46 protein-coding genes, 1 tRNA gene and 2 pseudogenes (1 of these 49 running past the window's edge) are annotated in these 57,671 nt (G+C 53.9%); 27 read left to right on the forward strand and 22 right to left on the reverse strand.

Annotated features, from left to right (window positions below):
- The 4 genes and pseudogenes from Q0683_RS10980 to Q0683_RS00095 all read right to left on the reverse strand — a co-directional run.
- A pseudogene (locus Q0683_RS10980) lies at positions 1-544 on the reverse strand (helix-turn-helix domain-containing protein); the annotation flags it as partial.
- Positions 545-604: 60 nt separating this feature from the next.
- Positions 605-830: pseudogene (locus Q0683_RS00085) on the reverse strand (IS607 family transposase); the annotation flags it as partial.
- Between the two features lie 354 nt (positions 831-1,184).
- Positions 1,185-2,774 (reverse strand): photosynthetic/respiratory NAD(P)H-quinone oxidoreductase subunit D1, encoded by a 1,590-nt coding sequence (gene ndhD1, locus Q0683_RS00090; protein WP_298613888.1) that lies wholly within the window; start codon positions 2,772-2,774, stop codon positions 1,185-1,187.
- A 49-nt stretch (positions 2,775-2,823) separates the two neighbouring features.
- Positions 2,824-4,803, reverse strand: a complete 1,980-nt coding sequence (locus tag Q0683_RS00095; RefSeq protein ID WP_298613890.1) for an NAD(P)H-quinone oxidoreductase subunit 5 — start codon at positions 4,801-4,803, stop codon at positions 2,824-2,826.
- A gap of 426 nt (positions 4,804-5,229) precedes the next feature.
- On the opposite strand from Q0683_RS00095, the gene Q0683_RS00100 reads away from it, so the two are divergent.
- The 3 genes from Q0683_RS00100 to Q0683_RS00110 all read left to right on the forward strand — a co-directional run bounded on the left by Q0683_RS00100 (position 5,230) and on the right by Q0683_RS00110 (position 7,487).
- Positions 5,230-5,880 (forward strand): lipid-binding SYLF domain-containing protein, encoded by a 651-nt coding sequence (locus tag Q0683_RS00100; protein ID WP_298613892.1) that lies wholly within the window; start codon positions 5,230-5,232, stop codon positions 5,878-5,880.
- 63 nt (positions 5,881-5,943) lie between these two features.
- On the forward strand, positions 5,944-6,291 hold the full coding sequence (locus Q0683_RS00105) for a YbaB/EbfC family nucleoid-associated protein (RefSeq protein ID WP_298617606.1): 348 nt from the start codon (positions 5,944-5,946) through the stop codon (positions 6,289-6,291).
- A 677-nt stretch (positions 6,292-6,968) separates the two neighbouring features.
- Entirely contained in the window at positions 6,969-7,487 is a 519-nt protein-coding gene (locus tag Q0683_RS00110) for a DUF4330 domain-containing protein (protein ID WP_298616482.1), read from the forward strand.
- On the opposite strand, the gene Q0683_RS00115 is transcribed toward Q0683_RS00110, so the two are convergent.
- Positions 7,474-7,872: a RidA family protein gene (locus tag Q0683_RS00115; RefSeq protein WP_298616480.1), complete on the reverse strand. Its 399-nt coding sequence runs from the start codon at positions 7,870-7,872 to the stop codon at positions 7,474-7,476. The two genes, Q0683_RS00110 and Q0683_RS00115, sit on opposite strands and share 14 nt — an antisense overlap.
- A 353-nt stretch (positions 7,873-8,225) precedes the next feature.
- On the opposite strand from Q0683_RS00115, the gene psaA reads away from it, so the two are divergent.
- The 3 genes from psaA (at position 8,226) to Q0683_RS00130 (ending at position 14,537) form a co-directional block, all read left to right on the forward strand.
- The gene (gene psaA, locus Q0683_RS00120) at positions 8,226-10,493 is read left to right on the forward strand and encodes a photosystem I core protein PsaA (RefSeq protein ID WP_298975574.1); all 2,268 of its coding nucleotides are present in this window, start codon (positions 8,226-8,228) and stop codon (positions 10,491-10,493) included.
- A gap of 23 nt (positions 10,494-10,516) precedes the next feature.
- Positions 10,517-12,742 carry a photosystem I core protein PsaB gene (gene psaB / locus Q0683_RS00125; RefSeq protein ID WP_298975577.1) on the forward strand — a complete coding sequence of 742 codons (2,226 nt, stop codon included), beginning with the start codon at positions 10,517-10,519 and terminating at the stop codon, positions 12,740-12,742.
- Between the two features lie 238 nt (positions 12,743-12,980).
- Entirely contained in the window at positions 12,981-14,537 is a 1,557-nt protein-coding gene (locus Q0683_RS00130) for a mechanosensitive ion channel (protein ID WP_298616472.1), read from the forward strand.
- Between the two features lie 70 nt (positions 14,538-14,607).
- Here Q0683_RS00130 and Q0683_RS00135 read toward each other — a convergent pair whose 3' ends face one another.
- The 7 genes from Q0683_RS00135 to Q0683_RS00165 form a co-directional block, all read right to left on the reverse strand.
- Positions 14,608-15,312 carry a metallophosphoesterase gene (locus Q0683_RS00135; protein WP_298975579.1) on the reverse strand — a complete coding sequence of 235 codons (705 nt, stop codon included), beginning with the start codon at positions 15,310-15,312 and terminating at the stop codon, positions 14,608-14,610.
- Positions 15,309-16,109: a metallophosphoesterase gene (locus Q0683_RS00140; RefSeq protein ID WP_298616469.1), complete on the reverse strand. Its 801-nt coding sequence runs from the start codon at positions 16,107-16,109 to the stop codon at positions 15,309-15,311. Before Q0683_RS00140 ends, Q0683_RS00135 begins: the two co-directional genes overlap by 4 nt.
- Positions 16,106-16,870, reverse strand: coding sequence for a GTP-binding protein (locus Q0683_RS00145; RefSeq protein ID WP_298975582.1), 765 nt, complete (start codon positions 16,868-16,870; stop codon positions 16,106-16,108). Before Q0683_RS00145 ends, Q0683_RS00140 begins: the two co-directional genes overlap by 4 nt.
- An 8-nt stretch (positions 16,871-16,878) precedes the next feature.
- On the reverse strand, positions 16,879-17,469 hold the full coding sequence (folE, locus tag Q0683_RS00150; RefSeq protein WP_298614239.1) for a GTP cyclohydrolase I FolE: 591 nt from the start codon (positions 17,467-17,469) through the stop codon (positions 16,879-16,881).
- A 191-nt stretch (positions 17,470-17,660) separates the two neighbouring features.
- Positions 17,661-19,556, reverse strand: coding sequence for an ATP-dependent zinc metalloprotease FtsH2 (gene ftsH2 / locus Q0683_RS00155; protein ID WP_298614237.1), 1,896 nt, complete (start codon positions 19,554-19,556; stop codon positions 17,661-17,663).
- Between the two features lie 61 nt (positions 19,557-19,617).
- Positions 19,618-22,005 carry an ATP-dependent DNA helicase RecG gene (gene recG / locus Q0683_RS00160; protein ID WP_298975586.1) on the reverse strand — a complete coding sequence of 796 codons (2,388 nt, stop codon included), beginning with the start codon at positions 22,003-22,005 and terminating at the stop codon, positions 19,618-19,620.
- A 15-nt stretch (positions 22,006-22,020) separates the two neighbouring features.
- Complete coding sequence (locus Q0683_RS00165) at positions 22,021-22,878, reverse strand: hypothetical protein (RefSeq protein ID WP_298975589.1); 858 nt, start codon at positions 22,876-22,878, stop codon at positions 22,021-22,023.
- Between the two features lie 144 nt (positions 22,879-23,022).
- Here Q0683_RS00165 and Q0683_RS00170 point away from each other — a divergent pair, with 144 nt between their 5' ends.
- The 7 genes from Q0683_RS00170 to Q0683_RS00200 all read left to right on the forward strand — a co-directional run bounded on the left by Q0683_RS00170 (position 23,023) and on the right by Q0683_RS00200 (position 30,292).
- Positions 23,023-23,838 (forward strand): undecaprenyl-diphosphate phosphatase, encoded by an 816-nt coding sequence (locus Q0683_RS00170; RefSeq protein ID WP_298612001.1) that lies wholly within the window; start codon positions 23,023-23,025, stop codon positions 23,836-23,838.
- A gap of 211 nt (positions 23,839-24,049) precedes the next feature.
- Positions 24,050-24,832 carry an RNA polymerase sigma factor SigF gene (locus Q0683_RS00175; RefSeq protein ID WP_298612004.1) on the forward strand — a complete coding sequence of 261 codons (783 nt, stop codon included), beginning with the start codon at positions 24,050-24,052 and terminating at the stop codon, positions 24,830-24,832.
- A gap of 19 nt (positions 24,833-24,851) precedes the next feature.
- On the forward strand, positions 24,852-25,880 hold the full coding sequence (ldpA, locus tag Q0683_RS00180) for a circadian clock protein LdpA (protein ID WP_298612007.1): 1,029 nt from the start codon (positions 24,852-24,854) through the stop codon (positions 25,878-25,880).
- Complete coding sequence (locus Q0683_RS00185; protein WP_298975593.1) at positions 25,873-27,576, forward strand: R3H domain-containing nucleic acid-binding protein; 1,704 nt, start codon at positions 25,873-25,875, stop codon at positions 27,574-27,576. The genes ldpA and Q0683_RS00185 overlap by 8 nt, the downstream gene beginning before the upstream one ends.
- A gap of 247 nt (positions 27,577-27,823) precedes the next feature.
- Positions 27,824-28,867 carry a uroporphyrinogen decarboxylase gene (hemE, locus tag Q0683_RS00190; protein ID WP_298612013.1) on the forward strand — a complete coding sequence of 348 codons (1,044 nt, stop codon included), beginning with the start codon at positions 27,824-27,826 and terminating at the stop codon, positions 28,865-28,867.
- Positions 28,855-29,802 carry an NAD(P)-dependent oxidoreductase gene (locus Q0683_RS00195; RefSeq protein ID WP_298612016.1) on the forward strand — a complete coding sequence of 316 codons (948 nt, stop codon included), beginning with the start codon at positions 28,855-28,857 and terminating at the stop codon, positions 29,800-29,802. Before hemE ends, Q0683_RS00195 begins: the two co-directional genes overlap by 13 nt.
- A 22-nt stretch (positions 29,803-29,824) precedes the next feature.
- The gene (locus Q0683_RS00200; RefSeq protein ID WP_298612019.1) at positions 29,825-30,292 is read left to right on the forward strand and encodes an EVE domain-containing protein; all 468 of its coding nucleotides are present in this window, start codon (positions 29,825-29,827) and stop codon (positions 30,290-30,292) included.
- Here the strand turns inward: Q0683_RS00200 and Q0683_RS00205 are convergent.
- From Q0683_RS00205 to Q0683_RS00225, 5 genes are all read right to left on the reverse strand, one after another.
- A complete protein-coding gene (locus tag Q0683_RS00205) occupies positions 30,289-30,831 on the reverse strand; it encodes a hypothetical protein (protein ID WP_298612022.1) in 543 nt (180 codons plus the stop codon). The genes Q0683_RS00200 and Q0683_RS00205 overlap by 4 nt on opposite strands.
- 48 nt (positions 30,832-30,879) lie before the next feature.
- The gene (gene gcvT, locus Q0683_RS00210) at positions 30,880-31,956 is read right to left on the reverse strand and encodes a glycine cleavage system aminomethyltransferase GcvT (protein WP_298975598.1); all 1,077 of its coding nucleotides are present in this window, start codon (positions 31,954-31,956) and stop codon (positions 30,880-30,882) included.
- Entirely contained in the window at positions 31,949-34,000 is a 2,052-nt protein-coding gene (locus Q0683_RS00215) for a thioredoxin domain-containing protein (protein WP_298975600.1), read from the reverse strand. The genes gcvT and Q0683_RS00215 overlap by 8 nt, the downstream gene beginning before the upstream one ends.
- Positions 33,984-34,367, reverse strand: coding sequence for a dihydroneopterin aldolase (gene folB, locus Q0683_RS00220; RefSeq protein WP_298612031.1), 384 nt, complete (start codon positions 34,365-34,367; stop codon positions 33,984-33,986). The genes Q0683_RS00215 and folB overlap by 17 nt, the downstream gene beginning before the upstream one ends.
- A gap of 184 nt (positions 34,368-34,551) precedes the next feature.
- Positions 34,552-34,632 (reverse strand) — tRNA-Leu (locus Q0683_RS00225).
- Between the two features lie 129 nt (positions 34,633-34,761).
- Here Q0683_RS00225 and Q0683_RS00230 point away from each other — a divergent pair.
- Complete coding sequence (locus tag Q0683_RS00230; protein ID WP_298617589.1) at positions 34,762-35,178, forward strand: MerR family DNA-binding protein; 417 nt, start codon at positions 34,762-34,764, stop codon at positions 35,176-35,178.
- Here the strand turns inward: Q0683_RS00230 and pxcA are convergent, their stop codons facing one another.
- Positions 35,179-36,573, reverse strand: coding sequence for a proton extrusion protein PcxA (gene pxcA / locus Q0683_RS00235; protein ID WP_366142478.1), 1,395 nt, complete (start codon positions 36,571-36,573; stop codon positions 35,179-35,181).
- A gap of 81 nt (positions 36,574-36,654) precedes the next feature.
- Between pxcA and Q0683_RS00240 the strand changes: the two genes are divergently transcribed.
- From Q0683_RS00240 to Q0683_RS00275, 8 genes are all read left to right on the forward strand, one after another.
- Positions 36,655-38,688 (forward strand): hypothetical protein, encoded by a 2,034-nt coding sequence (locus Q0683_RS00240; RefSeq protein WP_298975604.1) that lies wholly within the window; start codon positions 36,655-36,657, stop codon positions 38,686-38,688.
- Between the two features lie 45 nt (positions 38,689-38,733).
- The gene (gene metG / locus Q0683_RS00245; RefSeq protein ID WP_298612043.1) at positions 38,734-40,326 is read left to right on the forward strand and encodes a methionine--tRNA ligase; all 1,593 of its coding nucleotides are present in this window, start codon (positions 38,734-38,736) and stop codon (positions 40,324-40,326) included.
- Positions 40,327-40,391: 65 nt separating this feature from the next.
- Positions 40,392-41,087, forward strand: coding sequence for an NYN domain-containing protein (locus Q0683_RS00250; RefSeq protein WP_298612046.1), 696 nt, complete (start codon positions 40,392-40,394; stop codon positions 41,085-41,087).
- Entirely contained in the window at positions 41,074-42,303 is a 1,230-nt protein-coding gene (gene lptC, locus Q0683_RS00255) for an LPS export ABC transporter periplasmic protein LptC (protein ID WP_298975607.1), read from the forward strand. The genes Q0683_RS00250 and lptC overlap by 14 nt, the downstream gene beginning before the upstream one ends.
- Before the next feature lie 33 nt (positions 42,304-42,336).
- Positions 42,337-42,930 (forward strand): 2OG-Fe(II) oxygenase, encoded by a 594-nt coding sequence (locus Q0683_RS00260; RefSeq protein ID WP_298617692.1) that lies wholly within the window; start codon positions 42,337-42,339, stop codon positions 42,928-42,930.
- Positions 42,931-42,972: 42 nt separating this feature from the next.
- Positions 42,973-43,503: a hypothetical protein gene (locus tag Q0683_RS00265; protein ID WP_298613302.1), complete on the forward strand. Its 531-nt coding sequence runs from the start codon at positions 42,973-42,975 to the stop codon at positions 43,501-43,503.
- A gap of 25 nt (positions 43,504-43,528) precedes the next feature.
- Positions 43,529-43,987, forward strand: a complete 459-nt coding sequence (locus tag Q0683_RS00270) for a hypothetical protein (RefSeq protein WP_298975612.1) — start codon at positions 43,529-43,531, stop codon at positions 43,985-43,987.
- Between the two features lie 203 nt (positions 43,988-44,190).
- Complete coding sequence (locus tag Q0683_RS00275; RefSeq protein WP_298975615.1) at positions 44,191-46,215, forward strand: IMS domain-containing protein; 2,025 nt, start codon at positions 44,191-44,193, stop codon at positions 46,213-46,215.
- Here Q0683_RS00275 and Q0683_RS00280 read toward each other — a convergent pair.
- The 4 genes from Q0683_RS00280 to glgA form a co-directional block, all read right to left on the reverse strand.
- Entirely contained in the window at positions 46,208-47,086 is an 879-nt protein-coding gene (locus Q0683_RS00280; RefSeq protein ID WP_298613293.1) for a carbohydrate ABC transporter permease, read from the reverse strand. The genes Q0683_RS00275 and Q0683_RS00280 overlap by 8 nt on opposite strands.
- Positions 47,083-48,231, reverse strand: coding sequence for a glutamine-hydrolyzing carbamoyl-phosphate synthase small subunit (gene carA / locus Q0683_RS00285; RefSeq protein ID WP_298613290.1), 1,149 nt, complete (start codon positions 48,229-48,231; stop codon positions 47,083-47,085). Before carA ends, Q0683_RS00280 begins: the two co-directional genes overlap by 4 nt.
- Positions 48,232-48,324: 93 nt before the next feature.
- The gene (gene hrcA / locus Q0683_RS00290) at positions 48,325-49,383 is read right to left on the reverse strand and encodes a heat-inducible transcriptional repressor HrcA (protein WP_298617685.1); all 1,059 of its coding nucleotides are present in this window, start codon (positions 49,381-49,383) and stop codon (positions 48,325-48,327) included.
- Between the two features lie 643 nt (positions 49,384-50,026).
- On the reverse strand, positions 50,027-51,451 hold the full coding sequence (glgA, locus tag Q0683_RS00295) for a glycogen synthase GlgA (protein ID WP_298612875.1): 1,425 nt from the start codon (positions 51,449-51,451) through the stop codon (positions 50,027-50,029).
- Positions 51,452-51,583: 132 nt separating this feature from the next.
- Between glgA and Q0683_RS00300 the strand changes: the two genes are divergently transcribed.
- The 5 genes from Q0683_RS00300 to Q0683_RS00320 all read left to right on the forward strand — a co-directional run.
- The gene (locus Q0683_RS00300; RefSeq protein ID WP_298612873.1) at positions 51,584-52,879 is read left to right on the forward strand and encodes a glutamate-5-semialdehyde dehydrogenase; all 1,296 of its coding nucleotides are present in this window, start codon (positions 51,584-51,586) and stop codon (positions 52,877-52,879) included.
- 360 nt (positions 52,880-53,239) lie between these two features.
- Positions 53,240-55,678, forward strand: a complete 2,439-nt coding sequence (ppsA, locus tag Q0683_RS00305; RefSeq protein WP_298975622.1) for a phosphoenolpyruvate synthase — start codon at positions 53,240-53,242, stop codon at positions 55,676-55,678.
- Positions 55,679-55,785: 107 nt separating this feature from the next.
- Positions 55,786-56,466: a HEAT repeat domain-containing protein gene (locus tag Q0683_RS00310; protein ID WP_298612867.1), complete on the forward strand. Its 681-nt coding sequence runs from the start codon at positions 55,786-55,788 to the stop codon at positions 56,464-56,466.
- A 1-nt stretch (position 56,467) separates the two neighbouring features.
- On the forward strand, positions 56,468-57,571 hold the full coding sequence (gene cbiD / locus Q0683_RS00315; protein WP_298975626.1) for a cobalt-precorrin-5B (C(1))-methyltransferase CbiD: 1,104 nt from the start codon (positions 56,468-56,470) through the stop codon (positions 57,569-57,571).
- A gap of 19 nt (positions 57,572-57,590) precedes the next feature.
- Positions 57,591-57,671: the beginning of a hypothetical protein gene (locus Q0683_RS00320; protein WP_298612861.1), read on the forward strand. 312 nt of this gene lie beyond the right edge of the window; 81 of the gene's 393 nt are visible here — the first part of the coding sequence; its start codon is at positions 57,591-57,593; its stop codon lies off the right edge, out of view.

Raw genomic sequence — 57,671 nt, forward strand, 5'->3', positions numbered from 1 at the left:
CACTGACAGCGGCAAGACATCAAGCACGTACCCACAGGTCGAACAGCTCTTGCTGCTGGCGAAGAAGCGATCAACGACCACCACCTGCCCGCCACGCATCGCTGCCTTGTACTCAAGCTGCCGTCGGAACTCGAAGAAGCCTATGTCGGCAATTGAGCGCGACAAGTGCCGATTCTTCAGCGTGCCGCGCACATTCAGATTCTCAACGCAAATCGTATCGAATCTTGCGGAACTGCGGGTAGCGGGCGCGACCGGCAAAGAAGTTCTTGAAGGCTTCCCCCAGTTGAATGATCGCCATCTGCGGCGCGCACTTGGTGACTTGTAGCATCCACGGGCATTGACTGCGCTTGATTGCGTTCAACTGCCGACGCAGCGCAGTCTCTGACGGTTTTGGTAGACTGTTGTCCAGCTTCCATGCCTCATATTGCCGCTTTCACTCGACCAGCGCCCAGTTGTAGGCAAAACGCGCTGTGCCCGCCGCTTTGGCAAAGTAGGTGGCTTGCCCGTTGTTGGGGTCGAGCGCGATCTTGTGGGCGACGATCATGCGCGAGCCTCCTCAACAGCCTTTCTGACGCCATCGAGTAGTTTCTGGTTCTTTCGGGAACTCACCTTGAATGTCCTCTTTCTGAGCGTAACTGGAGACACGGGCATAGGCAAGGGTGCGACGGTGTGCATCGGCTTGGGCGCGGAACAGTTTGGGTTTGAGCTTGGCGAGGTCGTAGCGTCGGTGGCCGCCCGCCGTGTTTTCCCGATGCCTCCCCGCGGCGTAGCGTCGTAATCGACACACCCAAGGCCGAAGCAGCTTCGCCTATGCTCACCAATCTTTCCATATTGGAAGGTATTGCACAGTCTTGGTGATATTTCAAGTGAACTGCTCAAACCCCACTGCCGCAGCCGCTCAAGAAAGGGTTCTACCATGCCGAGGTCTTCAGCGTTGCCGTGACTAAAAAGCACTGTAAAGTGAGCGTCTGGGTTGGAGACATACCGCACCGCAAGACGATCGCCCTGACCCACTGGAATCAGCGTGAATCCTGCAGAAAGGGAATAAGTAGGAGGCGGCGGATGGAAGATGAGCGCATCGGCGCCAAAGTAGAGATAGGCCGCAATAATCAAGTAAATGAGGAGTGCTGATCGCCCCAGGCGCAGCCAATTCCACTCCCCTAGTACCCAATCTCGTAGCCAACTCATTTAGAGGTAGCGTGCAGACTGGGTGCCGCTATAGGCAGCGTCCCTAGGGGTTGATCTCCCTGCTGAGCCAGTGTGGGTACCACTTCTCGCACGCGGGCAATCACCTGACCTGTGGTGGCATCGTAAATCTGTGTCAATAGCTTAGGATAGAGGCCAATGCCGATAATCGGCACCAACAGACAGGCAATGATAAACACCTCACGGGGTTCGGCATCCACAAGGGCTTCCTGCTCAACCAGTTCCTTGTTTTCGGGGCCGTAGAAAATTTCCCGCAGCATCGAAAGCAGGTAAATCGGCGTCAGAATTACCCCCACTGCGGCCAAAAAGACCACAATCACTCGGAAGGGCAGAGAATAGGCATCACTGGTGGCAAAGCCAATAAAGACCATCAGTTCAGCCACAAAACCACTCATCCCCGGCAAGGCAAGGGAGGCCAAGGAGCAGGCCGTAAACATAGCAAAGATCTTCTTCATTTTCTGGCCGACCCCGCCCATTTCCTCAAGAATCAGCGTATGGGTACGGTCATAGGTGGCTCCCACCAAGAAAAAGAGGCTCGCCCCGATTAAGCCGTGGGAGACCATTTGTAGCACTGCCCCACTCATCCCCAGATTGGTAAAGGAGGCAATCCCAATCAGCACAAAGCCCATGTGGGAAATTGAGGAATAGGCAATTTTGCGTTTCAAATTCCGCTGGGCATAGGAAGTCAACGCTGCATAAATAATATTGACTACCCCCAAAATCACCAGCACGGGCGCAAACTTGGCATGGGCTGCCGGCAGCATATCCACATTCATGCGAATCAGGGCATAGCCCCCCATCTTGAGGAGAATTCCCGCCAACAGCATGTGCACCGGCGCCGTTGCTTCCCCGTGGGCATCGGGCAGCCAGGTGTGGAGAGGCACAATTGGCAGCTTGACGCCGTAGGCAACTAAAAAGCCCGCATAGACCAAGAGTTGAAAACCAACGGCATAGTCCTTAGCCGCTAAGGTTTGCATGTCAAAGCTAATCGTGTCACCGTAGAAGGCCATGGCCAAGCCCGCCACCAAAATAAAGAGGGAGCTACCGGCGGTGTAGAGAATGAACTTGGTTGCGGCGTATTGACGCTTGGGGCCGCCCCAAATTGCCAAGAGCAGGTACACCGGAATGAGTTCTAATTCCCACGCAAGGAAAAAGACCAGCATATCCTGCACGGCGAAAACGGCAATCTGCCCCCCATACATCGCCAGCATTAAGAAGTAAAACAGTCGTGGCTTCAGGGTCACCGGCCAAGCGGCCAAAATCGCCAGCGTCGTAATAAAGCCCGTGAGCAAAATCAGCGGCATCGAGAGGCCATCGGCTCCCACCGACCAGCGCAGGCCGATTTCCGGAATCCAGTCATAGCTTTCCCACAGTTGCATGCCGGGGGTATTCAGGTCATAGGCAGTCGTGAAGGCATAGACCATCAAGGCAAAGTCAATTAGCCCCACCGTTAAGGCATACCAGCGAATCGGGCGCCCTTTGCCGCTGGGATCAGGGATGAAGGGAATCGCCAAGGCAGCCACAATGGGGAACAGGATAATCGTTGTCAGCCAAGGAAACGTACTCATGGCAATTGTCTTTACTCCTCCAGCAGTTAAGAAAGAACCCTGAGGGGGGTTAGGCTTGCACCGAGAAGATGACAAATCCCAACACCGCCAGCAGCACAATCAGGGCGTAAAATTGCGCTCGGCCATTTTGAAGGTATTTCAGCCCCTCGCCGGTAACCATGGTGACAAAGCCCGTGAGGTTCACTACCCCATCCACCACGTTGTAGTCCACCTCCAAGACCTGACGCGCCAAGCGACGACAGCCTTTGATGAAGACCGCTTCGTAAAGTTCATCGAAGTACCACTTGTGCAGCGAGAACTGATACAGGGGTTGAATTGCTTTGGCGATCGCCTGCGGACTGGGACTCCCCTTGAGATACATCAGGAAGGCCATGGTAATGCCAATCAGGCCAATCCCCACAGAGCTGCTGCCAAGGACGAGGAACTCTGTCAAATCCGGCGCGTGCTCCGCCATTATCTCCTTACCGGGGGCATGGATAAAGGTTTCAAAGAGATTGTTGAAGGGAGTACCCACAAAACCAATGAATGTCGAGGGAATCGCTAGCACCACCAAGGGCAGCGTCATTGTCCAAGGAGATTCATGGGGTGCAGCAGCGGGGTCATCGTGGTGCCCAGGGTGATCATGGTGCTCCTGTAACTCTGGGGGCACATTGCGGAACTTGCCCTCAAAGGTCAGGAAGTACATGCGGAACATGTAAAAGGCGGTTAGGCCAGCCGTGAGCCACGTCAGTGCCCACATCGCCGGGTTGGCATGAAAAACTGCACCTAAAATTTCATCCTTCGACCAAAAGCCGGCAAAGGGAGGCACGCCAGAAATGGCCAAGCACCCCACTAGAAAGGTTGCCCCCGTAATGGGCATATACTTGCGCAGACCCCCCATGTAGCGCATATCTTGAGCCAAATCAGGGTTATGGCCAACCACCCCTTCCATGCCATGGATCACCGACCCCGATCCCAGAAAGAGCATGGCTTTGAAGTAGGCATGGGTCATCAGGTGAAAGAGGCCGGCACTGTAGGCACCCACGCCCATCCCCATGACCATGTAGCCCAGTTGGGAAATGGTTGAATAGGCCAAGCTCTTCTTGATGTCGTTTTGGGTGATGGCAATCGTTGCCCCCATAAAGGCGGTAAAGGCACCCGTCCAAGCAATGAGCGCCATGACTTGGGGCAGTTGCTCAAATACAGGGAACATGCGCGCAATCAGAAATACCCCGGCTGCCACCATTGTTGCCGCGTGAATCAAAGCAGAAATGGGTGTCGGGCCTTCCATTGCATCCGGCAGCCATACGTGCAGGGGAAATTGGGCAGATTTAGCTACAGGACCAAGGAAGACCAAGATGGCGAGAATGGCCGCAAGGCTGGGGGACAGCAGCCCCGTATTCACCAGCTCCGTCAGGCGATCGCCCATTTCCCCAAACTCAAATGTGCCCGTTGCCCAGAACAGACCCACCATGCCCAACAGAAGGCCAAAATCCCCAACGCGGTTGGTAACAAAGGCTTTTTGTGCTGCTTCCGCTGCGCTTTTGCGGTCATACCAGAAGCCGATCAGCAGGTAGGAGCACATCCCCACCAGTTCCCAAAAGATATAAACCTGCACCAAGTTGGGGCTGACCACCAACCCCAGCATAGAGGAACCAAACAGGCTCAAGTAGGCAAAAAAGCGCACATAGCCAGGATCGTGAGCCATGTAGCCATCGCTGTAGAGCATGACCAAAAAGGCCACCGTGGTAACGATGACCAACATCAAAGCCGCTAGGGGGTCAATCACGTATCCCATGGCAATGTGGAGATTGCCCGCCGCTGCCCATTCAATCATTTGTGTGTAGGGGGCGTGGCCTTGAACTTGGCTCCAAAAGAGACCCAGCGAGTGCCCCATGGCAATGGCCATCAGGGTCATGATAAAAATGGCACTGGGTCGTCGCAGTTTCGAGGTGGTCTCTGAGAAGGCAATCAAGCCAAAGCCAACAATCAGCGCTCCCAACAGGGGTAAAACGGGAATCAGCCAAGCGTATTGATATAGGGGTTCCATGCGTGCCACCTAACTTTCCACAAGAGCTGCCTGCCTAGAAAACCCAATAGGTATGAATCGCTAGCGTAGGCAAAACCCTCTACATTTTGCCACATCCCTTTTAGCAAGCGACGAGGGGTACCGGTTACGGAAAATAAAAAAACAGATTTTCTTCAACATTGCCACCATCAAAAGGCATGATTACCCCTGCCTTTCTGCAACATGGGGGACATGTCAAAAAAAATGAGATGATCCCTTGCAATAGCTTTTGCAGCGTTGTGTGTCTTGCGGTCTTGCAAAAAGGGGTGTAGGGATGGAACAAGTCAAAAAGGGTTACCCGTCTAACGATACATTGATGCAGTGACAGGGGAGAGCGCGATGAGATTGGGGTTTGTTATAGGACGCTTATGCTGGTCAGGATCTGTTATTGGGGGAGCGATCGCTTTGATGTTTATCCCCCCTACCACCGTTGCCCAAAATCCCCCCGATTCCCGCATGGTGCAACGGGTCGAGAACGCCACATTTGTCCTTGGGGAGTTTACATTTAACAACACCAATCGCATTCCTCCGAGGATTATCCAGCGTGCCCAAGGAATTGCCATTATTCCCAATGTGGTTCAGGCAGGCTTTATTTTTGGGGGCCGCCGCGGCGCTGGGATTCTTTTAGTGCGCAATGAAAATAACCAATGGAGCAAGCCCGCCTTTATCACCCTCACGGGGGGGAGCTTTGGTCTGCAAATTGGCGCCCAATCCACGGATGTGGTGCTGGCCTTTATGGATAAATCTGTAGTTATGCGCAGCTTGGCGCAGTCGTTTCGCCTAGGAGGCAATGTCTCCGTTGCCGCAGGCCCAGTGGGCGGGGAAGTTGTGAGTCCCACCGACCCTAGTCCTCAAGTCTTTTCCTATACTCGCAGTGCTGGGCTATTTGCAGGGGTTGCTCTTGAAGGAGCCAAAATTGGCTTTGACCAAACTGCCAATACCCAGTTCTATGGTCGCCGCAACCTTACCCCCAGCCAAATTTTTGAGAATTCGCCGCCCCTCCCTTCGCCTCCTGTTCTCAACGGCCTTTATAATGCCCTTGCCCGTGCGGCTCGCTAATGCCTTATCCAGACAGTGGTAAGATAGCAGTCAATAGTCTGCATTCTAAAGCTAAGGAACACTATGGCAAAGGGACAGGGTTTTGGCTTCGGTTTGGGCAAAATGAAGGAGCTGGCCGCAGCCATCCAAAAAGCGCAACAAGTTCAAGAGGGCGCCAAGAAGCTGCAAGAAGACCTAGAAAAAATGGACATTGAGGGTCAAGCGGCAGGCGGTGCCGTCAAAGTGATTATGAGCGGTACCCAAGAACCCCGCCGCGTTGAAATCAGCCCAGATCTCCTCAGTGAAGGGGCAGAAGTCCTCTCCGACTTGGTCACAGCTGCCATGCGCGATGCTTACCAAAAATCCACCGCCACCATGCGCGAACGGATGGAAGAGTTAACAGGTGACTTAAACGTTCCGGGTCTGGGTTGATGCACTCCTCTTGCCCACTATGGCACCCAAGCTGCGGCTGCTGATTGTTGAGATGCTCCAATGATGCAACTGGGGCCAAGACAAGACCTAGGGGATCAGTTTGCTGTGGTGGGTTATGCCGAAGATGGCTAGGGCACCATTGATTTAACGACAATTGCAGCCTCAAGTCCTACAAAGGGCGACCGATCAAAGCTTAAGGAACCTCGCGGTGTCCGGCGATCGCTAAGGGTGGGCAGCCGCTGGGGAACAAAGTCGGGTGCTGGTTAGTGCTTTCCCGCTAAAGTTCGCAATCTTTACAGGTTAGAAATCGCCACCCCAGCCCCCCAGGTCCGTAGCGGTTCCCAAGAGGAGATTATCCTCCGACACCTCAGCGAGAACGGGGGCAGGTGGCAACCCCAGGTACTCAATCTGCACCGTGGCACTGTGCGTGCCCTCTCTATCTATTATCTCCAAGGCCAAGGATTTGTGCCGGTGGTGATGAGGGATGGCTCTGTTATTGGCAGCAAATTCAACTGAGTTACTTCAAAGAGCCTAAGAATACTTCACAACCCTTGCTTGGCATCCCAAGGGAGCGTATTTAGCCCCAGGGGGCACCGAAGGGGAACTGTGGGTTTGGCAAGCAAACTAGAGAGAACCTGTGTGGTAGGATGTTGCTGCGGGTTTGAGCTAGAGTGCCGATGAAACTCATTGATCGCTATGGCCGCCTTTTTGGCAAGGTAAGTCTTCTAGATCTGGGGGCAGGGGTTGTTCTCCTGTGTGTTTTGGCGGGATTATTCCTTCTGCCGGGGCGATCGGGCACCTCCCTAGCACAACTGGCGGCTGCACAACCCATTGAAGTGGATGTCCTGGTTCTAGGTTTGAGCACGCCCACTCCCCAAGATCTGATTCCTGAGGGCAGTACCGCCAACTTTATCATTCGCAACCAGCCCTATGGGCAAATTACTGTGAAAAATGTACAGGTACTGCCGCGGACAGTCACCGTTTCCCAGCCCGATGGATCGGTTAAGGCACTGCCAGACCCCCGCCCAGAGATGGCCTTTAGCAGTAATCTACTGCTGACCCTTGAAGGGCGAGGCCAAATCACCAAAAATGGCCCTGTATTGGGAAATACTGGCATCAAAGTAGGGACACCCGTAGAACTAGAGGGCAAAGACTATAATTTTCGTGCCTCTGTAATTGCCGTTAGGTCGTTGTAGGGCAATAGGCAATGCAGTCAATTTCAACCTTGACCCCCTTAGGAAGGCGTGAGACCTCCACACAGGCTCGGGCAGGCGCTGTGGCGGTATCCACGTACTTAGCATAGATTTCATTCATGGCTGTGAAGTCATTGAGGTCTGCGAGATACACGGTTGTTTTCACTACCTGTGACCAATCACTGCCAGCAGCCTTGAGGACAGCACCGAGGTTGTCCATCACTTGGCGGGTCTGCTCCTTAACATCTTCCTCACCGACCATCTCACCCGTTTTGGGATCGAGGGCAATTTGCCCTGCAAGAAAGACCCATTCCCCTTGCCGCACGGCTTGGCTATAGGGGCCGACGGGCAGAGGTGCATCAGGGGTATAAATAATCACTTTTGTCATAAAACTTAAAACAATTACATCGAGGGCGCGATCGCCCTAAACCCTGATTTTACAGTGGATTGAGCCACATCTACCTGTATCAAATCAATGGATATGATAGCCAATATATTATGCATTTATACCCTCACAATCATGTCAAGAATTCAAGCATCTTAAATAATGTTAATTATCGGCAAAGTCTGTACTCCCCTTCTATAATGCTGAATTGAGCATTCGCCTCCCGAACGGGCTTTATCGTTCCATTCTGGGTCTTTAGATTCACGATTCTTCACAATCATTGATCTAAGGATCTTTCTATATTGCCGAGGTGAATGCCCTCGTTCCTTCCTTGCCTAAGAGAGAGGAGAGACTCGATGACCATCAGTCCACCGGAGCGAGAGCCAAAGGTCAGAGTCGTGGTTGACAATGACCCGGTGCCCACCTCGTTTGAAAAATGGGCAAAACCCGGACATTTTGACCGCACTTTGGCCAGAGGCCCCCAAACCACCACATGGATTTGGAACCTCCACGCTCTTGCCCACGATTTTGATACACACACGAGCGACCTTGAAGATATTTCCCGCAAAATCTTCAGTGCACACTTCGGCCATCTGGCTGTGGTGTTCATCTGGCTAAGTGGGATGTACTTCCACGGTGCAAAATTCTCAAACTATGAGGCTTGGCTGGCCGATCCCACCGGTGTCAAGCCCAGTGCTCAAGTAGTCTGGCCCATTGTGGGTCAAGGCATTCTCAATGGGGATGTCGGCGGTGGTTTCCACGGCATCCAAATCACTTCGGGGCTATTCCAACTGTGGCGTGCCTCTGGGATCACCAATGAGTTCCAGCTTTACTGCACCGCCATCGGTGGCTTGGTCATGGCTGGCTTAATGCTCTTTGCAGGCTGGTTCCACTATCACAAGCGCGCTCCTAAGCTGGAATGGTTCCAAAACGTGGAATCCATGCTCAACCACCACCTCGCCGGACTACTTGGCTTAGGGTCTTTGGCTTGGGCAGGTCACCAGATCCACGTGTCGCTACCCATCAACAAACTCTTGGATGCAGGGGTGGCAGTAAAGGATATTCCCTTGCCCCATGAGTTTATCCTCAACCCTAGCTTGATGGCTGAACTATATCCCAAAGTGGATTGGGGCTTCTTTAGTGGCGTCGTTCCCTTTTTCACCTTCAATTGGGCTGCCTACTCAGATTTCCTCACCTTTAATGGTGGCTTGAACCCGGTTACCGGCGGTCTGTGGCTGTCGGATACCGCTCACCACCATCTGGCGATCGCCGTTCTCTTTATTATTGCTGGTCACATGTACCGCACCAACTGGGGGATCGGCCACAGCCTCAAAGAAATCCTTGAAGCCCACAAAGGCCCCTTCACCGGTGCCGGCCACAAAGGTCTTTATGAAGTGCTGACCACCTCTTGGCATGCCCAACTGGCCATCAACCTTGCCATGATGGGGTCGCTGAGCATTATTGTGGCGCAGCACATGTATGCCATGCCCCCCTATCCCTACTTGGCCACCGACTATCCCACTCAACTGTCGCTGTTTACCCACCACATGTGGATTGGCGGCTTTCTAATTGTGGGGGGAGCTGCCCATGGTGCCATCTATATGGTGCGTGACTACGATCCGGCAATGAATCAAAACAACGTTTTGGATCGCGTCCTGCGCCATCGCGATGCCATCATTTCTCACCTAAACTGGGTGTGCATCTTCTTGGGCTTCCACAGTTTTGGCCTGTACGTCCACAACGACACGATGCGCGCCTTTGGTCGTCCTCAAGACATGTTCTCCGACACGGGGATTCAACTTCAGCCCGTGTTTGCCCAATGGGTACAACATCTGCACACCCTAGCTCCTGGTGGCACTGCGCCCAATGCAGCAGCGACCGCCAGTGTGGCCTTTGGCGGTGATGTGGTTGCCGTCGGCGGCAAAGTCGCTATGATGCCCATTGTCTTGGGAACTGCCGATTTCATGGTGCACCATATTCACGCTTTCACGATCCACGTGACAGTGCTGATTCTGCTGAAGGGCGTACTCTTTGCCCGCAGCTCTCGCCTTATTCCCGATAAAGCCAACTTGGGCTTCCGCTTCCCCTGCGATGGTCCCGGTCGTGGCGGCACCTGCCAAGTCTCTGCTTGGGATCACGTCTTTCTGGGTCTGTTCTGGATGTACAACTGCATCTCCGTTGTGATTTTCCACTTCAGTTGGAAGATGCAGTCGGATGTCTGGGGAACTGTTGCTCCCGATGGCACGGTATCTCACATCACGGGCGGTAACTTTGCCCAAAGTGCCATCACCATCAATGGCTGGCTACGGGACTTCCTGTGGGCACAATCGTCTCAGGTGATTGGCTCCTATGGTTCAGCCCTATCCGCCTATGGTTTGTTGTTCTTGGGTGCTCACTTCATTTGGGCCTTCAGCCTCATGTTCCTCTTCAGTGGCCGTGGCTACTGGCAAGAGCTGATTGAGTCTATTGTTTGGGCCCACAACAAACTGAAGGTGGCACCGGCAATCCAGCCCCGTGCCCTGAGCATCATTCAAGGCCGTGCTGTCGGTGTAGCCCATTACCTCCTAGGGGGAATCGCCACCACTTGGGCATTCTTCCTAGCTCGGATTATTTCTGTAGGATAGGGGCGAGGAGGAGATAACTCACTATGGCAACTAAATTTCCGAAGTTTAGCCAAGACCTCGCACAGGATCCGACCACACGCCGGATTTGGTACGCCATCGCCATGGCTCACGACTTTGAAAGCCACGATGGCATGACCGAGGAAAATCTTTACCAAAAGATTTTTGCCTCCCACTTTGGGCATCTGGCCATCATCTTCCTGTGGGTGTCTGGCAGTCTATTCCATGTGGCATGGCAGGGAAACTTTGAGCAATGGATTCAAGACCCTGTCAACACCCGTCCCATCGCCCATGCGATCTGGGATCCCCAATTTGGCAAAGCCGCAGTGGATGCTTTCACCCAAGCGGGAGCTTCTAACCCTGTGGATATTGCCTACTCTGGTGTCTATCACTGGTGGTACACCATTGGTATGCGCACCAACGGCGACCTGTACCAAGGTGCCATCTTCCTACTGATTCTGGCTTCGCTGGCCCTCTTTGCCGGCTGGCTGCACCTGCAACCCAAGTTCCGTCCTAGCCTCTCTTGGTTCAAAAATGCCGAATCGCGGCTGAACCACCACTTGGCGGGTCTGTTTGGGGTGAGTTCCCTGGCTTGGGCGGGTCACCTAATCCACGTGGCCATTCCTGAGTCCCGTGGTCAGCACGTGGGCTGGGATAACTTCCTCAGCACCATGCCCCACCCCGCCGGTCTAGCGCCTTTCTTCACGGGCAACTGGGGCGTTTACGCCCAAAACCCGGACACGGCTAGCCATATCTTTGGCACCGCAGAGGGGGCAGGAACTGCGATTCTCACCTTCTTGGGTGGTTTCCATCCGCAAACTGAGTCCCTCTGGCTCACGGATATGGCGCACCACCACCTTGCGATCGCTGTGCTCTTTATTGTGGCGGGCCACATGTACCGCACCCAGTTTGGGATTGGCCACAGCATTAAAGAGATGATGGATGCCAAGGACTTCTTTGGCACGAAGGTGGAAGGGCCTTTCAACATGCCTCACAAAGGCATCTATGAGACCTACAACAACTCGCTGCACTTCCAGTTGGGTTTGCACTTGGCCTGTTTGGGGGTGATCACCTCTTTGGTGGCTCAGCATATGTACTCGCTGCCACCCTATGCCTTCATTGCCCAAGACCACACCACCATGGCCGCCCTTTACACTCACCACCAGTACATTGCCGGCTTTTTGATGGTGGGAGCTTTTGCCCATGGCGCCATCTTCCTGGTGCGGGATTATGATCCAGCCCAAAATAAAGGCAACGTGTTGGATCGGGTGCTGCAACACAAAGAGGCGATCATTTCCCACCTGAGCTGGGTGTCTCTCTTCTTGGGCTTCCACACGTTGGGTCTCTATGTCCACAACGATGTTGTGGTTGCCTTTGGTACCCCTGAGAAGCAAATTCTCATTGAGCCGGTGTTTGCTCAATTTATTCAGGCGGCCCATGGCAAACTGCTCTATGGCTTCGATACGCTGCTGTCGAATCCCGATAGCATTGCGAGCACCGCTTGGCCTAACTACGGCAACGTCTGGCTACCCGGCTGGCTTGATGCCATCAACAGTGGCACTAACTCTCTGTTCTTAACAATTGGTCCTGGGGACTTCTTGGTACACCATGCCATTGCCTTGGGGCTGCACACCACCACCTTAATCTTGGTCAAAGGCGCCTTGGATGCCCGTGGCTCCAAACTAATGCCAGATAAAAAAGACTTCGGCTATGCCTTCCCCTGCGATGGCCCCGGCCGCGGCGGTACCTGCGACATCTCCGCATGGGATGCCTTCTATCTGGCCATGTTCTGGATGCTGAACACCATTGGTTGGGTGACCTTCTACTGGCACTGGAAACACCTCGGTGTCTGGGAAGGCAATGTGGCTCAGTTCAACGAAAACTCCACCTACCTCATGGGCTGGCTGCGCGATTACCTCTGGTTGAACTCGTCCCAACTCATCAATGGTTACAATCCCTTTGGCACCAATAACCTGTCGGTCTGGGCATGGATGTTCCTGTTTGGTCACCTTGTGTGGGCGACGGGCTTCATGTTCCTCATTAGCTGGCGTGGTTATTGGCAAGAGCTGATTGAAACCTTGGTTTGGGCGCACGAGCGCACGCCCTTGGCCAACTTGGTGCGTTGGAAAGATAAGCCCGTTGCCCTCTCGATTGTGCAGGCTCGCCTCGTGGGTCTGGCTCACTTTAGTGTGGGCTATGTTCTCACTTACGCAGCCTTTCTCATTGCTTCAACAGCAGCCAAATTTGGCTGATTTGCCTGAGCTGACCTGAGTTTTTGAAATCCCCTGCCCTAGGGTGGGGGATTTTCCTTTTGCATTAAGAGTTTGCAAAGTTTGTATGGAAAATTTTTTCTCTGGTAGGATAGGGCTAGCTTTTAACGTTGGGCTGCTTTCATTGTGACTGAGGAAGAACAAGATGCTTGATAAGCTGCTAAACCTCTGGGGGTTGCCAAGAGCTTCTTTTGCCCAGTTCATGCAAGAATCTCCCTCTATGGGTGAGCAACTTCAAGAAAGCATTGGTCTTAACTTGAATGACTTAAGGGGACTGCTCATTCAATTGATTACAGCAGTAGCACTCCTCATCTTGGGCTGGATTGTGGCGCTAATTCTAGCAAAACTGACCCACCTCCTTTTGAAGCGTCTTCAGTTTGACACGCGGCTGGCTCAATTCCTAGGTGGGGATAGTGAAGCAGTGCGGAGGGTTTCTATTGCCAGTATTATCAGCGGCATTGTCTTTTGGGTCATCTTTCTGGTGGCCGTAGTGATGTTTTTAGATGCCCTGCGGTTAACCACAGCCTCTCAACCCCTCAACGCATTTCTGAATCAGATCTTTAGCTTCCTGCCTAAGCTGGGAGCAGCGATCATTTTAGGTGCGGTGGCTTGGCTGGTGGCGACGTTGGCTAAGTTGGTGGCTGTGCGGTCGGCCCAAGCACTGAATTTAGACCGTCCCCTGGAGCAGTTGGCCGAGGGGGAAGCAGCATCTCCCCCTATTTTGTTTAGTGACATGTTGGGGAATGGGCTCTATTGGTTTGTGTTGTTATTTTTCCTGCCCTTGATTTTAGGAGTTCTTGACCTTCAGGGGGCTCTTCAGCCAGTGCAAAATCTGCTCAACGATATTCTGGGGGCGCTGCCCTTTATCTTGAAGGCGGCAATTATTGCGGTTGTGGGCTGGCTAATTGCACGGATTGTGCGCGGCTTGGTGGTGAATTTAATGACCGCTTTAGGTGTGCAGCGCTTTGGTGAACGGCTGAGGTTGGGACAAGGAACACTGGGGGAATCCCTAGCAACCGGTGCGGGCACGTTGGTCTATGTGTTAATTTTGATTCCCACGGCAATCGCGGCTTTGGAGGCGCTGCAAATTGCAGCCATTAGTGCCCCAGCAACAGCAATGCTCAATCAGATTCTGCTGGCACTGCCGCGCATCTTTACGGCGGGGGTGATTTTGGTGCTGGCCTATCTCATTGGCCGCTTTGTGGCGGAGACACTGACGGGCTTTTTGGCCAGCTTGGGCTTTGACCAAGTATCTATTTGGCTAGGCTTACCAACCCCTCCTGCCGAAGGAGAACAGACCCCTGAGACGCAACGCCAGTGGCGTCAGCCTTCGGAAATCGCTGGCATTGTTGTATTGGTTGGCATTATCTTGGTAGGCGCGATCGCTGCCGTTGAAGTGCTCGAAATTCCGGCGTTGACGGCATTTGTCAGTGCCCTACTGGTCATTTTGGGTCAAGTGCTGGTGGGGATTGTCATCTTTGCGGTGGGTCTGTATTTGGGAAATTTAGCTTTTCGCGTGGTTGCCGCTACGGGTGGATCCCAAGCCCGCTTTTTGGCGCAGGCGGCGCGAATTGCTATTCTTGCCTTTGTCGGGGCAATGGCACTGCAACAAATGGGCATTGCGGCCAGTATTGTCAATCTGGCCTTTGGCTTGCTCTTTGGTTCCATTGCGGTGGCGATCGCCCTCGCTTTTGGGTTGGGATGTCGCCAAATTGCAGCGGCGCAGGTGGAGGAGTGGATTGCGTTGCTCAAGGGCAAGCAGTCTGATTCGCAATAACTGGGCAACAACGGACAGCCCTTACAAGAGACAAGAGATCCTAGGACTCAACAGGGCTGTCCTCTTCCCCTTAGTAGCGCACAAAACACTGTTTGAGCTGATTGTTTCCTGGCTGGTAGAGGACGTAACTAGCCATACCGGACTGTCGCCCCACGGAACCCACGCCAATGAGACGCCGCTGTGGCAGGTCAAAGGTTTGTGTCTCCCTGCCGTCTAGGGTTTTCACTTCACTGGTTAAGGCTTCTGCACGAACCCAGCAGTCAAACAGTTCTCCAGAACGTCCACAGAATAGCTGATTGGCATCGGCTCGAATTAGGCGATCGCACAACACCGCCGGAGAAGTAGCCGGCGTTAAAACCTCTGAGGCACTGACCGGGCTGCCATGAACTAAGAGACAATCTAACTCATGGAAACCAAAGGGGAGCGATCGCAACCACTGCACTGAAGAGCGGGAAATGGACTCCCACAGTTGGCCCACTGCTGCCTCTCCCTGCTGGGCAATCAACTCAGGAACTTCGCCCGACAGGCCAACACCGAATAGATTAAAGCATTGCTCCTCCCACCAGCCTATACAAATCTGGGGGTCTAAAGGCTCTAGGTCAGGCATTTGCAAACGTTGCACCACAGCATCGTTTTGCCCCTTAAGACCAATGATGTCTCCTAGAACGTAAAGGGTCGTAATGGGGGGACGTTGTCGCTGTAAATCCCTAAGCACTGCCTCCAGTGCCCTCAGATTCCCCTCAATACCGCTGAGGATAGCCCAGTGAGCGATCATCGCTGGCAAACGTGATGAGGATCATCCGCTCGTTCTGCAAACTCCATGCCCCGCGCCAATCGCCATGCAAAAATTGGCGGCAACCCCTGCTCAAGAATGGCGGCGCAGGTTTTCTGGTAATCATAGGGAACTTCCCGTAGCGTGACTTCTTGGGTATCAGTGTCGTAGATAACGTAGGTGGCATTGGGACGGCCATGGCGTGGCTCTCCTACCGAGCCGGCATTGACAATCATCTTGACGCTAGCTTGAAATTCTTGGGGGGTTTCTCCCCTGTGGTGGACTCGAATCTTTCCCTCCCGTAAGTAGCGCACATAGGGAATGTGGGTGTGGCCACAGAAGAGCACATCTGCTTGAGCGGCTAGGACTCGCTCAAGGGCAGCAAATCCATGCATCCTGGGAAGGAGATATTCATGTTGGCTGTTAGGACTGCCGTGGACAAAGCACAGGTTTCCCTGGCGTAGGCTCATTGGCAATTGGGCAAGGTATTCGCGAACTTCAGGATGCAGCACCCGATTCGTCCACTCATGGGCACGTCGCCCCCGTTTTTCGGCCAATTGAGAAGGATAGCTACATTCACAGGCATTCAAACCCATGACAATATCTTCATCCCAGCACCCCTGACAGGTGGGAATGTCGAGGGAGCGAATCATCTCCACCACTTCATTGGGATAGGGACCATAGCCCACAAGATCACCCAGACAGTAAATTTGATCTACTCGCTGGCGATCAATATCTAACAAGACCGCATTCAGGGCTTCGTAATTGCCGTGAATACAAGAAATGACGGCGTACTTCATCCTTCAGCCTCCACCTGTGTGCGGTAGTGAACTTGGTATTGCGCTAAAACAGTGTCACTGAGGACGGCATCGGCAATGAGTTCGCGGACGGCGGCTTTGTCTAGGTGATAGCCAATCAGTTCTAAACCGCTCCAGCGTTGGGGGCGCCCTTCTAACCATGGTGGGACGTTGAGGTTGGTGTACTCGATCTCCCCAAGACCCAGACAAAAATCAACGGCAAAGGCTTGACCATCCGGCAGTTCAAAAATTCCCTTTAGCCGCTGCACTTGACCATAGGCGCCCTCTGTGAGTTCAAGGAGCAGCTCATCTAAACTGGGAGGATCAAAGACTTGGCCGGTGAGTTCTACTTGCCACAGCTCGGGCAAAGTGGGGGCGATCGCCGGCAAGGACACGGCGGGTTCAATCACTTCATCGGCCCAGTGGCAAAATTCTGTCTCCTGGGGGGTGGCGATCGCCACCCGCTTAACCGAAGCCACCGGAAGCTGCAACCGGTGGACATCCAAGTGATAGCCAACCTCCAGGAAAAATTGCCCCTCCTTTGGCAAAGTGTTCCAGCATTTCTCTAGGCTTATTGTGGGCAAGACTTGTAATCGTGGATAGAGATACCCCATGCGTACCAAATCTACCCCCATTGCCCCATACCCCGGACAGGCGTAAAAAAGGGCTTCCTGCCAACTCTGGGCCGCTAATTGCTGCCGAATCCAGTGGGTCTTGCCGGCACCCCAACGACCGGCGACAACAATGACTTGGCAGGTATCCATGGCGTTGTTTAGTGGAAGGAGGGTTGATGGCGAATCAGGTCAAGAAATTCTTGACGGGTGCGGGCATCCTCTGCAAAAACCCCCTGCATTGAACTGGTGACCGTCCATGACCCCGGCTTTTGAACCCCGCGCATGACCATACACATGTGGGTGGCTTCAATCACCACTGCCACACCTTGGGGCTGGAGCAACCCCTGCAGGGCATCGGCAATTTGCTGGGTCAATCGCTCTTGGACTTGAAGACGCCGCGCATACATTTCACAAATGCGGGCAATTTTCGACAATCCAATCACTTTGCCATTGGGAATATAGGCCACATGGGCGCGACCAATAATCGGCAAAATATGGTGCTCACAGGAACTAAATAGATCAATGTCGCGCACTAAGACCATTTCGTTGGTGTCTTCGTGAAAAACCGCCCCATTGAGAATCTCATCAAGGGATTGATAATAGCCGGAGGTTAAAAATTTCAAGGCCTTGACCACTCGCTTGGGGGTGTCCCGCAGTCCCTCGCGATCTGGATTTTCACCCAACCCCATCAGTAATACGCGCACAGCCTGCTCCATCTCGGCCTCGGAAACGCGGGGAGAGGGAGTCATTGGGAGTGCAGCAATAGCAGCATCTGCCGTGGCTAGTTCAGGAAGGGAAAACTGGGTCATGGCTTGAAGTTTCTAACAATTTGATAACGATTATCATTCTATTTCAGTAGCTTCCAAATGTAAAGAAAAGGTGTAGGGCAAACCCCACACCTAAACATATGAAATTAATTGAAAAAGAGCTATAGCTGCTCTTAAAGTTGCGGCACAAACTGCTCTTTATCAGGAACAACAGTGTACTCGGCAACAATTTGGCGAAACTCCTCGCCATCAATGGTTTCTTTTTCCACCAACAGATCCACCAAGCGGTCAATGACCACCCGATTTTCGCGGATGATTTTGATAGCTAATTCGTAGCTGTGCTGGACTAATTCCCGCACTTGGGCGTCAATGCGAGCGGCAATTTCCTCGGAGTATTCAGTTCGAGACACCAGATCACGCCCTAGGAACACTTCACCGTTTTGGGTCTCCAACGACAGAGGCCCTAGGTCGGACATGCCAAAGCGGGTGACCATCTGCCGAGCCATGGCCGTTACCTGTTGCAGGTCATTCCCTGCGCCAGTGGTCACCTCGGCATCCCCAAAGACAACGTATTCGGCAGCGCGACCCCCTAGAGCACCTGCCATTCGCGCCATTAACTGCGATCGCGAGATGAGACCCGCATCCTCTGAGGGCATAAACCAAGTGAGACCGCGGGCTTGGCCGCGAGGCACCAAGGTGACTTTTTGCACCGGATCGTGATCCTTCAGCAATGTACCGACAATGGCGTGACCCACCTCGTGGTAGGCAATCAGCCGCTTGCTCTTGCCGTCAATGAGCGGGGTACCCTCCATGCCTGCCACCACCCGATCCACGGCATCGTCTATTTCCAACATTGTAATTGCCGGTTTGCGGCGGCGGGCGGTGAGGATCGCTGCTTCATTGAGGAGGTTAGCCAAATCGGCTCCTGTAAACCCAGGGGTGCGGCGGGCGATCGCTTCAAGGGAGACTTCAGGCGCCAGTTTTTTGTTACGGGCATGGACACTGAGGATTGCCAAACGCCCTTTAATATCAGGGGCGTCAACAATGACTTGCCGGTCAAAGCGGCCAGGACGCAACAGCGCCGCATCCAGCACGTCAGGACGGTTGGTTGCCGCAATCACAATGATGCCGGTATTGCCCTCAAAGCCGTCCATTTCCGTCAGGAGCTGGTTGAGGGTTTGCTCCCGCTCATCGTTGCCGCCGCCGATGCCGGCACCCCGCTGGCGACCCACGGCATCAATCTCATCAATAAAGATCAAACAGGGCGCATTTTCCTTGGCTTTGCGGAAAAGATCCCGCACACGGGAGGCACCCACCCCCACAAACATTTCCACAAATTCTGACCCTGAAATGGAGAAGAAGGGCACTCCCGCCTCGCCAGCGATCGCCTTGGCTAGCATTGTTTTACCCGTCCCAGGAGGCCCGACCAACAACACCCCTTTGGGAATACGGGCACCCACCGCCGTAAATTTCTCCGGCTTTTTCAGGAAAGTGACCACCTCTTGCAGTTCTTCCTTGGCTTCATCCACACCGGCCACATCGTCAAAGGTAACGCCCGTTTTGGCCTCCATTTGGAAGCGGGCACGGGATTTACCAAAGTTCATCGCTTGCCCCGGCCCTCCCGGCACGTTGCTGGAACGGCGGAAGAGGAAGAAGAGTCCCCCCAAAAGTAAAACAGGGAAGAGCAGGTTCCCCAAAAGACCCCATAGGGCTCCATCATTGCGAGCCGGATGCACATCAATTTCCACGTGCTGCTCCCGCAGTTTACTAATGACTTCTGGAGCCGTGCCTGGCATATCCACCCGTACCCGCAGGGGGCGACCGTTAATCAACTCCGGATCAGAGACATCAACAATGGCAGTGCGACCGTTGTCGAAAAGGTCCACTTTGCTAATCCGACCTGCATCCAGATAGTTGAGGAATCGCCCATAGCTCATGCGGGTACTCGCCGTATTGAGGGGAGGCTGACTTTGATAGAGCATTAGGTTGCTCGCCCCCTGCCAGAGGAGAACGCCCACTAACAGTACGGGTATTGACCAAAGGAGAACAGTTTTCCAAGAGACTTTCATTGGCGGCGCTTTTTATCAGGTTCTTAACTAAATTTAACATATCCCTCCCAAAGACGGGGTATTAGTTCATCATGCCCTCCAGAAGGCGATCGCGCCGTTGTTGGAGAACTGCCTGCAGCAGGGGATAGCTCTGTAACTGAGGATCCTGGGCAATCAGCTCACTGGCTGCCGATCGCGCTGCCTCTAGGCAGTCTTGATCCTCCACGAGGCTGGCCAGGGCCAAGTCTGGCAACCCCGATTGCCGCGTCCCCAGCACCTCCCCCGGACCGCGCAGCCGCAGATCCATCTCGGCGATAAAGAAGCCATCTTGGGACTGCGCCAACACATTCAACCGCTGCTTGGCAGCCTCATTGCGGGAACTATTCAGCAGTAGGCAATAGGACTGTTGAGCACCCCGCCCCACCCGCCCGCGCAGTTGATGCAGTTGGGAGAGGCCAAAGCGTTCGGCATGTTCAATGAGCATCACCGTGGCATTGGGGACATCTACCCCCACCTCAACCACCGTTGTAGTTACAAGAATATCCAGCTCCCCCTTAGCAAAGGCCTGAATCGTGGCATCCTTTTCGCCGGCGGCCATACGACCGTGGAGCAGCCCCACTCGAAAATTGGGAAAAATCTCCCTTTGTAATCGCTCGTGCTCAGCAATTGCAGATTTGAGATCTACTTTCTCCGATTCCTCCACTAGGGGCAACACAATATAGGCTTGGTGCCCCTGAGCCACTTCACGGCGAATTAAATCATAGGCATAGGGGCGATCGCCCCGTGCCAACACGGTAGTTTGAATCGGTCGGCGCCCCGGCGGCAATTCATCAATTTGACTGACATCGAGATCCCCATGGAGGGTCAACGCAAGGGTACGGGGAATTGGCGTTGCGGTCATGGTTAAGACATGGGGCAGGAGTCCTTTAGCTTGCAGCTTTGCCCGTTGGGTCACCCCAAAACGATGCTGCTCATCAATGATCACCAGCCCCAGTCGTTGAAACGTCACTCCCTCTTGGATCAAGGCATGGGTACCCACGAGCACGGGGAGTTCCCCCGTTGCCAATTGACTTAAAATCTGGCGGCGCTTAGCGAGGCGAGTCGAGCCTGTGAGCAGTTCCACCGGCACATGGAGGGGGGTGAGCCATTCCAAAAGCTTGCGATAGTGTTGCTCCGCCAGAACCTCTGTGGGGGCCATCAGTGCCCCTTGATACCCGGACTGCACTGCCGCCAATAGGGCAATTACGGCCACCACGGTTTTCCCTGACCCCACATCCCCTTGGACAAGGCGATTCATGGGAATCGGGCGCTCCAAATCCGCCAAAATTTCCGCCACCACCCGCTGCTGTGCCCCCGTCAGTTGAAAGGGCAACCGTTGGTAAAACTGCTCAATCAGTTTGCCCTGGGGGTTAAGGGGGGCGCCGGCCTGCTGCTGCTGCTGTCGCCGTCGTTGGAGTAACCCCAGTTGTAGGTAGAAAAATTCATCAAAAACTAGTCGCCGCCGCGCTAGACTCAGCTCTCTTTGATCGGGGGGAAAGTGAATATATTGCAGCGCCCTGTCGAGGGGAATGAGGTGGTGACGTTGGCGCAGACTCTGCGGTAAAGGATCAGGATAGCCCTGCACCAACGGCAAAATGCAATTCACTGCCCGGCGGATGACATCGGGGGAAACGCCCTCCGTGAGCGGATAGACGGGCACAATTCGGCCAATGGTCAGGGAGTCGATCTCTGCCCCGGCCCGATCGAGGACTTCCAACTGCGGCTCCTCAAGGGTGAGGCCGTACTTGGTCAGTTTCACAAGGCCAGAGGCGGCGACGATTGTCTGGGGCGCATAAAGACGTTTTTGCTGCTCTTGCCACGCCCGTTGAGCATAGCGAGCACCGGCATAAAAGCGACTGAGGCGAATTTGCCCACTGGAGTCCTGAAGGATAATTTCTAAGATGGTCAGCTTGGCATTGCGGGGACTGGTAAAACAGTTGCAACGGCGGACTTTACCCACCACCGTTACCGTCTCCCCCGCTTGAAGTTGGCCAATCGGCACTTGGCGGGCATAGTCAATGTGCTCGCGGGGGAAATAGTAAATAAGATCGGCAACCGTGTAAAGTCCTAGTTTTTCCAGTTTTGCTGCACTGCGATCGCCAATCCCCTTCACCGTCTTGAGCGCCTGATTGAGGGAAGGGGAGCGCGGGGGTGGACTCGTGAGTTGGCGGTGGACATCGTAGAGCAGTTGGCGCGTTTGTACCACCAGATGCCGGCGTTGGCTGGGGGATAGATCGTTGTAGTGGGCGTAGGCAGCTGCCGTTTCCTGCCAGCGATCGCGCACCGACAGGGGCAACTGTTGTAGCGGTGTTTGAGTCAAAGCTTCATGTAAATATTCATTGAAGCGATAGGTATTGCCCTGAAGGTTGCAAAAACCCCGCTCCGTTTCAATGGCAAGGGCGCGTTGTAGGCGTGGCCAGTCAAGAGACATAGTAGGCCTCCTTACTTAGTGCTCACCATCCGTTGCCTCCTCGGGGACACTTGTGGCTGCGTCTGGGGCTTCATTGGCTTTCCAAGTTTGCCACCATGCCCGACTTGCTTTGAGCACTAGATATTGCCGTTGTTTTTTATGGAGTTGCTGCTGGAGGCTGGCCAAGCGAGCTTCTAGTTGGCGAATTTGACTGCGCTGTTTGGCAAGGGGTGGGTGCTGAAACTCCAATTCTTCCAGTTGGAGGTAAATAGCTGCCATCGGCTGGTGACCAGACCATTCCCCTTGAGACTCAGCCGTGTTTTGCTCCTCTTCTCCTTCTCCTTTTGTCTTTTGCTCATCCAGCATCACGGTCAACAAATGGGGAATTCGCCCCAAGGGACGATTTTCGGCCTTACTGGCAATCTCTAAAATGACAGCAATCGGAGCAGGGGGTAAGATAGCTGCCCGTTGTAACAAATGATTAATCTTGAGTGAACTCTGGTAGAGGACGTGGCTCAATTGCTCCCCTAGGGAGGGAGTTTCCTGTTCCTTGCCTGAGTTTGCCTCTAACGGTTCTTCCCCATTCATCGCCTCTTGCATCAGGCCTTTTTGGCGACGGGGCTGTAACTCCAAAATAGCAGCTTCCAAAGCTGTGGCCAGTTCAACAATCTGATGCTGGAGTTCCTGCCGCTCTGCGCCTTCAAGATTCAAAAATTGCTCTGGAAAGACTTGGGTACAGACCTGATACGTAACCGTAATCAACTGCTGGCGGGCGATGGGGGCGAGCATCTCTAAATAGAGATCATAGAGCTGGCGCATCTCGGCCCCTCCGGCCAATAGCATCCCCTGTAACCCTAAAATTTCCCGCTCAACGGCTTCTAAGCTACCCGACATACAGGCCCAGAACTGCAAAACGGCAAAAAACAGTACTGCTGCATTTAGAGGACTGTTTCTACAATCTATTACAAAATCTTGATGAGGACAGCCTACTCACCGACTCGTGGCAAGATGGTAAAGCTACAACGCTGAAGCAAAAACATGGAGATTGTTCTTTGGCTGCAGGCCGTCATTCTCGGCTTGGTGCAAGGCATTACCGAGTTTTTACCCATTAGCAGCACGGCTCACCTGATTCTCTTTAGTGACCTGTTGGGATGGAAGAGTATTTGGCATAAAACTGCCCTAGATGCAATGCAGTTTGGGAGTGTGATTGCCGTTTTTGGCTACTTTTGGCAAGACATTCGCCAAATTCTCCAAGGGGCTTGGCGGGCATGGCAACAGCGGGATTGGCAGCAAGAGGAATGGAAGCTATTGGTGGGGATCAGTGTGGGTACGATTCCCGCATTGGCGGCTGGATTCATTCTGAAATTGGCTAAAGTAGCGCTGGATCGCCCTCAGATCATTGCCACCATGGCGATCGCCATGGCCCTTCTTTTGGGACTGGCGGAGAAATGGGGTTCGCGCAAGCGCACGTACCAAGACATTACGGTTCTCGATGGCTTTTTGGTGGGCTGTGGGCAGATGATTGCCCTTTTGCCAGGGGCTTCGCGATCGGGTTCCACCTTAACCACCGCCTTGTTTTTGGGTCTAGAGCGGCAAGCGGCCGCTCGCTTTTCCTTTCTTTTGGGCATTCCCACACTGACAATTGCCACCCTTGTGCAAGCCAAGGATGTGTTTGATGAGGGAACACTCTGGATTCCCTTGGTGATTGCCACCCTCTCCAGCATGGTGTTTTCCTACTTGGCGATCGCTTGGCTGCTACAATTTTTGCAGCGCCATTCCACTTGGGTCTTTATTTGGTATCGGATTGGCCTAGGAGCCGCCCTGTGGGGCGCGATCGCCCTTGGTGGCCTGTGAACCGAGGGAAGAACATTTAGCAAAATTTAACCAACCCTGTGGTCGAGATCACAGAGAAATCATCGGTGCCCTGCCATACTAGATGTGAAATCCCGAAAATAGGCGAATCCATAGAAAAAGCCTATACACGCTTAATTATTCATTCAATAGCGGCAGAAATACCTGATGCATTTATCTTAGGTAATGCGGGGGAATTAAAACTGTGTGTTCTATGCCCAGCACGACAGCCAATAGTGAGCTAAAGAATTCCACCCTCTCGTTGTTGCAGGCATACCGAGAGAACCCTGCACCGGAATTGCGGAATCGCCTTGTCGAGTTAAACATGGGACTGGTGCGCAGGGAAGCCCACCGCTGGGTACAGTGCAGCCAAGAAAGTTTTGACGACCTCATGCAAGTGGGCACCTTTGGCCTTATTCACGCCATTGAACGCTTTGACCCGAGTAAGGGGGTGGCTTTTAGTTCTTTTGCTATTCCCTACATTCGCGGTGAAATTCAACACTACCTGCGAGATAAAAGCCCCCAAATTCGTGTGCCTCGCCGTTGGCAAACATTGCAAAGTCAAGGGAAACGAGTGATTCAGGAGTTAAGCAAACAACTGCATCGCCCTCCCACCGATAGTGAAATTGCCCAGGCTCTCGATGTCTCCCTGGAGGAATGGCAAGCGGCCAAATTTGCCGGCTATCACACCACTCCGGTGAGCCTAGATGCCCCTACCTTTGAAGACGAAGAAGACACTGTTTCTCTTGGGGAAATTGTCCCCGATCAGCGGTACCAAAGTTTTCAACTCGCCCAAGAGGATCGCATTCGTTTGCAGCAGTGCCTGCAAAAACTGGAAGCTCGCACCTGTCAAATTCTGGAATTTGTCTTTTTGCACGATTTGAGTCAAAAAGAAACCGCTGAACTTTTGGGGCTAAGTGCGGTCACGGTCTCTCGACAGATTAAAAAAGGTCTGCAAGCCCTACAACGAATGATGAGCCGCGACGAGGCGGACTGAAAACACATAAAATATAACTATGGCTGATTTTGCTGCTCCCCTCGCGGCTTTAAGGGCACATCGTTGGTTCAAACTGATTAACGGTGCCAGTTTCCAAGATGTTGCCCAAATCTACAATCTGACATTGGCTTATACGCTGGCAGGGGCTGACTGTATTGATGTGGCCGCCGATCCGGCGGTGATCTACACTGCCAATGACGCTTTGACCGTTGCCGAACGCCTTGGTGCAACTCGCCCCCTACTAATGGTGAGTATTAATGATGGGGCTGATCCCCATTTTCGTAAGGCGACATTTGATCCGCATCGCTGCCCACCGGGGTGCGATCGCCCCTGTGAACGTATCTGCCCTGCCCAGGCCATTCAGTTCAATGCCTCGGTACAAGGGGTGCTGCGCGATCGCTGTTATGGCTGTGGCCGCTGCTTGCCCCTCTGCCCCTTGAACTTGATTACCACTGCGGAACAACCCGCAGTATTTGAGGACATTACTCCCTTGATTGCCGATGGCACGATTCAAGCCCTTGAAATTCATACCCAACCTCGGCGCTATAGGGCTTTTGCCGAGCTTTGGCAGCGCGTGCGTCCTTGGGTGCGGTATTTACAGGTGCTGGCGATTAGTTGTCCCCAAGGGGAGGGAGTCATTGACTATTTGCGCTGGATCAATAGCCAGATTCAACCCTTGGAGTGTGCCCTCATTTGGCAGGCGGATGGTCGTCCCATGAGTGGCGATATTGGCGATGGGGCAACGCGAGCCACAATCCAGTTTGGTCAAGCAATTTTAGGGGCAAATTTACCCGGATTTGTGCAGTTAGCGGGGGGCACAAATGGCCATACGGTTGCTAAACTCAGGGCAATGGGATTGTTAGATCCACAGGGAATTGCCGGTGTTGCCTATGGTAGTTATGCCCGCAAACGCCTTGCCCCTTTCCACGCGATCGCCGACCAACCATGGCAAACTGTGCCTGCCGTCCTTGCAGCGGCTGTTGCTGAAGCAGCAACCCTTGTCTCTCCTTTGAAATCTGTCCCGTTACCCTCTGTACCCTATGGTTGAATTGACTGCTGGACAACGCCAAGTGATTGACGATCTCGATCAATTGTTGGCCATCCTGCCGCCGCCCCTTGGCCAGTCCCTCACCGATCACCCGCAGCGGGAAGAACTGCTAGAAATTGTCCTAGATTTGGGGCGTTTACCAGAAGCGCGGTTTATCCACAGCACCCAATACCTTGCCGAGACTCCCGTCAGCCGTGAGATGTTGCAATATGCCGTGGATCGAGTGGGCGAGTTTAGCGGCGATAATCGAGCCGGGATTGAGCGTACCTTGCACCGGATTAGTGCCCTGCGCAATCGTCAAGGAACGATTATTGGCTTGACTTGCCGCGTAGGTCGGGCGGTCTTTGGCACAATTGGCATGATTCGCGACTTGGTCGAAAGTGGCCAGTCCATCTTGCTATTAGGGCGTCCTGGCGTCGGTAAAACAACGGCACTGCGGGAAATTGCCCGCGTTCTTGCCGATGAGCTACACAAGCGGGTAGTGATTATTGACACCTCCAATGAAATTGCCGGCGATGGTGATATTCCCCATCCAGCCATTGGTAAGGCGCGACGCATGCAGGTGGCACGCCCAGAACTTCAGCATCAGGTGATGATTGAGGCGGTGGAAAACCACATGCCCCAAGTCATTATCATTGATGAAATTGGCACAGAGCTAGAGGCGCTGGCGGCTCGCACCATTGCTGAGCGAGGCGTACAACTCATTGGCACAGCCCACGGCAATCAGATTGAGAACTTGATCAAAAACCCGACCCTTGCAGACTTGGTAGGGGGCATTCAATCGGTTACTCTTGGTGACGAGGAAGCGCGGCGGCGCGGTACCCAAAAAAGTGTTCTTGAACGTAAAGCCCCGCCCACCTTTCAAATAGCGGTGGAAATGCTGGAGCGCGATCGCTGGGTTGTCCATCTTGACGTGGCTGCCAGTGTCGATCTCCTGCTGCGGGGTCGTCAGCCATCTCCTGAAATTCGTGGTGTTGCTGCCGATGGCTCGGTGGTGATTAGTCGTCCCGAATCTCCCCCCCAGCGATCGGAGGTGCAATCTCTGCCTCAGCGCCCCTCTTGGCGTGACAGTGGCCAGATGCTGCCCGTTGTTGAGGCTCATAAAGAACCCCTGCGGGCAAATTTTGCTCAACTACTGGAGGCAACTTTGGATGCACCCACAGTGGGGCCAAATGGTGAAGAACTGCCTTTGCATGTTTTCCCCTACGCCGTGAGCCGCCACCATCTGGAACAGGCCATTCGCACCCTCAACCTACCCATTGTTGTCACCAAAGATATTGATCAAGCCGATGTCATTTTGACGCTGCGCTCCCATCTCAAAGGGGAAAGCAAGCTACGGCATCTTGCCCATATTCATCATTTACCCGTACATGCTATTAAAACTAACAGCATGGCACAAATTGTGCGGGGGTTACGGCATTTGCTTGGTATTGAAGACCCTAGCCCAGCAGAGTCAGCAGATCTCTCCCTCTTTAGTCCCACAGGGAGCGATGATGAACTGGAAGCCCTTGAGGAAGCACGCCTGGCGGTTGAGGAAATTGTGATTCCCAAGGGGCAAGCGGTAGAGCTATTACCGCGATCGGCCAACATTCGGCGGATGCAACACGAGTTGGTTGAGCGTTACCAGTTAACCTCCTGTAGCTTTGGCGAAGAGCCGAATCGGCGGCTGCGGATTTATCCTAATCTCTCTCGTTGATCAAGTGGGAGAAGTCACCAACTCCTGCAACAAGATCGCCACCGGGTTAAGACGTGACTAATGATGCCCAGTTTCAGCCCCGCCCTGGGTAAAGCAAAGGAATTCGCTTTTGAGATGTGGGAGCGATCGCCCCCTAGGGTATGATTGTAGGGTCAAGCTCTAGGAACCGTAGGTAAGACCCGACCCAATGGGGTTGCTGAGCCTGCGCACCAGAGCCATGGAAAACGGTTGGAATTACAAGTTTAGGATGGCCACCCCTTTACTCCTACGTGCTGCCCGTGGTGAAAACGTTGAGCGTCCGCCCATTTGGTTGATGCGGCAAGCCGGGCGCTATATGAAGGTCTATCGTGACCTGCGCGATCGCTATCCCTCGTTTCGCCAGCGATCGGAAATTCCTGAACTCGCCATTGAAATTTCGCTCCAACCCTTTCGTGCCTTCGCCCCAGACGGGGTAATTCTCTTCTCGGATATTCTCACGCCCTTGCCGGGGGTTGGGATTCCCTTTGACATTGTGGAGAGTAAAGGGCCAATTATTGACCCACCCATCCGTACGCTTGAGCAGGTGCAGCAACTCCATCCCCTGGAACCGGAAGCGGCCTGTCCCTTTATTCGTCCGATTCTTTCGACACTGCGCCAAGAAGTGGGCGATCGCGCCACCGTCCTAGGATTTGCCGGTGCCCCTTGGACCCTTGCGGCCTATGCCATTGAGGGCAAAAGTTCCAAGGACTACATCGAAATTAAAACCATGGCCTATCGCGAGCCAGACTTGCTCCACAAGTTCTTGAGCCATTTGGCCACTGCTGTTGCCGATTATCTGTGCTACCAAATTGACTGTGGTGCTCAGGTGGTGCAACTGTTTGATTCGTGGGCGGGTCAACTGAGCCGTCAGGACTACGATGCGTTTGCCTTCCCTTACCAAAAGCAGGTGGTGCAACAGGTCAAAGCCGTCTATCCCGATGTGCCGATCATCCTCTATATCAATGGCAGTGCTGCAGTGGTGGATCGCATGGCGGCAACGGGGGTGGATATTGTCAGCCTTGATTGGACAGTGGACATCGGCACGATTCGCCAACAGTTTCCTGCCAGTGTCGGTCTGCAGGGGAATTTAGACCCGGTCATGCTCTTTGCCCCCCAACCGGTGCTCAAGGAACGGGCACTCGCGATTATCGAGGCAGGTCGCAAGGGCAAATATATTTTTAACCTAGGTCACGGCGTTCTTCAAGGAACCCCTGAGGAGAATGTGGGTTTTCTCTTTGATCTGGTGAAGTCTCTTGCCCCATGCGCATCCTAATTACGGGCGCCAGTGGTTGCATTGGTCAGTACATCTCTGAGGCGCTGATCCAGCAAACAGATCACGAACTCTTTTTGTTGGTGCGCAACCCCGCCCGGCTGCAAATTGAGCCTCGCCGGCGATCTGGGGTGAATGTGATCCAAGGGGATTTGATGGATTTGACGCCCTTGGAACCACTGTTGCCAACCCTCGATGTCGCAATTCTGACGGCAACTGCTTGGGGAGGAAAGAACGTCTTTGCCATCAATTACGAGCAAACTTGCTCTCTGCTCAAGCAACTCGATCCCCAACGCTGCCAGCGGGTCTTTTATTTTTCCACGGCAAGTATCCTCAATCATCAGATGGAACCGCTGCCGGAGGCGGGCACCTTGGGCACAGACTACATTCGCTCGAAGTATCAGTGTCTCCATGCCATTGAACAACTGCCCGTGGGCGATCGCGTGATTGAACTCTTTCCGACCATGGTGTTTGGGGGAGGGACTGATGGGAAGCGTCCCTCGTTTATCACGGAAGGGATGCGTGATGTCCTCAAGTGGTTGTGGTTAGCTCGCTTTTTCCGAGCAGAGGCCAGTTTTCACTTTATCCATGCCCGCGATATTGCCCAAGTGGTTCTCTACCTATTGCAGCATCCTGAGTATCCAGTACCGCGCCGTGTGGCTCTGGGTAACCCGCCAATTACTGTCAATGAGATGTTGGCACAGTTATGCGCTGCGGTAAAGCTGCCAATTTATGTACAAGTCCCCTTGACACTGCCGGTGATTAACTTCTTTGTGCGAGTATTTCGAGTGCAAATGTCGCCGTGGGATTATTTTTGCTTAAACTATCGCAACTTCACCTATGAGACGGTGCTCAATCCTCAAGCTCTGGGGCTAACCCCCTACTGTGCCACGGTGGCGGATTTGCTACGCTGTAGTTTGGGTACAGCAGACCTCTAAACCAACCATTGCGGAGTCTTGGATGACAGGCATTTGGCTATTGAAGTCGGAGCCAAGTGTTTTTTCTTGGCAGGATTTGAAGGCAGCTCCACAACAAACCACCTGTTGGGAAGGTGTACGCAACTACCAAGCACGCAACTTTATCCGCGATCAAATGCAGGTGGGCGATCGCGTGCTCTTTTATCACAGTAATGCCAACCCGCCGGCAATTATGGGCATTGCCGAAATTGTTAAGCCTGCCTATCCCGATCACTTTGCTTGGAATCCCGACAGCCGCTACTACGACCCCCAAAGTACCCCTGAGAATCCCCGCTGGTTTATGGTGGATATTCAGTACCGCCGTGACTTTTTGCCTCCCATCACCCTTCCAGAACTGCGGCAAACGCCCGGCCTAGAGGGGATGCTGCTATTGCAAAAAGGCTGCCGTCTTTCGGTACAACCGGTTACTGAATCAGAGTGGCAGATCATTCTCGGCCTGCGATCGCCCTAGGGTTGGCGAGGCAGACGGCGCAAATAGGGTAAATTTTTCAGGTGGCGATCGCTAGAGTATTGAAAGCCAAAATCCGCATATTCTGCGGTATTCACCAGTCGCCGAAAGGCCGAGAAACCAATCCGCCGTTTGCCATCGAGGGTACTCACCTTGGAGTTGGGGTTGTCTGGATTTCCGCCCAAGAGTCGAAAGGCCTCTTCCGGAGTGAGCCACTCCTTGCCGGGATCACCGGTGGGAATTTTTTCCTCAAGGTGTTTGAGCTTGGTGACGAGGCTTTCCCAGAGGTTGCGGCGGGGTTGGTGCTGCTGGAGGCGAGAGGTGAGCGATCGCCACAGGAGTTGCAGTTGCACCCCTAGATACTGGAAAAAACGCTTGAGCAACCGCCTAATCTGATTCAAAAGCAGGGGCAATCCCGTGGGTGGCGGTGGGGGCGATCGCTCAATGACCACGGTACTCCAACCGCACACACTACACACTTGGCGACCGGAGGACAGTGGCTTTCCTAGACGGGCAGAACAGCGAGGGCAAGTTTCCAGCATTCGTTGCTTTTATCACTGATGAATCAAATTTTAGCGGAATGGCATTCGTTAGCGAGGGCGACGATAAAAGGGGCGAGGAACCACCACTGCTGGCACGCGGCGATCGCGCACCTGTACTTCTAGTTCACGACCCGTGTGGGCAAACTCTGGAAAGACATAGCCGAGGGCGATCGCCTTCCCCAAGGTGGGAGATAGGGTGCCACTGGTGACTTCCCCGACGGCCTGTGTGCCTGCGTAGATTGGGTAGCCATGGCGAGCAATGCCTTTGCCGACGAGTTCTAGACCCACCAACTGCCGCTCAATCCCCTGCTCCTTTTGCACTAAGAGGGCAGCACGACCTACAAAATCGGGCTTTTGCCAATCAATCAACCAATCGAGACCCGCTTCAAGGGGCGTGGTTTGCTCATCCATGTCTTGGCCGTAGAGGAGCATGGCCGCCTCCAAGCGCAGGGTATCCCGCGCCCCCAAGCCACAGGGAGTAACACCGGCTGCCAGCAGGGTTTGCCACAACTGTTGCCCCAATTCCGGCGTTGCAAGAATTTCCCAACCATCTTCACCCGTGTAGCCGGTGCGGGCAATCCAAGCAGGCTGTCCCAATAGATTCACCTGAGCATGGCGATAGGCCTTAATCTCCCCTAAAGAGCGATCGCACAGGGGTGTTAGGGTTGCTGTCGCCGCAGGGCCTTGAAGGGCAATCAGCACCTGTGTTGTGGACTCATCAATAAAATCAATACCGGCGGGTAAATACTTCTGAAACCATGCCCAGTCCTTGGCAGTGGTGGCCGCATTCCCAATACAGCGTACCTCCCCATCGCCAATATAGAAAATAACATCATCCACAATACCCCCGCCTTCGTTGAGAAGGACAGTATATTTGGCTTGGCCGGGTTGCAAACGACTCAAATCCGTGGGCACCCGTTCTTGCAATGCCGCGATCGCCCTAGGATCTCGCAGGAGGAACTTCCCCATGTGGGAAATATCAAACATCCCCACCCGCTGCCGCACCGCTTGGTGTTCCTGCAAAATACTGCTGTAGTGGAGAGGCATTTCCCACTCACCAAAGGGGGTAAACCGTGCGCCTTGATGCAGGGGATAGAGGGGGGTACGACGCAACGCTTCAGCCATAGGTCACTAAGGGAAAGAGACTATCCAGTTGTTGCTGCAGTTGGGCAGGGGTCAGTGCCGGTTCGCGGCAGCGCAAGCCTTCACAGACAAGGGCAACAGGCTCAAGGTTATCCCGAACTTTGAGAACCGCTGTTGGCAAGTAACGCTCCAAGAGGGGTACCACCTGATCAGAGCGCGTTTGCACACACACCGGCTGCAAATACCACTGCAACGCCGCCAGAAGGCTCGGACAACTCTGGGGAGACTCCTTCATCAACTGGCCAAAGAAACACAGTCCCTTTTCTGCCTGTTCCAGATAAGTGGGATTCTCTGTGAGCAAGAAGAGTTGCACCAAGTTGGCGATCGCCACCCCATTGGCAGAAGGCGTGGCATTATCCAAACCTTCCCGCTGGCGCAGAATCAAGTCGGCTCGCTCTGGGGCATTGTAATAGCCTCCATCCGCGGCTCCTAGCTCCTGATCAAAAAGGGCTTGATACCGACAGGCCAACTCTAACCACGGCTGCGCCGCTTCCCCCACCGCTAAACTGGCCTGATGCAGGGCAAGAAGGGCTTGGATCCAGTAGGCATAGTCCTCGGCCTGTGCCACCTCAGTGACGGTGCCGCCATAGTTCAGGCGGTAAAGTTTGTTCTGCTGATATTGATGCTCGTGGAGCCATTGAGCTGCTTTAGCCGCTCGTTTCCAGTAGGCCTGTGCTCTCCAGACTTGGGCGGCTGTGGCGAGGCCGGTAATCATCAGGCTATTCCAGGCCAGAATCATTTTGGTATCGGTAACCGGTGGAATCCGTCCCGGCCAAGCCCGCCCCTTAGCGGTTGCATTATCGGTGGCCACAGGAAAGGGCTGATCCATAGGTGTATCGGCACCATAGCGGCGGGCAAAAAGTTTCCGCAGAATCGGTTCTAGAGTCTCAGGCTGTTCAGGGGGGCGCACTTGCTTGAGCACAATTTTGCCCTCGAAGTTGCCTTGGGGCGAAATTTCAAAGTGGGCTTGCAATTGTGCCAATTCGGTCTGGCTTAAGATCTGCTCTAGCTCCCCATACTGCCAGCAGTAAAAGGCGCCCTCCTCGGGTTCAGAATCATGGGCACTAACAAAGCTATCGGCATCTTGAGCCGCGTAGAAGTAGCCTTCGGGAGCGGTCATTTCCCGGTCTAGCCATTGAATTGTTTGGGCAATTGCCCTGGGAATCTGGGGGGAGCGATCGCCCTGTTGCCACAGCCGTGCCAGATAGGTCACAATTTGGCCATTGTCGTAGAGCATTTTCTCAAAGTGGGGCACCGTCCACTGCGGATCGACGGTGTAGCGATGCCAGCCACCCCCCACATGGTCATAGATGCCCCCCCGCAGGAGGTTGTGTCCCCGCAGCCGACACAGGTGCAACAGTTCGGGAGGATTGGGACTCAGAGCCAACCCTTGGAGAAGCATTTGGGCATAGGGCATCATGGGGAAGCAGGTGCCTTGGGGGCGATCGCGCAAAATCGGCGTGACTTGGCGAATCCCCGCCCTTAGGAGGTCTTCTGTCAGGAGGATGGTCTCTCCCCTCTCAGGGGAGGCAGCAAGATATTGCCAGAGGGTAGCCTGTTGGGCAGCCAGCTTCTCCTTTTCTTGGTCATAGAAGCGACGCACCGCCTGCAACACTTGCAAAAAGCCCGGCCGGCCATAGCGCGGTTGCACAGGAAAGTAAGTGCCGCCATAAAAGGGACGGCGATCCTGAGGGGTGAGGAAGATATTCAGCGGCCAGCCCCCCTGACCCGTCATCAGTTGCAACGCCTGCATGTAGAGGCTGTCAATATCGGGTCGCTCCTCGCGATCCACCTTAATTGGCAGGAAATAGGTGTTGAGATAGGCGGCAATTTCTGGATCGGAAAAGGCTTCCCCCTCCATAACGGTGCACCAGTGGCAACTGGAATAGCCAATCGAGAGAAAAATCACCCGATCCTCGGCAGCGGCTTTGGCAAGGGCTTCATCACACCACGGCCACCAGTCAATGGGGTTTTCGGCATGCTTGCGCAGGTAAAGACTTTGGCACTGGCTAAGGCGATTTGGCATGGGAGCGTACCATTTCAACACTAATTTGACCCGTAAAGTTGGGCACCGGCGGGGCAACTTTTGTGACGCGTACCGCTGCCCGTTGCACTTGAGGGGGGGCAAGGCAAAGGTTCATAATCGCTGCTGCGAGGGTCTCAAGGAGCTGAAAGCGCTCCCGCTGCATGAGCTGCTCAATCGCCTGCAACAGGGGGCGATAGTCAAGGGTATCCTCAAGGCGATCGCCGGCCGCCGCTTGTGCCATATCAAACCAGAGCTTAATATCAATCTCAAACCACTGGCCGAGAATTTGTTCCTCCGGTAGGGCGCCCGTATAGCCGTAGTAGCGAATTCCCGAGAGGTGGAGACAGTCAATTGATGAGTCGCTCAAGGGTATCGATCCATAACAACACAGGCAAAAATTCTGCTGGGCTTCCTGATTGTTGTGCCCCTTGCCCTCCTTGACTTAACTTTATCGTCAAAGTGCCGCCAATGGTGAGCTTGCTCCTCAGCGACCCTACCATTATTCCCCTTGCGGCTTGGATTTCCAAGTTCACATTCACCCCTAGAGAAGATGCGGATGGCGAGACTCGAACTCGCAAGGCAAAGCCACACGCCCCTCAAACGTGCGCGTATACCAATTCCGCCACATCCGCGTAGTTTTTTATCATAACGCAAAGGGTTGAATTTCCGAAAGGGGCGATCGGGGTCGTGGGGGCAGAAAATTGAGATTAGGGGGCGCCCCTCTCTCACCAACGTTTTGTCCTACCCTTGGAAGAACGCCCATGCATGCAGCCGCCTATTTGATTGGTACCGTTGCCCACGGCAGTGGTCTCCCCGTTAAGACCATTCGCTACTACGCGGAATTGGGACTGTTGCGCACAGTGGGCCGCACAAGCGGTGGGTATCGTCTCTTTGGCAAGGATGTCTTTGCCCGCCTCAGTTTCATTAAACGTGCCCAGTCCCTTGGCCTGAGCCTCAGCGACATCAAAGCCTGTCTTGAGGTGTACGATCGCGGGGAAGTTCCCTGTGACCACATCAAGGAAAAGCTAGAGGAGAAGTTGGCTGCCATTGAGGCACAAATTCAGCAGTTGCACCTTCTGCAGCAGGAATTGCAAGGTCTCCTATCGGGCTGGCGATCGCCCCCTTACCCCTCAGCGGACACCATTTGTCCCATTCTGCAACCCGTCCACCATGCCTAACTATTCGTTCATATTCTTGTAAGTAGCCACTGCCGATGGGGAAATCTGGTTGAGATAACGGAAAATCCAATACTTAAACACCGTATCCAACATCACCGGAAACGTGGCAATAAACATATTGATAAAATCCTCATTGCGGGGAAATCCAAAGTGCTCTAGGGCATTGTTAACCAGCACTTCCCAACCATGGGGGGAGTGGAATCCCACAAACACATCGGTGAATAGAATGATGATAAAGGCTTTAGCACTATCGCTAAGGCCATAGACAACCTCATCCAAGAAAGCTTTGACAATCGCCAATTGTCGTTGACCCGTAAAGACCAGCGTCAAAAAGACGGCAAATCCCAGCGTATCGGAGAGGATATTTTTCAGCGGTTCAATCAGTTCCTTTTGGTATTCTGTGGATAGCTCAATCGCCTTTTCGCGGATGCGGGCTTGGATTTCCTCTGCAGAAACCGGCACATTGCTCACCAGACTTTCAAAGCGAATTTTGTTTTCAAAGCGAGCCAGTTCATCCAGAATATTGTCCTCCAGTTGAGAGTTAATGATGCGTTCAATCTGACCCACCGCCTTAAAGTGGTTTACCAGAGGACTAACAATCAGTGCTTTGGAAATTTGCTGCGTCAACAGGGGCAGAATCACCAGCAGCAGCATGAAGCGAACGGCAAGACGGGTGCGCAGTTTAGAGGTGCGAAAATCACGAAGGACCTCAGCTTCAGTGGTTTCATCAGAGTTTAGCTCACGGCGAAAGCGATCGGCGGTGCGCAAAATAGAGCGAGGAATAAAGCTGCTACTGTCAAGCTTGGAATCATTGGTGAGGTCATCACTAATATATTCTGATAAATATAGAGAATTTTCTTCGATTTTATCTAGGGCTGCCGCCTGCTGGCGTTGTTGAGGGTCTTGACGACTGAGACTAGGACGGGCAAGGGCATTGAGTTCCTTTTCTCGCTGCCGTTTATAGCGGTTGAGGGTGGCATCAATGACGCGCAGCTTTTCATAGACGCTGGGTTCCTCAGTGGCGCTGGTTACTGGGGTGGTCACCGAATAGGTCTCCACGGCAGTGCTAACCCTGTCAGCCGGGGGAGTGGGCAAACGCTGGGGGGGCACAAGGGGCAAAATTTGCCGACTGGCGCGGAACTCTGCCATCCGCAGGCGAATGGTTTTCAGGAGTCGCTTCAGCTCTATCTCGAAATAGCTGGAAACTTCTCCCACGGGCAAATTGAGGGGGCTAATGGGTTGACCGTCAAAGTGCTCTATTTCAATTTCTCGGATTTTCAGCGCAGCTTCGTAGGCTTCCTGCAGGGCGCGGTTGGGAGTTGTGAGATACCACTGTTGTGCTCGCTTGATCCAGTCTCTGAGGCGAATAAAGGGATTGCCGGACATTGCAGTTATTCTCAACGGCTACCGCAGAAGCAAATAAATCGATAGGATAGATAGCATCGTAGCAAATTGACTTTGCGGACTTAGCCGGCAGTGTTGCAGTGGATCAGCGGCGGTAGTCGCAGCGGCAAAACCTATGCATTGGTTCAACGTTTTGGCCAGTGGATTGAGCAAGCCCAAGGCACACCCGCCGCGTTGACCCTAGGGCAGGAATCGCTTCTTTTTTTGACGGATACAGTAGAAGGCCGCCAAGCAATTCAGAAGGAAATTGAACGGCAGTTGGGCAGTGGCTATACACCCTACATTGCCACCCCCTTGGGGTTCATGCAGGATGAGGTGGAACTTTTTTGGCCGTTGCTGGTTCAAGCTCAGGCCGTTGCTTCCCGTCTCCCTGTGCATCTTAAGCCGGAAACGGAATTGCTCTGGGCACAGCGGCTGTGGCAGCCCTGGCTAGAGAAGAGCACCCTTGCCCCCCTCAGTGAGAATCGCAATCGCGCCACCCGGCACCTGCTCGATATTTTTCAATTGGCTGCCTTTGCCCGCCTCCGCCTTGATGACTTGCCCCAATTGATGAGGGATCATCAGCTTGACCTTCCCTCAGAAACGGTGGAGGCGATCGCGAGTGCCTTAGACCAATGGCAAGCTTGGTGTACTGAACATAGTCTGCTCACCTACGGCATCACCGCTGCCCTATTTGGCCATGTTCTTCTCAACCATCCGCAATACCAAGCCTCCTTAAAACAACGGTTTCAGTGTCTTTTTGCTGACAATACCCATAACTATCCAGCGGTGATGGCAGATTTGATCGAACACTTCAACCAGCAGGGGATCAAGATTGTCCTGACCCATCAACCCATCGGTGCGGTGCGTCTGGGTCTCGGTGCCGATCCCGATGCCTTCCTGGGCCTGAAACAACAGGCTAAGGTAATTGATCTGCCCGCCTGCAGAAACACAATTTTTGACACGGCCGATCTCCGGTCTTCAATTCAGGAACTGCTCAAAACCCCCCAATCCACATTGCCGACAACAATTGAGGCCATCCAGACCACCTCGCGGATGCAGCTGTTACAGGAGGTTGTTGAGACAATTGCCGGAGCTATTCACAGGGGAATTATACAGCCAACAGAGATTGCCATCCTTGCCCCCGGTTTAGATAGCGTTGCCCGCTATGTCCTCAGCACTGAGCTAAAAAAGCGCGGCATTCCCCTTGTCATCTGGAATGAACAACGGCCACTGATTCAATCTCCCTTGGTGCGTGCCCTTTTAACTCTCCTAAGTTTTGTCTATGAGGACATTGGGGTTGGCCTAGAGGCAACTGCCGTTGCGGAAATGCTGACGATTTTTCAGCCGCGCGACATTGATCCCGTGCGCGCCGGCCTATTGGCTAACTACTGCTTTCAACCCGATCCCCGACAACCCAAACTGCTGCCGACCACCTGCTATGGTCATTGGGATCGCTTTGGCTATCGCGCCACCGAAGCCTATAACCAGTTCTGCAATTGGTTAGGTGGTCTTGATGGCCGGCAATTTCCGGCCTATGTGCTTGAGGCGGCGATCCAACGCTACATCCGGCCCCAGAACCTAACGGCCAGTGAACTAGCCCCTTTGCGATCCCTCCTAGAGAGCATAGCTACCTACTGGCAAGTTTATGACCACCTGGCGGAATACCGAGCCACGCCAATCGCTGAGCGACTCCGGGAATGGATCTCCCTACTGCGGCAGGGCACCGTGACAGCGAATCCGGCCCCACTCCTGTGGCAACCCCAAGGGGTCTTACTAGCAACAACATTTCAATATCGCAGTGCCCGACTGGCCCATCGCTGGCATTTTTGGCTGGATGCGGGGAGTCCGCGTTGGCAGGATGGTGGCTTGCAATGTCTCTGGCAGGCACCCCTCTTTTTGCGGCGGGGGGCAGCAAGTCCCAGTGCACGGGTATGGCAATTGGAGTCAGAACGTCTGGAGCATTTACTGGTGGATCTGTGCTCACGGGTGAGCGATCGCCTGTACCTGTGCCACAGTGACTTAGCGGCCAACGGCAGGGAACAGGAAGGCCCCTTCAGTCCTTGGGTGGATTTGGCGGTGGGCGATCGCCTGCAGGCCGTCGGCGATGGCACTATAGATAAATAACGATAAATAACGCCCTTTGTTTGACCCCGTAGGGAGAATTGTCGCTTGTCACCGCACTTTTCACTGACCACCCCCCTGTACTACGTCAATGCCCTTCCCCACATTGGCAGTGCCTACACCACCATTGCTGCCGATGTACTGGCTCGCTTTTACCGTTTGCAGGGCTACCAAGTGCGGTTCATTACTGGTACCGATGAGCATGGCCAGAAAATTGAACGCACCGCTCAACAGCGGGGGGTGAGTCCCCAAGCCCACTGCGACGAGATTGCCGCTGGGTTTCAATCCCTCTGGCAACAACTCAATATCCGCTACGATGTCTTTAGCCGCACCACCAGTCCGCGACATCAAGCCATTGTCAGCGAGTTTTTTCAGCGGGTGTGGGACAGCGGCGACATCTACCTCGGGCAGCAGCAGGGGTGGTACTGTGTTGAGTGCGAGGAATTCAAAGACGAGCGGGAGTTACTGGAGGGCAAGCGCTGCCCAATCCATGTGAATCGGACAGTGGAATGGCGAGATGAGCGCAACTATTTCTTCCGCCTCTCGAAGTACCAGCAGGCTCTCCTAGATTACTACGCAACCCACCCTGACTTTGTCCAGCCCCCCAGTCGCCGCAATGAGGTACTGAGTTTTATTGAGCGGGGGCTTCAGGACTTTTCCATTTCGCGGGTAAACTTGGCTTGGGGGTTTCCCGTACCCATAGATCCAGAACAGACCCTCTACGTCTGGTTTGATGCCCTCTTGGGCTATGTCACGGCGCTTCTAGAACCCGATGAAGAGCCTACCTTGGCCAATGCCCTCAGGCGGTGGTGGCCGATTAACCTTCACATTATCGGTAAGGATATTCTGCGCTTCCATGCAATTTCTTGGCCGGCCATGTTAATGTCAGCGGGCTTGCCCCTACCAGAGCAGATCTTTGTCCATGGCTTTCTTACCAAGGATGGTCAGAAAATGGGCAAAAGTCTGGGGAATACCCTTGATCCCTTTGCTTTGGTAGCGCAGTATGGTGCCGATGCAGTGCGCTACTACTTTATGAAAGAGGTGGAGTTTGGCCGCGATGGGGACTTTAGTGAGACCCGCTTTGTCAATATTCTCAATGCGGATCTGGCCAATGATTTGGGGAATTTGCTCAATCGCACCCTGAAAATGGCCTGGAAATACACAGGGGGACAAGTGCCCAATGTCCAAGGAACTGCCATTCCTCAAGAGCAGCCGCTGCGGCAACTGGCAGAGCACCTTAGCCAAATCTATGCTCAAAGCTATCGGCAACTGGCCTTCCATGAGGTGTGCCAACAGGCCCTGACCTTAGCGCGGGCAGGCAATAAGTTCCTCGATGAGGAGGCACCGTGGAAACGCTACAAGGCGGGAGAAACCGAAGCTGTTGCTGAAATTCTTTACTCTGTACTGGAGTCGGTGCGCCTTGTGGCCTATGTGCTAGCGCCGATTATCCCCCAACTGAGTGAGGCAATCTATCGGCAGTTGGGCTATACTATTGAACTTAACGCAGCCGTTGTTGCCCCAGACCTTTTGGGCGATCGCCAGGCTCGGTGGGGTGTTCTCCCTGCCCTGCAGCCTTTGGCCAATCCAGAGCCAATTTTCCAAAAGCTTCCCGTCCCCCCAACCGTCACCGATTCTCCTTGACGCGCGATACGCTAGAGGTATGACTTTGTATTTCGATAACACACTTTTTTTGAGATGATTTCTACATGGTTACCTCTTCGTCTTCAGTCATTTACACCCCAGAACAGGTGCTACAAAATCGCGGGCGCGTTGCCATCTTTATTGATGGCTCCAACCTCTTCTACGCAGCACTGCAACTGGGCATTGAAATTGACTATTCAAAACTCCTCTGCCACTTGACCCAAGGCTCTCGGCTCTTTCGTTCCTTCTTTTACACCGGTGTTGACCCCACCAATGAAAAACAGCAGGGGTTTCTGCTGTGGATGCGCCGCAACGGCTACCGCGTGGTCTCCAAGGAACTCGTCCAACTGCCCGATGGCTCAAAAAAGGCGAACCTGGATGTGGAAATTGCCGTGGATATGATGGCGCTGGTGGGCTGCTATGACACCGCCATCTTGGTCAGTGGGGATGGAGATTTGGCCTATGCAGTGGATGCCGTCAGTTACCGAGGGGCACGGGTGGAGGTGGTGAGCTTGCGATCGATGACTAGCGATAGCCTGATTAACGTTGCCGATCGCTACATTGATCTTGAAAGCATCCGTGAAGAAATCCAAAAAGCGCCCCGCTCTACTTACACCTACCGCCCCGCCAGCGGTAGCTTAACGCCACCCCCCATTGTTACCCCTCACTGGGAACAAGAGACCTCCGAAAGGAAAGAGGCCACTGCTGCGGATGATTCAGCAAAGACTCTAGAGAATCTAGATCACAATGCCTCTGCCTAGAACTGCCCTCCTCCTGTGCCTTTTGCTGGCCTTGACAGGCTGCGGCTGGGTAGATCAATGGGTGGGTGAGGAGCCATCACCAGAACCAGAAGTCACAGGTGAGGTAAAGCTGCAAAATTTAACACTGCGGCAAACCAATGCAAGGGGTGAACTCCTCTGGTTACTGCAAGCGGCGGAAGCACGCTATCGCGATGCCGATCGCCGGCAGTTACAGATTCAAAACCTTAGCGGTGAGCTAAAAGCAGAGGGTAAGCCCGCCTATAAGGTGCAGGCCAAGGCGGTGAATGTACGCGAGCGGGAGGGTCAACTTTGGATCGAAGGCCGCACCACGGTCACCGATTTGCGGCAAAAGGGGACGATTATTGCCGATCAATTTGTCTGGCAGGGGAATCGCGGGGTACTCATTGCCCAGAAAAACCTGCAAGCCCGCTATCCCCAAGTCAGCGTTACCGCCCAGCGCCTGGAAGCGGATAATCAACGTCAAGAACTGCGTGCCCTCAAGAGGGTTCAGGTGACCTCGCCAGCCCAAGACGCTAAGGATTTGCGGCTGCATACGGAGAGTCTGGTGTGGCAGCAGCAGCCCAATCGGCTGTTGGCCGGGGGCATGGGTCAAGGAGGGGTTACGGTCGTGGGTGTAGGGGGCGATCGCCAAGGGCAACGGCTCCAAGCCCAAAGGGTAATCTGGTCAATTAGCGATCAAGTGGTCACCCTAGAAGGGGGAGTACAGGTGCAACTTCCCAACCCTGCCCTGCGGGTTGAGGGGGAAATGGTGCGCTGGCGGATTCCGCAGCAGCAGTTGGTGAGCGATCGCCCCCTGCGGGTACAATACCCCAGCCAAGGCATTCAAGGCCAAGCCAACCGCGGTGTTCTCCTGATTGCTGAAAACCGCGCCATTTTTGACAATGCCCAGATTAATAGTCAACCCCAGCAGGCGCAACTGCGCGCCCAGCGACTCAATTGGTGGATTCCCCAAGAACGGGTGGAAGCCAGCGGTCAAGTGGAAATCCAGCGCCCTAATGCCCATCTGCGCACCGCTCAACTGGTTTGGCGGATTCCCCAACAGGAAGTGGAAGCCCAGGGCGGCGTCTTTTACCGCCAGAGCAATCCCCGCATTCAAGTTCAGGGACAGCGGGCAAAAGGGTGGCTGGATCGCCAAGAGGTGATTGTCAGTGGCAGGGTTCAAAGTGAAGTCCCCGTGCAACTGCGCCTCCCCTAGACCTACAGTAGAGAGAGCAACAATCTTTGCTCTATGAGTGCTACGCCATTACAAATTCTTGACTTGGGGGGTGAGATTCTCCTTTTTCAGCGTTTGATTCCGGCACAGCAGTGTCAGCAGGTGATTGCTACGGCTGAGAAGGTGGGGTTTGAGGAGGCGCAAATTCTCATGGGGACGGTTGATCACTCAGTGCGCGGCGGCGGCGTCCTGCGCTTTGACCCCCAAGACCCCCGACAAGACATGATGCGGCAGATCCTTCTGCAAGCCACACAAACGATTCAAATCGTCCTCTACCAGCACTATGGGATTCGCTTTCCTGCAATTGAGAACTTTTCGATCCTGCGCTATCGAGTCGGCGAGGGCTATCGCCGCCATGTGGACAACCTCCTGCTGGCCAGTCGGCAAATGGAGCTGGCTCAAGGTATCCCGACGCGGGATGTGAGTCTGGTGGGCTATCTCAATGAGGATTTTCAGGGGGGAGAAACCTATTTCGATCGCCAAGGGGTAAAGGTCACGCCACGGACGGGGGATGTGGTGGTCTTTCCTGCCTACTATACCCATCCCCATGCCGCCTTGCCCGTGGTGCAGGGTACTAAATATGCCTTTGCCACTTGGTTATTCTATTGATGGACGATGATCAATCCTTTAGGCAGTAACTAGGCAACGACCATGAGTGAACCCCTGCGCTTCAAAACCTCGCCGCTGATTTCTGGAACACTGATGGCTCTCTATGGGGCACTCACCCTTCCTCTACCCTTTTTGGCAGTGCAGACGGCTGCCCCTGTTTCACCCTGGTTCCTATGGGGGGCGATCGCCTGTGGGGGTCTTTTGCTCTGGGGTGCCCTGAGTCAGCGGGTGGAACTCGACGCCCAAGGAATTCGGATCACCTATCCCCGCTGGGTTCCACCTTTTCTGCGGCGGCAGTGGCAACTGACTTGGTCAGAGATTCAAGGACTACAGCCCCGCAGCACCAGCCAAGGGGGCTTGGTGTATTACCTTGTAACTTCTGGGGGTCAGAGATACCTTCTCCCCATGCGGGTTGCAGGCTTTGCCCAAATGATGCGTGCCATTGAAGCCCATACGGGATTACCCACAGACATGATTAAGCCCCTTGCTCAGCCTTGGATGTACACTATTTTGGCCGTTTTGACGCTGTTACTGGGCACTGTAGATCTATGGATTCTAATGACTGTGGGATAATGGGGACGTACTTGCGTGCTGAGCGATGACCATGGGTGCAAATTGGTTTGTGCGGTATCTGCGTCGCGGCGTCGTGGGTTTGCTTTTGAGTATCCTATGCTGGTCAAGTATCGCAACGCTGCCGGCGATCGCCACCATTCCGGTGCGGCTTTTTGACCTGAGTTACCATGAATGTCCACCGGAAATTGGCGAGGGTTCAGTGACCTCAGGGGGAACGACCCTCAAGGCCAACTGCTACCTAATTACCGGCAAAGCAGAGAATAAATCCGGCAAAACGGTGGTGGATGCCGATGTCTTTGGCCGTATCTACGATGCCAATGGCAATCCAGTATTGCAAAACCGCACACGGGTCGGCACAATTGACGTGATCCCACCGGGGATTAGCGATTTTGAGATTCGCATTAGTGTGCCCTACAACCAACCAACACCTTTACAACTAGAGCAATTTAAGGCCTCTGGCTTTACGGCAAAAGTACGGGGTTAAGAACAAGCTGAATACAGCCTCAAACGCCGACTATGGGCAAAAATTGTGATACCTTAGAACGCTTGATGCTTCCTTTTCTTTAGGAAGACTATGCAGGGTCATGCCTAAGACAAAGGAATGGTTGGCGGTGGTTCCCTGTTCTGGTTGAAAAGACAAAGCATTGTCGTTGATGAACAGGTTTATCCATAGAGGTTTGGGTTCAGGTGCGCATTCCCCTCGACTATTACCAAGTGCTGGGTGTGCCGATTCAGGCAACGCCGGAGCAGATTGAACAGGCATTTCAAGAGCGGTTGTTGCAACTCCCCAGCCATCAGCACTCTCCCGCCACTGTTGCCGCCCGCCGTGAACTCATCGAGCAAGCCTATGCGGTTTTGCGAGAGCCGGAGCAGCGCCACACCTACGATCGCCACTGCCGTGTCATTGATTCCGATGATTTGATTGCCCAGTTGGAGGCCGATGCCACAGCTCCCCAACTTGAAATTAGTGATCAGCAATTCTCAGGGGCGCTCCTACTCCTCTATGAACTGGGCAACTACTCTGAAGTGGTCAAACTGGGGGAACAGTTTCTTAAAAGAGGCTCCCTAGATCTCAGCCATCCCTACATTCCCTCAGCCACTGTTGCCGACATTACCTTGACTGTGGCTTTAGCCTATCTGGAATTGGGACGCGAAGAATGGCAGCGGCAGTCCTACGAAGCAGCTGCCTCTCATCTAGAAGCCGGTCTGGGAGTGCTACAGCGGGCAACCCTCTTTCCTGAACTCCAAGAGCAGTTGCAGACGGAACTCAATCGGCTGCGTCCCTATCGCATTCTCGAGCTACTGGCCCTGCCTTTATCCGATAGTGTCAATCGGCAGCGGGGTATTCTATTACTGCGGCAGATGCTCAGCGATCGCGGGGGTATTGAAGGGCGCCATGAGGATCACTCTGGCCTAGGGGTTGAGGATTTTCTGAAATTTATTCTGCAACTGCGCAGCCATCTCACCGTAGCAGAGCAACAGGAACTCTTTGAACGGGAATCACGGCGTCCCTCGGCAGTGGCGACCTACCTTGCAGTCCATGCACTGGTGGCGCGGGGGATGCAGGAACTTCAGCCCAGCTATATTCGCCGCGCTAGGGATTTACTAGAGCGGCTGCTGCCCAATCAAGACATCTACCTTGAACTGGCCAGTTGTTTACTCCTACTGGGACAACCTGCTGCGGCATTGGCAGCGTTGGACAAATCCCAAGATCAGCAGAGTTTAGCCCTTATCCGCAGTTATTCCGGTGACTCCAGCGATCTGCTGCCGGGACTCTACTACTACACAGAGCAATGGCTACGGGAGGAAATTTACCCTGCCTTTCGGGACTTGGGGGAAACACCCGTGGCCTTGGATGCTTACTTTGGCGACCCCAATATCCAAACCTACTTAGAAGCGCTGAGTGACGACTCCCTTGCTGCTGAGTCACCTAACACCGGCACTGGGATACGTTCTGACGTGATCAAACCAGCAGTGGCTGTGCCGCCTCCCGTTTCCTTTACAGCAGAAACCTTGCCTTTGGAGTATCACACCGAGCTGGGTCAAGGGGTTTCTGCATCGCCTTCTACCTCTTCTTCCACCGTCACCGGCTCAGTGGCACCCCAACGCCGTCCCCATAAACGGTGCAGCATTCCAAGGAGTCAGCGCAAAAAACACCGGAGGTGGTTTTGGGCAGGGGTAGGAGTTGTGCTTGTGGGATTAGGAGCCTTAGCAAAGGTCTATTGGCCAACCTCCAGTCCTGAAGCTCCCCCCTCTCCACTGCCACCGCTGAGACCCACGCCTACACCTGTGGCAACGCCTACACCACCACCAACGACATTGGCGACAACGTTAACACCTGAGATGGCGCGCGATCGCCTTCGTACCTGGCAGCAAATTAAAGCCCAAGCCCTTGGGACGGGGTTTGAAATGGACAAACTGGCAACGATTTTGGCGGAGCCAGAGCTGAGCCGCTGGCGATCGCGGGCACAGGGATTGAAGTCCGAGGGCAGCCATTGGGTCTATACCCTGAAGACCCTAGAAGTGAAGGCAATACGTCCCCAAGGGAGCGATCGCGCAGAGGTCGTAGCGGAGATTCACGAGGATGCCCGTTTCTATGAACAGGGGGCACTGCGCAATGACATTTCCTACAGCGATCCCTACCGCGTCATTTACACCTTGATTCGGCGCGGAGATCAGTGGCTAATTCAACGCATGCAGGTGCTCAACTAAGGGGCATTTCCACTTGGCGGCCAAACTTGAGATTCAAAAGGGACAACCCCAGAATAAACAGGAATAAAACCAGTCCCATCGTGCAAGCGTAGTTAATTTCCAAACGCTGAAAGGCATTCTCGTAGATGTAATAAACAATAGTCTTGGAGCTATTGAGTGGCCCCCCTTGGGTCATTACATAGACCTCTTCAAAGACCTTAGTGGCAGAGATGGCCGAGAGAATGCTCACTAAGAAAATGTAGGGGCGCATCAAGGGCAATGTAATATCCCAATGTTGTTGCCATCCCTCACTGCCATCCAGTGCGGCTGCTTCGTAGAGTTCACGACTAATCCCCTGCAATCCTGCCAAATAAATCACCATGTAGTAGCCCAAGCCTTTCCAGACGGTGACGGCCATGACACTAAAGAGGGCGAGGTGGGGACTCGTCAGCCAAGGGATTGGGCTATCCCGCAGATGCAGACCCTGCACCAGTTGGTTCAGCAGACCATTGGGGGCATAGAGCCAGCGCCAAGCAATCCCCGCCACGACCATGGAGACAATCACCGGACTGTAATAAGCCGCCCGAAACCAGTGGATGCCCCGCAGGGGTTGATTGACCAAAATTGCCAGCAGCAGAGGGGCGATCGCCAGAATCGGCACCACAACAACCAGATAGAGGAAAGTGTTGGCCAACGTTTTCCAGAAGACGCCATCGCGCCACAACTGCACAAAATTGCCCCCTCCCACCCATACGGGCGGAGTCAGTAGATCGGTTTCATAGCGGCTGAAACTGAGGAAAAAGGCCTGTAGCGCCGGCCAAAAGACCGTCAGTGTCAGCAACCCTAGGGCAGGGGCAAGAAAAAAGTAGGGGGTGAGCGATCGCCCTTTCATTGGCTGCGGGGGTGTTGTTGACGATAGGCACGCATTTGCGCCACAAACTCGCCAAAGAGATAATCAGCATCGTGGGGGCCTGGACTGGCTTCAGGGTGATACTGCACCGAAAAAATCGGCAATGTTTGGTGCTTCAGACCGGCAACGGTGTGGTCATTGAGGTTAAAGTGGGTAATCTCAACGGGAGTTTGGGCAAGGGATTCTTCGGTGATGGCAAAGCCGTGGTTTTGGCTGGTAATTTCCACTTCCTGTGTCAGGCCAGCGGGCTGGTTCAACCCCCGGTGACCAAACTTGAGCTTAAAAGTCTCCGCCCCTAGGGAGAGACCCAACAACTGATGCCCCAGACAAATGCCAAACATAGGACGCTGCGCGGCCAGTAATTTGCGCACTGTTTCAATACCCTCTTGCACCGCCGCCGGATCACCGGGGCCATTGGAGAGGAAAATGCCGTCGGGGTCATAGCTGAGAATTGTTTCCGCTGGCGTATCCGCCGGCACGACAATCACACGGCAGCCATAGCTGGCCAAGCGACGAAGAATGTTGCGCTTCACGCCAAAGTCAATGGCCACCACCGTCAAGGGTGGCTCTTCGGTGGCGGTTTGGGGACGAAATTCCCAAGCGGGCGGTGTGGGTTCTGTCCATTCATAGGGGGTGCGAGTAGTCACCACCTTGGTTAGATTTTGCCCCTGCATGCTGGGAGCGGCAAGGACTTTTTGCAGCAGTTCAACAGGATCAAGAATTTCAGTGGAAATGCCGCCATTCATGGCACCGGCGGTGCGAATTTTGCGAGTAAGAGCACGGGTGTCAATTCCATAAATAGCGGGAATACGATGGGCTTTGAGGTAATCGGGCAAGGATTGTTGGGATCGCCAGTTACTGGGAATATCACAGACATTACGAGCGACGGCACCGCGCACTTGGGGGCGATCGGATTCATCATCTTCAGGGGTGATTCCCGTATTGCCCAACTCAGGGTAAGTGAATGTCACAATTTGACCACAATAGCTCGGGTCAGTGAGCACCTCTTGATAACCCGTCATGCCCGTATTAAAGACCACTTCGCCAATGGCTGTCCCCGGTGCTCCAAAGGAAAAACCGCGAAAGACTGAACCATCGGCGAGAACCAGCAGGGCGGGTGTAGGCATTGCAATATCTCCAACTGGGGAAGCCCAATAGTTTATTCTGCATGATAAAGCCAACCGTTAAGTGCACAGAGCTTGTCTCCTGTTTTGATTTCCCTACCTGCGGCGACTCACTTGCTCTGTCAGGTAATCTGCGGCGGTGGCCACCAGCGGAATAATGCGGGCATAGGGCATCCGCGTCGGCCCTAAAATACCGACACTGCCCACAGGGGAGTTGCCATAGCAATAGCAGGAATAGACCAATGTACAGGACTGCATCGGCGCTAGGGCATTTTCACTGCCAATGCGGATTTGCACTTGCGAGGGGGCTTGGCTATCAGCACTGATGAGAGGAGCCAGTTGATCCTGTTGGTCTTCGAGAAGATGCAGCAGCATTTGCACCTGCTCCACTTGGGAAAATTCCGGCTGCTGGAGGAGATCAGCAAGGCCGGTGATGACAAAGGAAGTCCCCTGCTGGCTATAGCGATCGCTCAATTGTTGTAGCAAGGTCTGAAGCTGCTGACTGTAGGCCTGAAATTCTAAATCCAGTTTTTGCCAGTCAATGGTGCTGAGTTCCACCAGCGATCGCCCCTGTAACTGGTGATTGAGAAAGTTTGTCAATACCTGTAGGGTGCGCTCCCGCAGCTCAGGGTCTTCTTCCCCTTGATCCAATTGGATCAGTGCCGACTGGGTTTCGTAGGTATCAAGAACAAGGATGACCATCACCTGCTGCGGCTCTAAGGACACCAGTTGAATTACCCGAATCTGCCGCTCCAAGCGATTGGGGAGTGTAATTAGCGTAATGTAGCCACTAAGGTCCGACAACAACTGTGCCGCCTGGCGCAAAATGACCTCAAGGCGTTGCTGTCCCGAAGTGAGGCGCTCACTCAAGAGACTTTCGGCTTTGCGAGCCACATCGGGAATAGGCTGGATCAATTCATCCACATAAACGCGGTAGCCAGAATCGGAGGGTACCCGTCCGGCGGAAGTGTGGGGCTGGTAAAGCAGGCCGCTTTTTTCAAGGAGCAGCATGGTATTGCGCACTGTGGCCGGACTCACGTTCAGGTTGTACTCCGTGGCGATCGCCTTTGAGCCGACGGGTTCGGCCGTGGCAATGTAATGGTTAATTGTGGCGCCAAGAATTTTCTTTTGGCGATCGCTGAGTTCAATCGTCATAACCCCTTACACCTGTGATTTCTTATTGATGTTTTTATTTATTTATTTTAATTTAATTTTGATTTAATCTATAAACTAGTGTTCCCATTTCGGCAGTGATGTGCTGCAACGGCTGCGAGGGCTAATTTTGCCCAGAGAATGCCGGAAGTGCTTAAGGGGCATTGCCAATAGGTGATTTCCCAATCAATTGCAGATGGACAGACTAAGCCTGGGGCAACGGCTCGTGACCTCTATGGCACGCAAAACTCCCGTAGATAGAACCGTTCCTCCGCCGCTAGCCGGTACTGGAATTGGGGCTGACCCAAGGTAACTGCCAGTTGCAAGAGATTCCAAGGGGGCGATTGTGCCTGCTGTGTCTCAACTTGCGCTCGTTCTCCCGCCAGTTTATAGGGGCGCAGTTGGGCTGCCCTTGGCCTTCTAGTTCACTCCAAGGAGGAGCAGTTGAGCTTCGTTAAGCGGGCGATCGCTCACTTCCACCACCGTTTAGCCGAGGCCACTTAACCGCTACAGCCAGTATCGTAGCTGTGGACAGGCAGTACCTAGGGGTTAATCTTCAACCGCCCGCCAGAGGGGATCAACGTACTCGTAGGCAATAATAACCACACCCTACGCAGCCATGATCCTCATGATCAGGAGGTCATTATTAGGCCATCGCCGGTACCAGTGTTGGATGAGGGTTGGGCATTGCATCCGGCGGCAACCCATAGATGGAGTTATAGAGGGCATTATAGGCCAGTGCTGATTTTGTCCAGCTAAAGTCCTCACGCATACCCCGCTGCTGAAGGGCGTGCCACTCCCGTTTGTAGCGATAGCCTTCCCAAGCCCGCACCAGACAGGTATAGAAGTCAAGGGGTTCATAGCGATCAAAACAGTAGCCCGTTCCCGTCTGTTTCTCTGGGTCGTGGTGAGAGACCGTATCCACCAGACCCCCTGTGCGGCGTACAATCGGCACACAGCCGTAGCGCAGGGCAATCATTTGGGAAATACCACAGGGTTCAAACCGACTCGGCATAGCGAAGGCATCGGCACCCCCATAAATCCGCCGTGACAGCACATCACTGTAGAGCAACTGCACACTACAGCGCCCCGGAAACCGCGAGGCAATTTGCCACATCTGGGTTTCATAGTAGCGATCGCCCGTCCCCAAAAGCACAAACTGGCTATCGGTGTAAGCCAAAAAACGATCCAAAACCTGAATCAGTAGGTCTAGACCCTTTTGCTCCACCAAGCGGGTAACCATCCCCACTAAGAAAGCACCGGAGTTCACCTCTAGTCCCAGTTCCTCTTGCAGGGCAATTTTGTTAGCCTTGCGTCGCTCTAGGGTATCCACGGTGTAATTTTGGGCAAGGGCGCGATCGGTACTGGGATCAAAAACCTCTGTATCAATGCCGTTGAGAATCCCCGAGAGCTTGCCACTAATGAACGACAACAGCCCCTCCAGTTTCTCACCGTATTCGGGCGTTTTGATCTGTTCGGCGTAGGTGGGCGAAACAGTATTGACGCGATCGGCATATTGCAGTGCCGCCGCCATTGTGTTGTGCCCCTGCATGTACCACGGACACCAAGTGATTTGCTCGAGACGCCACCGCCAAGGCCCCTGATAGGCCAAGTTGTGGATTGTGAACACCGTGGTAATGTCGGGGTCTTGGTGCATCCAGACGGGGATCATCCCCGTGTGCCAATCGTGGCAATGGATAATCTGGGGCTTCCAGTAGTTCCAAGCAAATTCTGCTGCCCCATTGGCAAAGAAAGTGAACCGCCAGTCCTCATCTTCGCCATAGTAGATGCGGCGGGGATTAAAGCAGGGATGGCCAAAAAGGTAAAGGGGAACATCCGACCCCGGCAAGACGGTTTCATAGACATGGAATGTCTGAAACATGGCATGGCCAATCCAGATGGGCTCCTTGGGAATCTCTACCTTATCGGGCAAAAAGCCGTAGTAGGGCAAAAAAATGCGCACATCATGCCCCATGCGGCGTAACACCTTGGGCAGGGAGCCAACCACATCTCCCATGCCCCCCACCTTCGCAAGCGGTGCCGCCTCGGCAGCCACAAATAGAATTCGCATGATCCTCCTGAACCTGTCTTTGGCCAATTCTGCGAGCAACGTAATTGCCGTTAACCTACCACAAGTGCGGCACAATTTGGCGTAGGATTGCTCTTAAATAGGTTTTTATCGGTCTTTGGAATTACAGCCCCTATGACAGAGTCTCCCCTTGTGCAACGGGTCAAGGAAGTTCATGCGCAGGCGCGTGTGTTGGCCACCCTGAGTGCTTCTGCCCGCAATGAGGCGCTAGAACAGGTGGCCTGTGCCCTTGAGGACGCCAGGGAGGAGATTTTGGCAGCCAATGCAACTGATTGTGAGCAAGCCAAGGCCAATGACCTCAACCCTTCCCTCTATGCCCGCTTAGAACTCAGTCCCAGTAAATTGGCAGCAGCGATCGCCGGGATGCGTCAAGTGGCAGCCCTCCCCGATCCCCTTGGGCAGCGCCAACTCCATCGCGAATTGGACACCGGCTTAATTTTGAGTCGGGTCACCTGCCCCTTAGGGGTACTGGGGGTGATCTTTGAGGCGCGCCCCGACGCAGTGGTGCAGATTGCTTCTTTGGCCATCAAATCGGGGAACGGCGCCATTCTCAAGGGGGGACAGGAGGCTCGTTGCTCCTGCCAAGCAATTATGCAGGCTATTCACAGGGGGCTGGAGAAATCGGCGGTGCCCGCGGGGGCGATCGCCCTCCTCACCGATCGCGCTGAAGTGGTTGAACTGTTGGGTCTGGATCAATGGGTGGATCTCATCATTCCGCGTGGCTCCAATGAGTTTGTGCGCTATATCCAAAACAACACCCGCATTCCTGTGCTCGGTCATGCCGATGGCCTGTGTCACCTCTATGTGGATGTGGCTGCCGATATTGAGAAGGCGATCGCCATTACCCTCGACGCCAAAACCCAGTACCCCGCTGCTTGCAATGCCATTGAGACCCTGCTGGTGCACCAAGGAATTGCCACAGAGTTTCTACCCAAAGTGGCGGCAGCTCTCCAAAATGCCGGTGTTGAACTGCGGGGAGACACTCTTGCCCGCGAATTGGTGCCCATGACCCCTGCCACGGACGCCGACTGGGCCACGGAATACTGTGATCTCATCCTTTCTATTAGGATTGTTCCCGATCTCGATGCCGCATTGGAGCACATTGCCACCTATGGATCGGGACACACGGAAGCCATTGTGACCGAGGATGCCGCCGCCGCCGCCCGTTTTCTCCAAGAAGTGGATGCCGCTGGCGTCTTTCACAACTGCTCCACCCGCTTTGCCGATGGATTCCGCTATGGCTTTGGCGCGGAAGTTGGCATTAGTACCCACAAGTTGCCACCGCGAGGGCCCGTGGGGTTAGAGGGATTAGTGACCTACAAATATCAACTGGTGGGGAATGGCCACATTGTTGCAACCTATAGCGGAGCTAATGCCAAGCCCTTTACCCATCGCGATCTAGAATCTTAATGAATTTAAGGGATTATTAAGCAACAAACAAAGCCAATTTTTCTGTTTCAGAATGGAGAGGTAGGGCAATCTTGATTGAACCACCGTGCAGAGAATGACCTCTGTAAAGGTTGCCTCTTAAGTGTCTGTTGGCAATGGAGTGCGTGCTTGACCCAGTGTCTTGCAAAGGGGGTAATCTGTGGTTGTCAACGGACAGTTGTGACTTGGGAGTCGCGCGCACTTAGGTGATTGACGGATTCAAGATAGCAAAGGGAGCCAAAAACATTCAAAGCTTTAGCGGCTCAAACCCGGCTGTTTCCTCTTTAGGGGCACAGCAAGCAGCCAGTGAATCAAAAAAACGTAAGGTTTAGGAGTATAACAATGACTCAATCAATCCCAAGACCAACCCGTGAAATAACCGATCGAGAAACAGCATTTGTTTTAGAACTTCATTCCTTAAGCTGCAAAGATCTACCCTTGGTGGGGGGTAAAAACTCTTCCTTAGGGGAAATGCTCCAACAACTGACTCCCAAAGGTATTAATGTCCCCGACGGTTTTGCAACAACGGCCTATGCCTACCGTTACTTTATCCAAGCGGGCAATCTGGAAGCCCAATTGCGGCGGCTTCTTGAAGGCCTTGATGTTGAGGATGTCACAGAACTCCACCGCGTCGGTCAGGCAATCCGCTCCCTGATTTTGCATACGCCCTTTCCCCCAGAATTGACGGATGCCATTGCGGCCGCTTACCAAAAAATGTGCGATCGCTACGGCCCCAATACAGACGTGGCGGTTCGCTCCAGTGCCACCGCTGAGGATCTCCCTGACGCCAGCTTTGCCGGTCAGCAGGAAACCTACCTGAATGTCCATGGCCTCAAGGGCGTTCTCGATGCCTGTCATCGCTGTTTTGCCTCGCTCTTTACAGACCGCGCAATCTCCTACCGCCAAATCAAGGGCTTTGACCACTTCAGTGTGGCCCTGTCGGTGGGGGTACAAAAAATGGTGCGCTCCGACTTGGCCTGCTCTGGCGTCATGTTCTCCATTGACACAGAAACTGGCTTCAAGGACGCTGCCCTGATTACCGCCGCCTATGGTCTGGGTGAAAACGTTGTTCAAGGGGCGGTTAACCCCGATGAATATCTGGTCTTTAAGCCAACGTTGAAGGCGGGCTACAAACCCATCCTGAAAAAGGCCCTTGGTACCAAAGAAATCCGCATGGTCTATGACCTTGGCGGGACAAAGCTCACCCGCAATGAACCCGTGCCTGAGACGCTGCGGAAACAATTTGCCCTCACGGACGAAGAAATTCTCACCCTTGGTCGCTGGGCCTGTCTCATTGAGGAGCACTACTCCAGCCTGCGGGGCACCTATACCCCCATGGACATCGAGTGGGCAAAAGATGGCATCAGTGGGGAACTCTTCATTGTCCAAGCGCGCCCTGAGACCGTCCAATCCCAAAAAGCAACGAACGTCCTGCATACCTACCATCTGGAGGAAAAAGGACCGCTCCTTGCCACAGGTCGCGCTGTGGGCGAAATGGTTGGCCAAGGTCGTGCCCGCGTCATCCTCAATGTCAGCAATATCGATCAGTTCCAAGCGGGAGAGGTGTTGGTAACCCACCGCACGGATCCTGACTGGGAGCCAATTATGAAAAAAGCCAGTGCCATTGTCACCGATCAGGGGGGACGCACCTGTCATGCGGCAATTATTGCCCGTGAGTTGGGGATTCCCGCCATTGTCGGCTGTGGCGATGCCACGGTAACAATTCCCAATGGGGTTGAGGTCACCGTTTCCTGTGCCGAGGGAGAAGAGGGGCATGTCTATCAGGGATTGCTGCCCTTCCATGTGGAGGAAGTGGCTCTAGAAAATCTGCCGCGTACCCGCACCCAAATCCTGATGAATGTAGGCAACCCCGAGGAGGCCTTTAGCTTGGCAGCCATTCCCAATGATGGGGTGGGGTTGGCACGTATGGAGTTTATCATTGCCAATCACATTCAAGCCCATCCTTTAGCCCTGCTGCACTACGATGAGCTGACGGATGAGGCTGCAAAGCTAAAAATCGCTGAACTGACCCAGCAGTACACCGACAAGGCAGAATACTTTGTGGATAAGCTCGCCCAGGGAATTGGGACAATTGCAGCCGCCTTCTATCCCAAGCCCGTGGTGGTGCGCATGTCCGACTTCAAGAGCAACGAGTACGCCAACCTGTTGGGTGGTCGCCAGTTTGAACCCCATGAAGAAAACCCCATGATTGGCTGGCGGGGGGCGTCTCGGTACTACGACCCCAACTATGCCGAAGGCTTTGCCTTGGAATGCCGCGCCATGAAGAAGGTGCGCGATGAGATGGGGCTGACGAATGTGATTCTAATGATTCCCTTCTGTCGCACCCCAGAGGAAGGGCGGCGGGTGCTGGCGGAGATGGCCAAACATGGGCTGAAGCAGGGGGAAAATGGTCTCCAAGTCTATGTGATGTGTGAACTGCCGAGTAACGTGGTGCTTGCAGATGCCTTTGCCGAAGTCTTTGATGGCTTTTCCATCGGCTCCAACGACTTGACGCAACTCACGCTGGGGTTGGATCGCGATTCGGCCTTGGTGGCGCATCTATTTGATGAACGCAATGAGGCAGTGAAGCGGATGGTGGCACAAGCCATTCAAACGGCGAAGGCCAAGGGGCGCAAAATCGGCATCTGTGGTCAAGCCCCCAGTGACTATCCTGAGTTTGCCCAATTCTTGGTGGCGCAGGGGATTGACTCCATTAGCCTCAACCCCGACTCGGTTCTGAAGACAATGTTGCAAATTGCGGAGGCTGAAAAACAAGCCTAGAGGGCACAACCCCGCAGCAACTCCTAAGGTGAGGGCAGGGAATTGCAGCCGCGATCGCTCTGCCCTTTTCTGTAGGGGACGTAACCCAGTAGGATCAAGGGAACCAAGTGGAGGATCTCGGCGTGGATGCAGCGGCAATTCAGGAACTTCTCGCTTCGGCGGAGGTGAGCAATCGCCTGCGGGGAATTAATCAACTGCGCACATTGCCCCCTGAAGTGGCCTTTGCCCTCATCCAACCCCTGAGCCAAGATGAGAATGCCCGTGTCCGCTACGCTGCGGTGAGTCAAATTGCCAGCCTAGGGCACGTTGACCTTCACCAAGCCCATGAGCTGTTGCGCGATCGCCTGCTCCACGACAGCGAAACCGATGTCCGCGCCGCAGCAGCAGATGCCATGGCTGCCCTACGGGTTCCCTTTGCCCTTGAAGATCTAGAAACGGCCTACCACAGTACAAATGACTGGCTATTGCAATTTAGTATCATTGCGGCCTTGGGTGCACTGGGGAACCCAGCGGCAGTTGGGCTACTCACGGAGGCCCTCAATAGTCCCCAAGAATTGGTGAAACTGGCAGCGATTGGTTCTTTGGGGGAATTGAAACAACCCGCAAGCATTGAGCATCTGCGGCCGTTTGTCGAGTATCCCGATTGGCAAGTCCGCCATCGGCTGGCGATCGCCCTCGGTCAAATTGGCACCCCTGAAGCTTGCCCGCTTCTGGAACAATTGGCCACGGATTCGGCCGCAGCGGTTGCTGAAGCAGCTCGCACCAGTTTGGCACAGTTGACCACTTAGAATGGGTTACACCCTACCCGTTTTTGCGACGGCGGCGGCAGTGGCTGCCCTGCGATGCCTCACCGAAGGCACCTGCCCTCAAGAGGTGACCCTTGCCCTGCTGCGCCCCAACCGCTGTGAAACTTTTACCATTGCCCAAGGGGCGCCCTTAGATTCCCAACAGGCTTTGGCAATTACCTACAGCGAACCCAGCGATCCCCTTGATCTGACGCGGCATACTCCAATCTGGGCTTGGGTGCGCTGGCAAGACCCCGCCACTTCCCCCCAAATTCACATTGACGGTGGTTTTGGCGTGGGGCGCGATCGCACCACCGGCGAGGCGGCTATCTACCGCTATGCGCGGTTGCTGTTGACCACTAACCTCTTGCTCTACTGTCCCAAGGAGCGGGCGATCGCCGTCACCATTGTTCTGCCTCAGGGACGCGACTTAGCAGAGCGCACCTCAAATGCAGCTTTTGGCATTGTTGAGGGACTCTCGCTGTTGGGCACAACTGCCCTCGCGCAACCTCTGACTGCCCCTGAGCAACTGGAGCACTACCGAGAAGACCTCAGGCAAAAGGCCGGTCAATCTCCTACCTTGGTTTTCTGTATTGGCGAGAACGGTCTTCAGGTGGCACAACAGCTCCAAATCCCCCCTTCCCTCTGTGTAAAAACTGCCAATTGGCTAGGCCCGATGCTGGTGGCAGCAGCGCAACACCATGTTCAGCAGCTACTCCTGTTGGGCTACCACGGCAAACTTATTAAATTGGCGGGGGGCATTTTTCACACACATCACCACATTGCTGACGCTCGCCAAGAGATCCTCACTGCCTTTTGTGCTCTTGCAGGTTTGCATCAAAATATTCTGCACCAGATATGGCAAGCACCCACCATTGAAGCTGCCCTCAAGTCTTTAGAAACGTTGGCTCCCCAAGCCCTATCCCAAATTCTCCGCCACATTGCCAACCGCATTGAGGAACGAGCTATTGCCTATATCCATACCCATTGTGCCGCTCCCCTGGGACGGTCATTACAAGTAGGTTGTGCCTTGTTTGGGCGCGATCGCCAAATTGTCACCACGGGCAAAGTCGGAGACCTAATTTTGAGCAGAATTTACAGGCAGTAGGCCATGGGCTATAATAAGGATGAATTTAGTAGAAACTGTACCAATACTTATGAATACAAAAGGCCGTCTTCTTGACCGCGAAGAAGTCATTCGTTTTCTT

This window comes from uncultured Thermosynechococcus sp., assembly GCF_938074695.1.
In the GTDB taxonomy this organism is placed as follows: domain Bacteria; phylum Cyanobacteriota; class Cyanobacteriia; order Thermosynechococcales; family Thermosynechococcaceae; genus Thermosynechococcus.

What these genes read in the sequence shown, in the direction of transcription:
- Q0683_RS00095 (WP_298613890.1), bottom strand. Translation starts at nt 4,803, where the DNA reads ATGGAACCCCTATATCAATACGCTTGGCTGATTCCCGTTTTACCCCTG.
- ldpA (WP_298612007.1), top strand. Translation starts at nt 24,852, where the DNA reads ATGGCTGATTTTGCTGCTCCCCTCGCGGCTTTAAGGGCACATCGTTGG.
- Q0683_RS00300 (WP_298612873.1), top strand. Translation starts at nt 51,584, where the DNA reads ATGACAGAGTCTCCCCTTGTGCAACGGGTCAAGGAAGTTCATGCGCAG.
- cbiD (WP_298975626.1), top strand. Translation starts at nt 56,468, where the DNA reads ATGGGTTACACCCTACCCGTTTTTGCGACGGCGGCGGCAGTGGCTGCC.
- Q0683_RS00260 (WP_298617692.1), top strand. Translation starts at nt 42,337, where the DNA reads ATGAGTGCTACGCCATTACAAATTCTTGACTTGGGGGGTGAGATTCTC.
- Q0683_RS00170 (WP_298612001.1), top strand. Translation starts at nt 23,023, where the DNA reads ATGGAGATTGTTCTTTGGCTGCAGGCCGTCATTCTCGGCTTGGTGCAA.
- Q0683_RS00130 (WP_298616472.1), top strand. Translation starts at nt 12,981, where the DNA reads ATGGGTGAGCAACTTCAAGAAAGCATTGGTCTTAACTTGAATGACTTA.
- Q0683_RS00200 (WP_298612019.1), top strand. Translation starts at nt 29,825, where the DNA reads ATGACAGGCATTTGGCTATTGAAGTCGGAGCCAAGTGTTTTTTCTTGG.
- Q0683_RS00145 (WP_298975582.1), bottom strand. Translation starts at nt 16,870, where the DNA reads ATGGATACCTGCCAAGTCATTGTTGTCGCCGGTCGTTGGGGTGCCGGC.
- Q0683_RS00115 (WP_298616480.1), bottom strand. Translation starts at nt 7,872, where the DNA reads ATGACAAAAGTGATTATTTATACCCCTGATGCACCTCTGCCCGTCGGC.
- ftsH2 (WP_298614237.1), bottom strand. Translation starts at nt 19,556, where the DNA reads ATGAAAGTCTCTTGGAAAACTGTTCTCCTTTGGTCAATACCCGTACTG.
- lptC (WP_298975607.1), top strand. Translation starts at nt 41,074, where the DNA reads ATGCCTCTGCCTAGAACTGCCCTCCTCCTGTGCCTTTTGCTGGCCTTG.
- Q0683_RS00270 (WP_298975612.1), top strand. Translation starts at nt 43,529, where the DNA reads ATGACCATGGGTGCAAATTGGTTTGTGCGGTATCTGCGTCGCGGCGTC.
- Q0683_RS00250 (WP_298612046.1), top strand. Translation starts at nt 40,392, where the DNA reads ATGGTTACCTCTTCGTCTTCAGTCATTTACACCCCAGAACAGGTGCTA.
- Q0683_RS00165 (WP_298975589.1), bottom strand. Translation starts at nt 22,878, where the DNA reads ATGTCGGGTAGCTTAGAAGCCGTTGAGCGGGAAATTTTAGGGTTACAG.
- Q0683_RS00175 (WP_298612004.1), top strand. Translation starts at nt 24,050, where the DNA reads ATGCCCAGCACGACAGCCAATAGTGAGCTAAAGAATTCCACCCTCTCG.
- Q0683_RS00280 (WP_298613293.1), bottom strand. Translation starts at nt 47,086, where the DNA reads ATGAAAGGGCGATCGCTCACCCCCTACTTTTTTCTTGCCCCTGCCCTA.
- recG (WP_298975586.1), bottom strand. Translation starts at nt 22,005, where the DNA reads ATGTCTCTTGACTGGCCACGCCTACAACGCGCCCTTGCCATTGAAACG.
- ndhD1 (WP_298613888.1), bottom strand. Translation starts at nt 2,774, where the DNA reads ATGAGTACGTTTCCTTGGCTGACAACGATTATCCTGTTCCCCATTGTG.
- glgA (WP_298612875.1), bottom strand. Translation starts at nt 51,451, where the DNA reads ATGCGAATTCTATTTGTGGCTGCCGAGGCGGCACCGCTTGCGAAGGTG.
- Q0683_RS00140 (WP_298616469.1), bottom strand. Translation starts at nt 16,109, where the DNA reads ATGAAGTACGCCGTCATTTCTTGTATTCACGGCAATTACGAAGCCCTG.
- Q0683_RS00100 (WP_298613892.1), top strand. Translation starts at nt 5,230, where the DNA reads ATGTTTATCCCCCCTACCACCGTTGCCCAAAATCCCCCCGATTCCCGC.
- psaA (WP_298975574.1), top strand. Translation starts at nt 8,226, where the DNA reads ATGACCATCAGTCCACCGGAGCGAGAGCCAAAGGTCAGAGTCGTGGTT.
- gcvT (WP_298975598.1), bottom strand. Translation starts at nt 31,956, where the DNA reads ATGGCTGAAGCGTTGCGTCGTACCCCCCTCTATCCCCTGCATCAAGGC.
- Q0683_RS00265 (WP_298613302.1), top strand. Translation starts at nt 42,973, where the DNA reads ATGAGTGAACCCCTGCGCTTCAAAACCTCGCCGCTGATTTCTGGAACA.
- Q0683_RS00215 (WP_298975600.1), bottom strand. Translation starts at nt 34,000, where the DNA reads ATGCCAAATCGCCTTAGCCAGTGCCAAAGTCTTTACCTGCGCAAGCAT.
- Q0683_RS00105 (WP_298617606.1), top strand. Translation starts at nt 5,944, where the DNA reads ATGGCAAAGGGACAGGGTTTTGGCTTCGGTTTGGGCAAAATGAAGGAG.
- ppsA (WP_298975622.1), top strand. Translation starts at nt 53,240, where the DNA reads ATGACTCAATCAATCCCAAGACCAACCCGTGAAATAACCGATCGAGAA.
- hemE (WP_298612013.1), top strand. Translation starts at nt 27,824, where the DNA reads ATGGCCACCCCTTTACTCCTACGTGCTGCCCGTGGTGAAAACGTTGAG.
- Q0683_RS00205 (WP_298612022.1), bottom strand. Translation starts at nt 30,831, where the DNA reads ATGCTGGAAACTTGCCCTCGCTGTTCTGCCCGTCTAGGAAAGCCACTG.
- Q0683_RS00185 (WP_298975593.1), top strand. Translation starts at nt 25,873, where the DNA reads ATGGTTGAATTGACTGCTGGACAACGCCAAGTGATTGACGATCTCGAT.
- Q0683_RS00230 (WP_298617589.1), top strand. Translation starts at nt 34,762, where the DNA reads ATGCATGCAGCCGCCTATTTGATTGGTACCGTTGCCCACGGCAGTGGT.
- hrcA (WP_298617685.1), bottom strand. Translation starts at nt 49,383, where the DNA reads ATGACGATTGAACTCAGCGATCGCCAAAAGAAAATTCTTGGCGCCACA.
- folE (WP_298614239.1), bottom strand. Translation starts at nt 17,469, where the DNA reads ATGACTCCCTCTCCCCGCGTTTCCGAGGCCGAGATGGAGCAGGCTGTG.
- Q0683_RS00135 (WP_298975579.1), bottom strand. Translation starts at nt 15,312, where the DNA reads ATGATCGCTCACTGGGCTATCCTCAGCGGTATTGAGGGGAATCTGAGG.
- Q0683_RS00195 (WP_298612016.1), top strand. Translation starts at nt 28,855, where the DNA reads ATGCGCATCCTAATTACGGGCGCCAGTGGTTGCATTGGTCAGTACATC.
- Q0683_RS00110 (WP_298616482.1), top strand. Translation starts at nt 6,969, where the DNA reads ATGAAACTCATTGATCGCTATGGCCGCCTTTTTGGCAAGGTAAGTCTT.
- psaB (WP_298975577.1), top strand. Translation starts at nt 10,517, where the DNA reads ATGGCAACTAAATTTCCGAAGTTTAGCCAAGACCTCGCACAGGATCCG.
- carA (WP_298613290.1), bottom strand. Translation starts at nt 48,231, where the DNA reads ATGCCTACACCCGCCCTGCTGGTTCTCGCCGATGGTTCAGTCTTTCGC.